At 47.8% G+C, this 57,054-nt stretch carries 56 protein-coding genes and 1 pseudogene; 14 read left to right on the top strand and 43 right to left on the bottom strand.

Annotation, left to right across the window (positions count from 1 at the left end):
• Nucleotides 1-214: 214 nt before the first annotated feature.
• Complete coding sequence (locus AC2CGA_RS18030; RefSeq protein ID WP_003155463.1) at nt 215-1,099, bottom strand: nucleotidyltransferase-like protein; 885 nt, start codon at nt 1,097-1,099, stop codon at nt 215-217.
• 202 nt (nt 1,100-1,301) lie between these two features.
• Between AC2CGA_RS18030 and AC2CGA_RS18025 the strand changes: the two genes are divergently transcribed.
• Nucleotides 1,302-1,655, top strand: coding sequence for a YgzB family protein (locus AC2CGA_RS18025; RefSeq protein WP_007408568.1), 354 nt, complete (start codon nt 1,302-1,304; stop codon nt 1,653-1,655).
• A 34-nt stretch (nt 1,656-1,689) separates the two neighbouring features.
• Here the strand turns inward: AC2CGA_RS18025 and perR are convergent, their stop codons facing one another.
• Both perR and bcp read right to left on the bottom strand, forming a co-directional pair.
• Nucleotides 1,690-2,127, bottom strand: a complete 438-nt coding sequence (perR, locus tag AC2CGA_RS18020) for a peroxide-responsive transcriptional repressor PerR (protein WP_003155465.1) — start codon at nt 2,125-2,127, stop codon at nt 1,690-1,692.
• Between the two features lie 124 nt (nt 2,128-2,251).
• The gene (bcp, locus tag AC2CGA_RS18015) at nt 2,252-2,725 is read right to left on the bottom strand and encodes a thioredoxin-dependent thiol peroxidase (RefSeq protein WP_139885651.1); all 474 of its coding nucleotides are present in this window, start codon (nt 2,723-2,725) and stop codon (nt 2,252-2,254) included.
• A 158-nt stretch (nt 2,726-2,883) separates the two neighbouring features.
• Here bcp and AC2CGA_RS18010 point away from each other — a divergent pair, with 158 nt between their 5' ends.
• On the top strand, nt 2,884-4,173 hold the full coding sequence (locus AC2CGA_RS18010; protein ID WP_015388520.1) for a glutamate-1-semialdehyde 2,1-aminomutase: 1,290 nt from the start codon (nt 2,884-2,886) through the stop codon (nt 4,171-4,173).
• 209 nt (nt 4,174-4,382) lie between these two features.
• Nucleotides 4,383-5,447 carry an aromatic acid exporter family protein gene (locus AC2CGA_RS18005; protein ID WP_003155468.1) on the top strand — a complete coding sequence of 355 codons (1,065 nt, stop codon included), beginning with the start codon at nt 4,383-4,385 and terminating at the stop codon, nt 5,445-5,447.
• Nucleotides 5,448-5,526: 79 nt separating this feature from the next.
• Here AC2CGA_RS18005 and AC2CGA_RS18000 read toward each other — a convergent pair whose 3' ends face one another.
• The 5 genes and pseudogenes from AC2CGA_RS18000 to fabL all read right to left on the bottom strand — a co-directional run bounded on the left by AC2CGA_RS18000 (nt 5,527) and on the right by fabL (nt 9,433).
• Nucleotides 5,527-7,269: an ABC transporter ATP-binding protein gene (locus AC2CGA_RS18000; protein WP_139885650.1), complete on the bottom strand. Its 1,743-nt coding sequence runs from the start codon at nt 7,267-7,269 to the stop codon at nt 5,527-5,529.
• Between the two features lie 82 nt (nt 7,270-7,351).
• Nucleotides 7,352-7,882: a nucleoside tri-diphosphate phosphatase gene (gene ntdP / locus AC2CGA_RS17995; protein WP_003155475.1), complete on the bottom strand. Its 531-nt coding sequence runs from the start codon at nt 7,880-7,882 to the stop codon at nt 7,352-7,354.
• Nucleotides 7,883-8,017: 135 nt separating this feature from the next.
• Entirely contained in the window at nt 8,018-8,284 is a 267-nt protein-coding gene (locus AC2CGA_RS17990) for a YgaB family protein (protein ID WP_003155476.1), read from the bottom strand.
• Nucleotides 8,285-8,443: 159 nt separating this feature from the next.
• A pseudogene (locus tag AC2CGA_RS17985) lies at nt 8,444-8,596 on the bottom strand (gamma-type small acid-soluble spore protein); the annotation flags it as partial.
• 84 nt (nt 8,597-8,680) lie between these two features.
• The gene (gene fabL, locus AC2CGA_RS17980) at nt 8,681-9,433 is read right to left on the bottom strand and encodes an enoyl-[acyl-carrier-protein] reductase FabL (RefSeq protein ID WP_003155478.1); all 753 of its coding nucleotides are present in this window, start codon (nt 9,431-9,433) and stop codon (nt 8,681-8,683) included.
• Between the two features lie 81 nt (nt 9,434-9,514).
• On the opposite strand from fabL, the gene AC2CGA_RS17975 reads away from it, so the two are divergent.
• Nucleotides 9,515-9,739 carry a hypothetical protein gene (locus AC2CGA_RS17975; RefSeq protein WP_003155479.1) on the top strand — a complete coding sequence of 75 codons (225 nt, stop codon included), beginning with the start codon at nt 9,515-9,517 and terminating at the stop codon, nt 9,737-9,739.
• A 6-nt stretch (nt 9,740-9,745) separates the two neighbouring features.
• On the opposite strand, the gene mutY is transcribed toward AC2CGA_RS17975, so the two are convergent.
• Nucleotides 9,746-10,840 (bottom strand): A/G-specific adenine glycosylase, encoded by a 1,095-nt coding sequence (mutY, locus tag AC2CGA_RS17970; protein WP_058906653.1) that lies wholly within the window; start codon nt 10,838-10,840, stop codon nt 9,746-9,748.
• Between the two features lie 225 nt (nt 10,841-11,065).
• On the opposite strand from mutY, the gene AC2CGA_RS17965 reads away from it, so the two are divergent.
• Complete coding sequence (locus tag AC2CGA_RS17965; protein WP_003155481.1) at nt 11,066-12,049, top strand: metal-dependent hydrolase; 984 nt, start codon at nt 11,066-11,068, stop codon at nt 12,047-12,049.
• Here the strand turns inward: AC2CGA_RS17965 and AC2CGA_RS17960 are convergent.
• The 6 genes from AC2CGA_RS17960 to AC2CGA_RS17935 form a co-directional block, all read right to left on the bottom strand.
• Complete coding sequence (locus tag AC2CGA_RS17960; protein ID WP_484480262.1) at nt 12,046-14,631, bottom strand: YfhO family protein; 2,586 nt, start codon at nt 14,629-14,631, stop codon at nt 12,046-12,048. The two genes, AC2CGA_RS17965 and AC2CGA_RS17960, sit on opposite strands and share 4 nt — an antisense overlap.
• A 36-nt stretch (nt 14,632-14,667) precedes the next feature.
• Nucleotides 14,668-15,648, bottom strand: a complete 981-nt coding sequence (locus AC2CGA_RS17955) for a glycosyltransferase family 2 protein (RefSeq protein ID WP_003155484.1) — start codon at nt 15,646-15,648, stop codon at nt 14,668-14,670.
• A 210-nt stretch (nt 15,649-15,858) separates the two neighbouring features.
• Nucleotides 15,859-16,719, bottom strand: a complete 861-nt coding sequence (locus tag AC2CGA_RS17950; protein WP_003155486.1) for an alpha/beta fold hydrolase — start codon at nt 16,717-16,719, stop codon at nt 15,859-15,861.
• On the bottom strand, nt 16,712-17,047 hold the full coding sequence (locus tag AC2CGA_RS17945; RefSeq protein ID WP_024085035.1) for an SdpI family protein: 336 nt from the start codon (nt 17,045-17,047) through the stop codon (nt 16,712-16,714). The genes AC2CGA_RS17950 and AC2CGA_RS17945 overlap by 8 nt, the downstream gene beginning before the upstream one ends.
• 85 nt (nt 17,048-17,132) lie before the next feature.
• Nucleotides 17,133-17,660 (bottom strand): SH3 domain-containing protein, encoded by a 528-nt coding sequence (locus tag AC2CGA_RS17940; RefSeq protein WP_024085034.1) that lies wholly within the window; start codon nt 17,658-17,660, stop codon nt 17,133-17,135.
• Between the two features lie 131 nt (nt 17,661-17,791).
• Nucleotides 17,792-18,061 carry a YfhJ family protein gene (locus AC2CGA_RS17935; protein ID WP_003155492.1) on the bottom strand — a complete coding sequence of 90 codons (270 nt, stop codon included), beginning with the start codon at nt 18,059-18,061 and terminating at the stop codon, nt 17,792-17,794.
• A 123-nt stretch (nt 18,062-18,184) separates the two neighbouring features.
• Here AC2CGA_RS17935 and AC2CGA_RS17930 point away from each other — a divergent pair, with 123 nt between their 5' ends.
• The 3 genes from AC2CGA_RS17930 to AC2CGA_RS17920 all read left to right on the top strand — a co-directional run bounded on the left by AC2CGA_RS17930 (nt 18,185) and on the right by AC2CGA_RS17920 (nt 19,745).
• Nucleotides 18,185-18,337 carry a small, acid-soluble spore protein K gene (locus AC2CGA_RS17930; protein WP_003155495.1) on the top strand — a complete coding sequence of 51 codons (153 nt, stop codon included), beginning with the start codon at nt 18,185-18,187 and terminating at the stop codon, nt 18,335-18,337.
• Between the two features lie 144 nt (nt 18,338-18,481).
• On the top strand, nt 18,482-19,393 hold the full coding sequence (locus AC2CGA_RS17925) for a trypsin-like serine peptidase (RefSeq protein WP_003155497.1): 912 nt from the start codon (nt 18,482-18,484) through the stop codon (nt 19,391-19,393).
• On the top strand, nt 19,356-19,745 hold the full coding sequence (locus AC2CGA_RS17920; RefSeq protein WP_024085032.1) for a DUF2606 family protein: 390 nt from the start codon (nt 19,356-19,358) through the stop codon (nt 19,743-19,745). Before AC2CGA_RS17925 ends, AC2CGA_RS17920 begins: the two co-directional genes overlap by 38 nt.
• Before the next feature lie 39 nt (nt 19,746-19,784).
• Here AC2CGA_RS17920 and AC2CGA_RS17915 read toward each other — a convergent pair whose 3' ends face one another.
• The 3 genes from AC2CGA_RS17915 to recX all read right to left on the bottom strand — a co-directional run bounded on the left by AC2CGA_RS17915 (nt 19,785) and on the right by recX (nt 22,234).
• Complete coding sequence (locus AC2CGA_RS17915; protein WP_025650229.1) at nt 19,785-20,978, bottom strand: MFS transporter; 1,194 nt, start codon at nt 20,976-20,978, stop codon at nt 19,785-19,787.
• A 146-nt stretch (nt 20,979-21,124) separates the two neighbouring features.
• A complete protein-coding gene (locus tag AC2CGA_RS17910) occupies nt 21,125-21,436 on the bottom strand; it encodes a YfhH family protein (protein WP_003155501.1) in 312 nt (103 codons plus the stop codon).
• A 6-nt stretch (nt 21,437-21,442) separates the two neighbouring features.
• Nucleotides 21,443-22,234: a recombination regulator RecX gene (recX, locus tag AC2CGA_RS17905; RefSeq protein ID WP_003155502.1), complete on the bottom strand. Its 792-nt coding sequence runs from the start codon at nt 22,232-22,234 to the stop codon at nt 21,443-21,445.
• Nucleotides 22,235-22,325: 91 nt separating this feature from the next.
• Here recX and AC2CGA_RS17900 point away from each other — a divergent pair, with 91 nt between their 5' ends.
• The 3 genes from AC2CGA_RS17900 to AC2CGA_RS17890 all read left to right on the top strand — a co-directional run bounded on the left by AC2CGA_RS17900 (nt 22,326) and on the right by AC2CGA_RS17890 (nt 23,655).
• Nucleotides 22,326-23,225: a TIGR01777 family oxidoreductase gene (locus AC2CGA_RS17900; RefSeq protein ID WP_032857468.1), complete on the top strand. Its 900-nt coding sequence runs from the start codon at nt 22,326-22,328 to the stop codon at nt 23,223-23,225.
• 57 nt (nt 23,226-23,282) lie between these two features.
• The gene (locus tag AC2CGA_RS17895; RefSeq protein WP_003155504.1) at nt 23,283-23,393 is read left to right on the top strand and encodes a YfhE family protein; all 111 of its coding nucleotides are present in this window, start codon (nt 23,283-23,285) and stop codon (nt 23,391-23,393) included.
• A 70-nt stretch (nt 23,394-23,463) separates the two neighbouring features.
• On the top strand, nt 23,464-23,655 hold the full coding sequence (locus tag AC2CGA_RS17890; RefSeq protein WP_003155508.1) for a YfhD family protein: 192 nt from the start codon (nt 23,464-23,466) through the stop codon (nt 23,653-23,655).
• A 38-nt stretch (nt 23,656-23,693) separates the two neighbouring features.
• Here AC2CGA_RS17890 and AC2CGA_RS17885 read toward each other — a convergent pair whose 3' ends face one another.
• The 3 genes from AC2CGA_RS17885 to mprF form a co-directional block, all read right to left on the bottom strand.
• Nucleotides 23,694-24,278 carry a nitroreductase family protein gene (locus AC2CGA_RS17885; RefSeq protein WP_109567808.1) on the bottom strand — a complete coding sequence of 195 codons (585 nt, stop codon included), beginning with the start codon at nt 24,276-24,278 and terminating at the stop codon, nt 23,694-23,696.
• Nucleotides 24,279-24,354: 76 nt separating this feature from the next.
• Nucleotides 24,355-25,239 (bottom strand): PhzF family phenazine biosynthesis isomerase, encoded by an 885-nt coding sequence (locus AC2CGA_RS17880; protein WP_109567807.1) that lies wholly within the window; start codon nt 25,237-25,239, stop codon nt 24,355-24,357.
• A gap of 102 nt (nt 25,240-25,341) precedes the next feature.
• Complete coding sequence (gene mprF / locus AC2CGA_RS17875) at nt 25,342-27,912, bottom strand: bifunctional lysylphosphatidylglycerol flippase/synthetase MprF (protein WP_015388528.1); 2,571 nt, start codon at nt 27,910-27,912, stop codon at nt 25,342-25,344.
• A gap of 168 nt (nt 27,913-28,080) precedes the next feature.
• Here mprF and AC2CGA_RS17870 point away from each other — a divergent pair, with 168 nt between their 5' ends.
• A complete protein-coding gene (locus tag AC2CGA_RS17870; protein ID WP_003155512.1) occupies nt 28,081-28,563 on the top strand; it encodes a MarR family transcriptional regulator in 483 nt (160 codons plus the stop codon).
• Nucleotides 28,564-28,671: 108 nt separating this feature from the next.
• A complete protein-coding gene (locus tag AC2CGA_RS17865; RefSeq protein WP_015388529.1) occupies nt 28,672-30,264 on the top strand; it encodes an MFS transporter in 1,593 nt (530 codons plus the stop codon).
• On the opposite strand, the gene bstA is transcribed toward AC2CGA_RS17865, so the two are convergent.
• The 5 genes from bstA to AC2CGA_RS17840 all read right to left on the bottom strand — a co-directional run bounded on the left by bstA (nt 30,224) and on the right by AC2CGA_RS17840 (nt 35,436).
• Nucleotides 30,224-30,766 (bottom strand): bacillithiol transferase BstA, encoded by a 543-nt coding sequence (gene bstA / locus AC2CGA_RS17860; RefSeq protein ID WP_003155514.1) that lies wholly within the window; start codon nt 30,764-30,766, stop codon nt 30,224-30,226. The genes AC2CGA_RS17865 and bstA overlap by 41 nt on opposite strands.
• Nucleotides 30,767-30,791: 25 nt before the next feature.
• Nucleotides 30,792-31,064, bottom strand: coding sequence for a ribonuclease inhibitor Barstar (locus AC2CGA_RS17855; RefSeq protein WP_003155515.1), 273 nt, complete (start codon nt 31,062-31,064; stop codon nt 30,792-30,794).
• Between the two features lie 22 nt (nt 31,065-31,086).
• The gene (locus tag AC2CGA_RS17850; protein ID WP_014304651.1) at nt 31,087-33,498 is read right to left on the bottom strand and encodes a PEP/pyruvate-binding domain-containing protein; all 2,412 of its coding nucleotides are present in this window, start codon (nt 33,496-33,498) and stop codon (nt 31,087-31,089) included.
• Between the two features lie 256 nt (nt 33,499-33,754).
• Nucleotides 33,755-34,843 carry an acyltransferase family protein gene (locus AC2CGA_RS17845; protein WP_014304650.1) on the bottom strand — a complete coding sequence of 363 codons (1,089 nt, stop codon included), beginning with the start codon at nt 34,841-34,843 and terminating at the stop codon, nt 33,755-33,757.
• Entirely contained in the window at nt 34,834-35,436 is a 603-nt protein-coding gene (locus AC2CGA_RS17840) for an NAD(P)H-dependent oxidoreductase (protein WP_003155520.1), read from the bottom strand. The genes AC2CGA_RS17845 and AC2CGA_RS17840 overlap by 10 nt, the downstream gene beginning before the upstream one ends.
• 233 nt (nt 35,437-35,669) lie before the next feature.
• On the opposite strand from AC2CGA_RS17840, the gene AC2CGA_RS17835 reads away from it, so the two are divergent.
• Entirely contained in the window at nt 35,670-36,221 is a 552-nt protein-coding gene (locus AC2CGA_RS17835; RefSeq protein ID WP_014304649.1) for a PadR family transcriptional regulator, read from the top strand.
• Nucleotides 36,222-36,258: 37 nt separating this feature from the next.
• On the opposite strand, the gene cyoE is transcribed toward AC2CGA_RS17835, so the two are convergent.
• The 17 genes from cyoE to AC2CGA_RS17750 all read right to left on the bottom strand — a co-directional run bounded on the left by cyoE (nt 36,259) and on the right by AC2CGA_RS17750 (nt 56,515).
• Nucleotides 36,259-37,206 (bottom strand): heme o synthase, encoded by a 948-nt coding sequence (gene cyoE / locus AC2CGA_RS17830; RefSeq protein WP_418134535.1) that lies wholly within the window; start codon nt 37,204-37,206, stop codon nt 36,259-36,261.
• Between the two features lie 368 nt (nt 37,207-37,574).
• Nucleotides 37,575-38,432: a catechol 2,3-dioxygenase gene (gene catE / locus AC2CGA_RS17825; protein ID WP_139885648.1), complete on the bottom strand. Its 858-nt coding sequence runs from the start codon at nt 38,430-38,432 to the stop codon at nt 37,575-37,577.
• A gap of 16 nt (nt 38,433-38,448) precedes the next feature.
• Nucleotides 38,449-38,853, bottom strand: coding sequence for a DoxX family oxidoreductase CatD (gene catD, locus AC2CGA_RS17820; RefSeq protein WP_003155526.1), 405 nt, complete (start codon nt 38,851-38,853; stop codon nt 38,449-38,451).
• 167 nt (nt 38,854-39,020) lie between these two features.
• Complete coding sequence (locus AC2CGA_RS17815; protein ID WP_139885647.1) at nt 39,021-40,838, bottom strand: ABC transporter ATP-binding protein; 1,818 nt, start codon at nt 40,836-40,838, stop codon at nt 39,021-39,023.
• Nucleotides 40,819-42,552: an ABC transporter ATP-binding protein gene (locus tag AC2CGA_RS17810; RefSeq protein ID WP_139885646.1), complete on the bottom strand. Its 1,734-nt coding sequence runs from the start codon at nt 42,550-42,552 to the stop codon at nt 40,819-40,821. Before AC2CGA_RS17810 ends, AC2CGA_RS17815 begins: the two co-directional genes overlap by 20 nt.
• Before the next feature lie 137 nt (nt 42,553-42,689).
• Nucleotides 42,690-44,276 carry an alpha-glucoside-specific PTS transporter subunit IIBC gene (locus AC2CGA_RS17805; RefSeq protein WP_015388532.1) on the bottom strand — a complete coding sequence of 529 codons (1,587 nt, stop codon included), beginning with the start codon at nt 44,274-44,276 and terminating at the stop codon, nt 42,690-42,692.
• Between the two features lie 16 nt (nt 44,277-44,292).
• Nucleotides 44,293-45,054 carry a MurR/RpiR family transcriptional regulator gene (locus AC2CGA_RS17800; protein ID WP_139885645.1) on the bottom strand — a complete coding sequence of 254 codons (762 nt, stop codon included), beginning with the start codon at nt 45,052-45,054 and terminating at the stop codon, nt 44,293-44,295.
• Nucleotides 45,055-45,122: 68 nt separating this feature from the next.
• Nucleotides 45,123-46,472, bottom strand: coding sequence for a maltose-6'-phosphate glucosidase (glvA, locus tag AC2CGA_RS17795; RefSeq protein ID WP_003155532.1), 1,350 nt, complete (start codon nt 46,470-46,472; stop codon nt 45,123-45,125).
• Nucleotides 46,473-46,642: 170 nt separating this feature from the next.
• Nucleotides 46,643-46,825 (bottom strand): H-type small acid-soluble spore protein, encoded by a 183-nt coding sequence (locus tag AC2CGA_RS17790; protein WP_003155535.1) that lies wholly within the window; start codon nt 46,823-46,825, stop codon nt 46,643-46,645.
• A 65-nt stretch (nt 46,826-46,890) separates the two neighbouring features.
• Nucleotides 46,891-48,699, bottom strand: coding sequence for a sigma-54-dependent Fis family transcriptional regulator (locus AC2CGA_RS17785; RefSeq protein WP_484480261.1), 1,809 nt, complete (start codon nt 48,697-48,699; stop codon nt 46,891-46,893).
• Nucleotides 48,700-48,805: 106 nt separating this feature from the next.
• Complete coding sequence (lpdA, locus tag AC2CGA_RS17780; protein ID WP_015388534.1) at nt 48,806-50,185, bottom strand: dihydrolipoyl dehydrogenase; 1,380 nt, start codon at nt 50,183-50,185, stop codon at nt 48,806-48,808.
• Between the two features lie 14 nt (nt 50,186-50,199).
• A complete protein-coding gene (locus tag AC2CGA_RS17775) occupies nt 50,200-51,393 on the bottom strand; it encodes a dihydrolipoamide acetyltransferase family protein (protein WP_003155538.1) in 1,194 nt (397 codons plus the stop codon).
• 14 nt (nt 51,394-51,407) lie between these two features.
• Nucleotides 51,408-52,436, bottom strand: a complete 1,029-nt coding sequence (acoB, locus tag AC2CGA_RS17770; RefSeq protein WP_003155539.1) for an acetoin:2,6-dichlorophenolindophenol oxidoreductase subunit beta — start codon at nt 52,434-52,436, stop codon at nt 51,408-51,410.
• 1 nt (nt 52,437) lies between these two features.
• On the bottom strand, nt 52,438-53,439 hold the full coding sequence (gene acoA / locus AC2CGA_RS17765; protein ID WP_003155540.1) for an acetoin:2,6-dichlorophenolindophenol oxidoreductase subunit alpha: 1,002 nt from the start codon (nt 53,437-53,439) through the stop codon (nt 52,438-52,440).
• Nucleotides 53,440-53,714: 275 nt separating this feature from the next.
• The gene (locus tag AC2CGA_RS17760; protein ID WP_003155541.1) at nt 53,715-54,194 is read right to left on the bottom strand and encodes a DUF6884 domain-containing protein; all 480 of its coding nucleotides are present in this window, start codon (nt 54,192-54,194) and stop codon (nt 53,715-53,717) included.
• Between the two features lie 157 nt (nt 54,195-54,351).
• Nucleotides 54,352-55,335: a tRNA dihydrouridine synthase gene (locus AC2CGA_RS17755; protein ID WP_003155542.1), complete on the bottom strand. Its 984-nt coding sequence runs from the start codon at nt 55,333-55,335 to the stop codon at nt 54,352-54,354.
• 880 nt (nt 55,336-56,215) lie between these two features.
• Nucleotides 56,216-56,515, bottom strand: coding sequence for a YfzA family protein (locus AC2CGA_RS17750; protein ID WP_139885643.1), 300 nt, complete (start codon nt 56,513-56,515; stop codon nt 56,216-56,218).
• Nucleotides 56,516-57,054 lie beyond the last annotated feature (539 nt).

Here is a 57,054-nt window from a genome sequence, read left to right as displayed (position 1 = left end):
ACGCACATCGCTGTGCGATTTATTTAAAACTTTGAATTAACAGGTACGTTTTGTCTTGTTTAGTTTTCAAAGATCATCTCAACCTCATCTCGAGGCGACTTTTTCAGTATAACATTTCAGCGATTTGCTGTCAAATGTTTTTTTTGTTTTTATTTCTCCGCCGCTGTGAGCTTTTTGGTGAAGCGCATCAGCGACGTTTAATAATATACCATGCCTATGATTCAGCGTCAACACTTTTTTTGAAAGAATATCCTCGATGATATACTTCCTGCCCTTTGGTCTCTATTTGAGATACTTCAACAAAGCCTTTTTCCGTCAGGTAATCAAGCATGACACCGAGATCTTGGGTGAAGTGCACCAGTTCAGGGTGCTGAAGCAATTCTCCAAACTGCCACATTTCTTTTTCTTTCATCACCTGAAAAAGGTGCGCAGAACCGATTTCAGCTTTTGAATGGATGAGAAAATCATTTGCTAAGAATAATAATTCGAGCCTTTTCTCCAAGCTTTCGTGACTCTCGACAAGTTCGGAATATAGCTTATATACCTGCGGCTCAATGTGACGGACCTGGTTCCAGACTGTCGTTTCGGGATAAAACCCCCGGTCAATCACTTCTATGCGGGCCAAGTGGTGAAGAGCGTGCACTACCGCATAATATGCATCCAGAAAATGATCAGCTTCAAAAAACGCTTTTCCTTCTACAAATCTTCTGATCAGCTTGCCGTATTCCATTCCGATCTTTAATTTCCGCTCGGCGAAAGGAAAAGTGCTGAGCCGGTCATTGAGTTCAGATATATATTCATTGCGGTCAAACAGCACTTTGCCGTTGATGATCCAATCTATGACTCTTCTATTTGTCCCAAGCAGAATCCATTCCTGAAGCAGAGCATCCGTTACAATATGTAAAGAAGCGGTTTTGTGTTCGAATTCATAATGCTTTATAAAAAGAGGTTCATCAGCCTGTTTGACAATGACAAGCATGACCGCATCAAAGTTATCCGTGATGGATGATGCTTTACTCCTTCTCTCAATCATAAGGACGGCCAGCGTATCGGGATGACTTGCTCTTTCTTGGTAAATTGGACGGAGAAGATTGTCCATTACGATTCCTCCAATGCGATTGTTTCACTAGCTATTGTTTCTACATTTCTATGATAAAACATGAAAGTCCTTTTTTCTAAACACATTGCACTATTATAACAAATTTCCTTTCAGGTGCCATATTTATTCCTCCCTTTTCTTACGAAAACATGAAGAATATGCCATCTGTTTTGTGCTATAGTTAAACGAGAGGGGGATGGACATGGCGAAATACTCAAGCAAAATTAATAAGATCAGAACGTTTGCGTTAAGTTTGGTTTTCGTTGGGTTTATCATTATGTACATCGGGCTGTTCTTTAAGCAGTCTGTTTTGCTTGCCAGCTTGTTTATGATTCTCGGCTTGCTGTCGATCGGACTCAGCACCGCCGTTTATTTTTGGATCGGCATGCTGTCCACAAAAGCGGTCCGGGTAATGTGCCCCGCTTGCGAGAAAGAAACGAAGATTCTGGGCAGAGTGGATATGTGCATGCATTGCAGAGAGCCTCTTACATTGGATAAAGGATTGGAAGGCAAAGCGTTCGATGAGTCTTATAACAGAAAAAACAGTGTAAAATAAACGAAGCTGACCGTATCAAAGCGGTCAGCTTCGTTTAGTGGTTTTCTTTTTTGGAACATTCTTGGCAGACGCCGTAAATCTCCAAACGGTGGTGGCTTACCTTAAACCCTGTGACGTGAGCAGCAAGCTGTTCCACTTCGTCAAGCCCGGGATAATGGAAGTCCACGATTTTTCCGCAGCTTTCACAAATGGCGTGATAATGGTCAGAGGTGACAAAGTCAAATCTGCTGGACGCATCTCCGTACGTCAGTTCCTTTACAAGCCCCGCTTCCCGGAATACACGCAAATTGTTATACACTGTCGCAACACTCATATTAGGGAATTTCCCTTCCAAGGCTTTATATATATCGTCCGCTGTCGGATGTGCCATAGAATCCACGAGATATTCCAGAATGGCATGACGTTGAGGAGTAATCCGGACTCCCGTATCCTTCAACGTGTCTAAGGCTTCTTTTAATTCATGTGCAGCCATCCGTCATGCACCTCTCTTCTAAAAAAGATTCTTACTTTATAATGTTTATAATTAGTGTACATCTTTTTCCGGTCTCCTGTCAAATGTAATCTGAAGAAAACCCCGTGAGTTCAGCATTTGTCCATTAATTAGACGCAATTTGTTCCAATTTGCGAAGCGCCTCGGCAACGTGATCTTTCACTTTTACCTTTCTCCACTCCTTCACAAGACGGCCTTCTTTGTCTAACAAAAAAGTGGATCGCTCGATACCCATATATTCTTTCCCAAAATTCTTCTTCAGCTTCCACACATCAAAAGCTTCCGCCAGTTTGTGCTCATCATCAACGAGGAGCTGGAAAGGAAGATCGTGTTTTTGCTTAAATTTTTCATGTTTATCACGGCTGTCAGGGCTTACTCCGATGATAACCGCATCAAGTCCCGCGAAACTTTCGTGCTGATCACGGAAATCACATGCTTCCGTCGTGCATCCGGGTGTCATGTCTTTCGGATAAAAATAGAGAACGACGTACTTCCCTTTAAAATCCGTCAATGCTACTTCTTCCCCGCTGTCATTCACTAATTTCATATCCGGTGCTGTTTGTCCGATTTCAATCGTCATTTCTTATACCTCCGGGTTTTTTATTAAGCGTATCCAATTCACGTTAAGATTACAACCGTTATCCCCCGGCTCTTTTCTGGAAGCATGAACCCGTTGTGCTCGCAATGAAGCATGCTACAATAGAACATGATGTAAGGAGATATTAGGAGGGTCATTTTTTGTATACAAAATCAGTTGAACTTCATAAGGAAGCGTTAGAGCATATCGTCGGAGGCGTGAACAGCCCGTCCAGATCCTATAAAGCGGTAGGCGGCGGTTCACCCGTTGCGATGGAAAAAGCGAACGGCGCTTATTTCTGGGATGTAGACGGGAATCAGTATATCGATTATTTAGCGGCTTACGGTCCGATTATTACCGGACATGCCCATCCGCATATTACTGAAGCGATTAAAACAGCGGCGGAAAACGGCGTGCTGTACGGGACGCCGACCAAACATGAGGTCACTTTCGCCAAAATGCTGAAGGAGGCCATTCCTTCACTTGATAAAGTACGATTCGTAAACTCAGGCACTGAAGCGGTGATGACAACGATCCGGGTTGCACGCGCTTATACAGGCCGCACAAAAATCATTAAATTCGCCGGCTGCTATCACGGCCATTCTGATCTCGTACTTGTCGCTGCGGGTTCCGGCCCGTCTACGCTCGGCACCCCTGATTCCGCCGGCGTGCCGAAAAGCATCGCCAATGAGGTCATTACCGTTCCTTTCAATGACATTGAAAGCTACAAAGCCGCGCTGGATAAATGGGGTTCAGAAATTGCAGCGGTTCTCGTCGAGCCGATCGTCGGCAACTTCGGCATCGTTGAACCTGAAGAAGGATTTTTAGAACAGGTAAATGAATTGACCCATAAAGCGGGCGCGCTCGTCATTTATGATGAAGTGATCACGGCGTTCCGTTTTATGTACGGAGGCGCGCAGGATCTTCTTCAAGTGAAGCCTGATTTAACGGCGCTCGGTAAAATTATCGGGGGCGGCTTGCCGATCGGCGCTTACGGAGGCAAAAAAGAGATCATGGAGCAGGTTGCTCCGCTCGGCCCGGCATATCAAGCCGGCACGATGGCCGGAAACCCGGCATCTATCCTATCAGGCATCGCCTGCCTGGAAGTGCTGAAGGAAGAAGGCGTTTACGAGCGGCTTGATGAGCTCGGCGCCAGACTTGAGCAAGGCATTCTCGCCCATGCGGAGACACATGGCATTACCATCACCGTCAACCGTTTAAAAGGCGCGCTCACGGTTTACTTCACTGATGAAAAAATCGTCAATTACGAGCAGGCGGAAAATACGGACGGAGAAGCATTCGCCCAGTTCTTCAAGCTGATGCTTGAACGCGGCATCAATCTCGCTCCGTCGAAGTATGAAGCTTGGTTTATCACAACCGCACATACTGAAGAGGATATCGACGCCACTTTACAAGCCGTTGAAGATGCGTTCAGACATATGAAAAAATAACTTCTGAAACAAGCGGGAGCCCGGGGCTTCCGCTTTTTCTTTTTGTCCGATTTGTGAGATAATGGTTTTTTCAAAAAAAGACCTTGAATAATTGGTATGATCCCTGTATATTACTTTATTGTTTAGCAAATCAGCCGACAGGGAAATGTAAGTGTCAGCCGTTCGTTCGGCACATAATTTATTAGAGAAAGGAATGCACGCACAAACCAATGAAACTTGGTGCCCGCATTTTTAAAACAGGGATTGCGATTACGCTCGCGCTCTACTTAGCATCATGGATCGGACTTCCGTCGCCGATCTTTGCCGGGATTGCAGCTATATTTGCCATACAGCCCTCTATTTACAGGTCTTTTCTTATCATTATTGATCAGGTTCAGGCAAATATCATCGGCGCTGTCATCGCTACGGTATTCGGACTGATTTTCGGACCGAGTCCGATTATGATCGGATTGACCGCAGTGATTGTCATCACGATCATGTTAAAACTGAAAATTGAACACACCATTTCGATTGCGCTCGTGACGGTTATCGCGATTTTAGAAACACCGGGAAACAGCTTCCTGACGTTCGCTCTGATACGAACAAGCACCGTTATTTTAGGCGTGCTGTCTTCTTTTATTGTGAACCTTGTGTTTCTTCCGCCGAAATACGAAACGAAGCTGACTCATCATACGGTTGAATATACCGATGAGATCATGAAATGGATCAGGCTGACGATGCGTCAGTCCACGGAACACTCGATATTGAAAGAGGATATTGAGAAGCTGAAGGAAAAAATGATGAAGCTTGATCATACGTACCTTCTTTATAAAGAGGAGAGAAGCTACTTTAAGAAAACGACGTATGTAAAGTCGCGCAAGCTTGTTTTATTCAGACAGGCGATTATTACGGCAAATCGGGCGCTTGATACGCTGAAAAAGCTGCACCGCTATGAAAACGAGATTTATCATATGCCGGAGGAATTTCAGGAGACGCTGACAGAAGAAATTGATTATCTGCTTCATTGGCACGAAAGGATTCTGATGCGGACGGTCGGCAAGATCAAACCGCATGATGACGATGCTGAAGAAAGCATAAGATATAAACAGCTTTTGACGAAGTCTTTCTTGAAAAATCAGCAGAACTGCGAGGATGAACTGCTTGATTACAATATGCTCAGCATTATGGCTGCGGTTGCGGAATACCGCGAGCAGCTGGAGCATCTCGATACACTAATTACGAGTTTTCAGACATACCACCCGAAAGACAGCGAATTAGAAACAGACGAAGAGTAACCCGGTGCTTCCGTAAAACCGGGTTTTTTTGCATTCAAAAAAACGTATGCCGCCCATTGGGACGGCATACGTTTTTGTATCAGTTCAAATTCTGAATCGTAAATAAGTGTCTGTACTGGCCGCCTTGGGCCATTAATTCCTCGTGCGTGCCGGTTTCGACGACGGCGCCGTTTTCCATGACGACAATTTTATCCGCGTGCGTAATCGTGGACAGCCTGTGGGCGACGATAAAAGTCGTCCGGTTTTTCGCAAGCTTTTCCATCGCTTCCTGAATGTAGTGTTCACTTTCAAGATCAAGAGCCGATGTCGCTTCATCCAAGATCAGCAGCGGCGGATTTTTTAAGAATACACGGGCGATCGAAATCCGCTGCTTCTGCCCGCCTGACAATTTGACGCCCCGTTCGCCGACTTTGGTTTCGTAGCCTTCGGGTAAGTTCATAATAAATTCATGGGCATTTGCCGCTTTCGCAGCCGCAACCACCTCATCCAGAGACGCTCCCGGTTTACCGATAGCGATATTTTCACGAATCGTCTCACTGAACAGAAACGTATCCTGAAGCACCATTCCGACTTGATTGCGGAGGCTTCTCGCTTCATAATCGCGAATATCTGCGCCGTCAATCAGCAGGCTGCCGCCGGATACATCATAAAAACGCGGTATGAGGCTGACAAGCGTCGATTTTCCGCCGCCGCTCATCCCGACGAGCGCGACGGTTTCCCCTTTTGTCACCTTTAAGGAAACGTCCTGCAAAATCGTTTCTTTTCCTTCCTCATAACGGAACGAGACATTTCGGAATTCAACTTCACCCTTAATGCCGTCAGCTTTTAGTGCATTCGGTTTATCAGTCAGTTCATACGGCTCGTCGATAAATTCAAATATGCGGTCCATTGAAGCGATCGACTGGGTCAGCGTCGTCGATGAGTTGATCAATCTTCTGACCGGATTGTACATTCTGTCAATATAGCCGACGAACGCAACCATCGTCCCTACCGTAAGCGGGCCGTTTATGACAAAATAACCCGCAAACGCGATAACAAGCAGCGGCGCCAAATCCGTAATGGTATTCACAACTGCGAACGTTTTCGCGTTCCAATTCGTATGACGGATCGCTTTGTCCAGAAAATGTCCGTTTTTTTCATCAAAATTGGCTTGTTCATAATCTTCAATGGCGAAACTTCTGATAACGGGCATCCCCTGAACTCTTTCGTGCAAATGTCCCTGAACTTGGGCGAGTGCCTGAGAACGCTCACGTGTCAGTTTTCGGAGACGGCCGTAAAAGTATTTCACTGAAATTCCGTATAACGGAAACAAAATGACAGATATCAATGTCAGCTTCACATCGAGTGTAAACATAATACAGATGACGATCAGCACCGTCATCATATCAAGCCAGATATTCATCAGTCCCGTTATGACAAAGTCTTTTGTCTGTTCGACATCATTTATCACCCGGGAAATGACTTCGCCCGTTCTCGTGTTGGCATAAAACCTCAGGCTCAATTTCTGAATATGATCAAACAATACCCCCCTGATATCGTAGAGCACCCGGCTGCCCGTCCATTGTGCGAAGTATTGCCGATAGTACTCTACCGGGGGACGCAGAATTAAAAACAGCACGAACATGATGCCCATTATCGTGAATAGCGATGATGTTTTAGCGCTTGCCGTTCCGCTCCCTTGAATAATGTCATCGACCACGTATTTTAACAGAAGCGGGAGAGCCAGCGGGATGGAGAATTTTATAATGCCGATTAACACTGTGATAAAAATTTGTTTTTTATAAGGTTTTACAAATTGCATATAGCGTCTGATTACGCCCACACTTTATCCCCCTCTCTCTTTAAGGCGTGTGAGCCCATGTGAAAAACCTGTTGACACCCCAACAGGTTTTTTATTGTATTCTTTATTTTGTATAGCGCAGATACCGTTCATACCACATATCAACAAATTCCGGAGCAAACGGTCCTTTCCGCTGATGAATCCAGTGCAGCAGCGTATTCAGGTACTCCTTCAGAATGCTGTCGATCTCTTTAGGGTAATTCATTGATTTGCGGTGGTCATCGTATTCATCCTCGTCAAGAATGTTATACGTCATATCCGGAAACACCTTGACATCCAAATCGTAATCAATATATTTGATGGCCTCTCCGTCATAAGCGAACGGCGAGCTGATGTTGCAATAATAGTGTACCCCGTCATCTCTCAGCATTCCGATGACGTTAAACCACTGACGGGCATGAAAGTAGCAGATCGCCGGCTCTCTCGTCACCCACGTCCGTCCGTCGGATTCCGTCACCATTGTCCGGTCGTTGGCTCCGATGATACACAATTCCGTACTTTTTAAAATCGTCGTTTCATTCCAAATTCGATGAAGCAGCCCGTTATGCTTATAGCTGTGAATTTGAATGGTTTCTCCTTCCTTGGGATATCCCATATTTCTCCCCTACTTTCTGTAAAGCCCTGCAGTCAATGCAGCCGCAATTGCTTTCCGACAAGTCTTTTCACTATTATAACGTTACGAATTAAAAAATGAAAATAAAAGAACCACTCCGCTTCCGGAATGGCACATTCATTTCTGCACATAGGAAGACGGCTTTTCCGTGCTGCGATAAGACTGGATGACTTGCTCTGTCTGCCTTTGGAATAACTCCTGTATGCCGGCCAGGTCTTTTCGCTTTGTCGCAATTTCGTCCTGTACATTGTCCAGCTTTGCATCTCTTTCCAGACTGATGAGTTCCGCTTCCACCTGCCGGCAGCGGTCAAGTTCTGACTGCAGCTCGAGAAGCTGATCCATGATTTTCATCTGTTCACTTACAAGCTTTTCAAACTCTGACATCGGGTTCCTCCTTAGGCTTTAGGTTGATACTCCTTACCATTTCGATTTTACGCCGGAAAACCCTTTGACTCATTCTGTAGAGGAATCACAAGTTTTGTCGTTTTGGCAACAGAAAAAAGCACTTCCATCCGAAGATGAAGTGCTTTTTCGTTTCAGTGATTAGCTGTTTTGCTGTTTGTTTTGTTCAGCAGATTGGTTTTGCTTTCTAACCTGCTGCGCATCAGTTTCACTGCCGAATTCAGTGCCGTATTGACCCTGACCGGAAGCTGATTGCTGGTTTTGTCTTTTCACCTGCTGAACGTCTGTTTTGCTGTATTTTGAGTTTGCCATTGTTATCACCTCCACGCACTTTAGAATGCGCAGGAGACGATAAGGCTATTCATCTTTTTTTAAAACTTATACGAGCAGAGAGCGTCCGCCGTCAATAATGATGGTCTGGCCGCGGATCATGTCCGCTTTTGAAGAAACTAAAAACTCCACCGTGTCGATCATATCTTTAATCTCGACCATTCTGCCGGCCGGCGTATTTTGGCGGGCATCTTCCAGCAGTTCATCTCTGTTAGGGAAATGCTTCAGCGCGTCCGTATCAATCGCTCCGCCTGACACCGCGTTTACGATGATGTTTTTCGGAGAAAGCTCAACCGCCAGATAACGGGTTAACGATTCTAAAGCGGCTTTTGAGACACCGACCGTCGTATAGTTTTCAAGATAGCGGATGCTGCCGAGCGAGCTGATGCTGACGATGTGGCCGCCTCCGTTTTTCTCCATCATCTTTGCCGCTTCCTGGGCGCAGAAAAGCAATGCTTTCGCGTTGATATTCATCGTCCAGTCCCAGTGTGTTTCTTCGAGTTCCATAACCGGTCTCAGCACGCCTGAAGCCGCATTATTGACGAACACGTCCAGTCTGCCGAATGTTTCGTCAATCTGGCGGAACATGTCTTTGATTTTTGCCGGCTGGCCGACATTAGCTTTAATAACGAGCGTTTTAACGCCGAGTTTTTCAATTTCTTCGGCGGTTTCTAATGCCGCTTTTTTACTGCGGGCGTAATTGATGACGATATTGTATCCTTTTTCCGCGAGTCTGATGGCGGCTGCTTTCCCGACGCCTCGGCTGCTTCCCGTGATCAGTGCGCATTTATTTTGTTCCATTTTTCCTCAGCTCCTTGCTGTGTATAGTTCTTTTCATTCAACAAACAATAAAAGCAATATCTGTTGAAAGGGGTCTTTTATATGTATGTCGGACGTGATATGGGCGAATTGGCCATGATGCCCAAACAAGATTGGAGAGATTCAGAGCTCGCCTATTTCCATCATGCCTTCCAGCAAATTATGCCGTATTTAAACGAAGAAGGCCAGTCCAAATACCGGGAACTGATTCAGGAAATCGAAGCCCGCGGCGGACTGAAACGGAATGAAGCGGATTACGGCCACGGCACTCGCGTCAGCTATGACTGACGCTTTTTAGCGGCCGCTTTCTTCCGCCATTTTCCATATCTTTTGATGGGAAACGGGAAATGCGTATTCCTTGAGCTCCTCTTTTGTGACCCGTATGAATTCCGTTGTATCCGACACTTGTTTTACTTTACCGAAAAAGACCGAAATATTCCAGACGAGATGGGTGAAAACATGTTCTACGATGCCTTCCAGCTCCCCGATTTCAGCGGTTATTCCCATCTCTTTTTCTAAATAGGCTTCAAGCTGCTCTCTTTCGGTTTTGATTCCTTTCTGGGTTTCGGTATTCGGAAACTCCCACAAGTTGGCGAGCAAGCCTTTTGGCGGCCGTTTATGAATATAGACATCGCCTTGTTCGTCTGTCAGCACAACGGCTGCCATTGTTTTTATTCCGGGCTTTTTCTTTTTGCTTTTAACGGGCAGCTCCCGCTCTGTCCCTTCCGCAAATGCCGAACAGTGCTTTTGTACGGGGCAAAGCAGGCATGACGGTGATTTCGGGGTGCAGATGATCGCGCCGAGCTCCATTAAACCCTGATTGAATTCAGATGGTTTTTCATGAGAAATGAAAGCGGATACCGCCCGTTCGAAAATGGTTCTGGTTTTAGGTTTTGCGATATCGTCCCATATGGAAAGAATTCTCGACATGACACGCATCACATTGCCGTCTACGGCGGGAATCGGTTTGTTGTATGCGATGCTGAGCACGGCGCCTTTTGTATAAGGGCCGACGCCTTTCAGTCCGCCAAATTCCTTTTCCCCGGCAGGGACGACTCCCCCGTACCGCTCATGTACTTCTTTTACGGCACTTTGCAGATTTCTTACACGGGAGTAATAACCTAGCCCTTCCCAGGCTTTGAGCACTTTTTCCTCATCGGCTTCAGCGAGCGCCGAAACGGTCGGAAATTGCTCAACAAACCGCCGGAAATAAGGAATGACGGTATCTACGCGCGTCTGCTGCAGCATCACCTCTGACACCCACACCCGATACGGGTCCTGATTTTCTCTCCACGGCAGAATTCTCTGTTCTCTTTCGAACCATGTAATTAAGTCCTCGCGAAATTTGTCTATATCTTTTTGTTTCATTTTTTCTTCAAGTGCGTTCATATCTTCTCCTCAGATGTTTCGGGTTCCGCTTTTCTTGACACTGTATTTTGGTGTAAACTAAGGGCACGTTACGATAATATGTTACATTAAATAGTGATAAAGAAAAAGCGGAAACATATGAGAACGGCGGATAAACGCCATGATTGGGCAAACAGAAAATGGGGAATATCTTATAATGCGAAATATGCGGGCGGCTGTTTTTTAACGCCTGCTAGGAGGTCAACAATGGATACTGGCACTCACGTTGTCATGGGTATCGCGCTTGGCGGAATCGCAACTCTTGATCCTGCCGTCGGCATGCACACCCCCATGTCTCAGGCAGTTATGATCGCCGCGCTTGCCGGCTCTCAGGCACCTGATATTGATACCATATTGAAGCTGAAAAATAATGCCGTTTATATTCGAAATCATAGAGGATTCACGCACTCCATTCCCGCCGTATTATTTTGGTCCGTTCTGATTCCGGGCATTTTGTTTATGTTTTATCCGGAAGCGAACTTTTTGCACCTGTGGCTGTGGACGCTTCTGGCTGTCGTTTTGCATGTGTTTGTTGACATTTTTAACGCGTACGGCACACAGGCCATCCGTCCGTTTTCGAGAAAATGGATCGCTCTCGGTTTAATCAATACCTTTGATCCGTTTATTTTCGTCAGCCATTTGGCCGCGATTGCCGTTTGGTATATCGGAGGTCATCCGGGCGTGACATTTCTGATGCTTTATATCATCCTTGCAGGATATTACGCCGTCCGGTTTTTGATGCAGCTGCGGATAAAGCGAAGGCTGCGCGAAATGATTGAAGAGGAGATTGAAACCATCATTATTTCGCCGACGATGAAATTCAGGCAGTGGCGTATCGCCGTGACGACGGCGCATGCCTTTTATGTCGGCAGAAGCCTTGACGGCCATGTCGTGATATTGGATACATTCAACCGCGTGCCCGTTCCGGAAACCGATGTGATGAAGGCCGCGAAACAGGACGAAAATATTGCAGCCTTTCTTTCATTTTCCCCCGTTTACAGGTGGGAGGTCGATACTTTTAAAGATCATTATGAGGTGCGCTTTATTGATTTGCGCTACCGGAGCAAAGGCCACTATCCTTTTGTCGCCATCGTCCACCTCAGTCATGATTTAGAGCTTCTCTCTTCCTACACGGGCTGGATTTTCAGCGAGGAAAAACTGCAGAAAAAATTAAAGCTCGGCTCTGTTTAAGAGCCGGGCTTTTTTTGTCTTCTCACATATAATGCGGCAAACACGAGGCTGATCACCGATAGAGCGGCCGCGGGTTTAAAAAACGGCGGGTAATACGTTAATTGAATATCGTTTTTTCCTTTTTGCGCTTTAAATCCGATGAAGGAATAATCCGCTTTTTCAATCTGCTCTTTTCTGCCGTTTATCTTCAGCTCCCAGCCTTTTTCATATGGAATCGGAAGCATGATATACGGCGCGCTGGTTTTGTTTTCATACGAGATATGAAGCGTATTTCCGCGCCATCTGAGATCGGCCCGCGGTTCTTTTTCCGCTTTTCGGTATGCGTTTTTCAGCGTATCGTACCGTTCTTCGTAAAGCGCCAGTCTGTCAAGCTGATACGATCCTTTCGGCAGACGGATTTGGATGTTTTTTGTTTTCGGCACTCTGACAGTAAGATCGTTGACACCTGTTTTGTAAATGGATTGATTCGATTTTCTCGTTGTTGTGTAATCGTTCACTTTTAATGTAAAGCCCTGGTCCTTCGCTTTATTCTTCAAATAAAAGCTGACGTAATAATCGCCGCCGTCCATCTTAGCGGCTTGCGGCGTAATGATCAGGCCGCCGCCGTCTTCATTTACCGTCAGGATGCCGTCTTGATAATCGGCATGGTCGGCCGTTACCTTTGCCTGACGGATCATATTTTTCGCCTCAGGCGCTTTTTTCGTGTTGGCTGCGCTTGATTCCGTGATGATCCCGTCAAGCATTGCCCGTTCTCTGGCAAGGGCGGGCGCTTTTTTCAGACCGTCCTCGTTATATACGCGATCAGCTGTCCGTACGAACGGAAGCATATATTGATTTTGATAAACCGCATAATGGGATGATTCCATGATTTTTTTGAACCCGTACGGCACGCCGGCCCCGTTTGTTTTTTCCGTCATATAATATTTTCCGTAAAGCAGGCTGTATAAATTAGCCCTGTTTCCTAATGTCGCATAACGGCTGACGCTTTCTCTGCCCATGTCAATCCGGAGGTCGTTCCAGTAAAAGGACAGCAGATTGCTGTTCAGTATGCTTGAGTATACGCTGAATCCGTTGAACCCGTATATGATCGGGGTGTTATTGAAAACACCGTTCATCCAATCCAAACGGGCAAACGGATCAGGGTCTTTTTCTTTCAGGCGCTGAATGAGCTCTGTTTGTTCTTTGCCCTTATAGTCAGGACCCGTCATAAAGGTATGCGATACCGTATAAATCTTCCCGCCTTCTGATAACGCATATTTTTCATATGTATTAGCCGTCAGCACCGCCGTCAAGAGAATGACGGCATAGACGGCGGACACCGCGCCTTTCAGTCTTGTCTTTGCTGCAAGGAAAGCGGCAATGGTCAGCCCCAGAAGGAGCAGGATAGGCAGGTTGGCCTGATCAGAAATATCCAGGCTGAACCGTCTCACTTGGCTCCAATAGAGCAGAACGGCGAGTACGGCGGATATCAGCATACTCTTCATGCTGATGTCTGAAAGCTTAGAAAGCCCTGCTGCAACCGTTCCGGCAATCGTGAAGCACAGGACGTATTCAAACCTGTTTTGCGGAGCTGAAAAACCGTTAAAGGCGCTTGCCGCAAACGGACTGAAGTGAAACAGAATGTACAGCAGACTGATTCCCGCAAACAGCCGGAACAGCCGGTTTTTATATAAAGAAAATATAAATAGAAAAAGTAAAAAAACCGCCGGCAGAATGATTATCCGGCTTGAAAATAAAATGTTGTCGGAAAAATCAAGCCATGCAATTTGCTCTGAATACGGCGGCCGCAGATTATGAAGATATCCGTATACGACAGGGATAAAGGAAACTGCGCTTATGCCGAACCCGAGAAGGCCCGACAGAATAAATATCCTGCATTGAGCGAGCCTTTTCGCCTCATTGCCTTCAAGGGGGATCATCCACCTGAATAAGATATAAATGCCGATGAAAATCAGATTAATATACGCAAAATAAAAGTTGTTGATCAATGTCAGCGCACAGGCGAAGATAAACCACGCCGGCTTTTTTTCCCTGATGATTTTTTCCGCGCCGAGCACGAGCAGCGGCAGCCACACCATACTGTCAGTGAAAAAGTCCCAATACACCTCATGCCGGAAGTAGATAATCGAGACCCCGTACAACACGGCGCCGGCAAAAGCAGGCACCGTCCGTTTGACGAAATAGCGGAACACACACGCCGCCGTGAATATGATGAAACTCTGCTTGGCGATGCTGATAAAAACGGAGGCCTGCGCCCAAAACAGCGCATCAGCCTCACCCGTCAGCTGAATAAGCTGCAAAAAGCGGACAGCGGCGGAGATAAACAGGAATAGAAAAGAAGTAGAGAAATAATAGCCGAGCTGACTGTACACTCCCCCGCCCAGTCCGAACGAATAGCTGTAAAACAGCCTGCCGTTCATATATTGATCAAACAGCAGCTTTTTGAAGACCGCCATTTGGGCGATCCCGTCTCCAGACCCCGTCATATAGCGGCCTGCCGACCACTCTTTCAAGAAAAAAATATGAGCGGCTGCCGCAGCCAGCAAACAGGCTGCCGGCAAGATCCATTTATTTTTTTTCATACAACGTCCCCAGACCCTGCGCACAGCGGCGGCTGTTTAATGGTTCCACTTGCGCTTTTTTGTATAATTCGTTTCATTTTGTTCTCCGTACGTTATATTCGCTTCTTTAATTAAATAGTGCGGGCGTTTTTTTGTTTCATAGTAAATCCGGCCGATGTATTCTCCGATGATGCCGAGACTCAAAAGCTGGATGCCCCCTAAAAACAGCACGGCGGAAATAATGGTGAAGTATCCGGGTACGGACACGCCGTGTGTCAGAATATGAACAAAGGTCGTTACAATATAAACCATCGACAGAAGCAATATCAGAATACCGGTGAAAAAGCATACCCTGAGAGGCTTGTTGTTGAAGGAGACGACACCGTCCATTCCGTAGTTGAACAGATTGCTGAATGACCATTTGGACGTGCCGTTCTTCCTTTCGACATTTTCATAAAATACGATTTTCTGGTCAAACCCGATCCAGCAGAACAGCCCTTTCGAGAAACGGTTCCCTTCACTCAGCTTCAAAAGGGCATCAACGGCCTGCCGGCTCAGCAGGCGGAAATCTCCGACCCCGTCACGCAAGTCCACTTCGACGGCTTTGTTGATAAATTTATAATACAGGGAAGAAAGCACGGAACGCACGGGGCTGTCCCCTTTTCGGTTGCGCTGCGCGATGACTTGGTCATACCCTTCTTCATAGCCTTGAATGAAGTCTTTCAGCAGATGGGTCGGATGCTGCAGATCGGCGTCCATCACGATTACCGCTTCGCCCTGCACGTGTTCAAATCCTGCCAAAATGGCCGCTTCTTTCCCGAAGTTGCGGGAAAAAGATATGTATTTGACGCGATGGTTTCTGGCGGCCAGTTCTTTAATCTGCTGAAGGGTGTCATCCGCGCTTCCGTCATTGATGTAGAAAATTTCATAGTCATAATGAATCGTCTGAAATTCTTTTTTTAAAGATTCATGGATGAGCTTGACGTTGTTCCCTTCATTGTAAGACGGAATAATAATTGAGATTAACCTTTGTTTCATGAAGGCACCTTCTTTGTATTATTCTTTTTTTAGGACGGCCTTAAAGGAATTGTCCGCAAAACTTCAGTAAGGCTTTTCCTTTTTTTAATGACGTTTAAACCCTTTTTTTGTTACAGGGAAAGAAATTTTTTTCTGCATATGATCTATATTTTGTCATGTTTTTCGGCAGATATGAGAAAAAAAAGAAAAAGTCTGTACGGAGGACAGACTTTATTGCTGAAGGTATTCATGAATCAAATGGCTGACGATGCGCGGTTTTTCGTGAATGACCCAATGTGAGGCATCATCTATGAAGATTAAGTCGCCGTTTGGAATCATCCGTTTTGTTTCCTTGGCGAGCTTTTTGCTCAGCGCGCGGTCGTTGACGCCCCATATTAACCGGTACGGAACGGGCATTTTAAGCGGAACGGCAGGGCCTAAACCGCCGGCTCTGATCGCCCGGTACCAGTTCAGCATCGCCGTGAGCGCTCCTTTTCTGCCCCATGCTTCTTTGTAGCTGTCGACATCTTCCCGTGAAAAAAGCGCCGGGCGTTCAGATAAGCCGATCGCGTGATCCAATACGCGGTAATCGTCTTCAGACAATCTCCGTTCCGGCTTTTCCGGAAGCTGAAAGAAAGCGATATAAGAGCTTTTCTTCCACTGCGGCGGGTAGAACGGTGTGACCTTCCGCATAACCGCCGGGTGCGGGATATTGACCGTGATCAATTTTTCAACGTATTGCGGCCGCGTGGATGCCAAATGCCAGGCCACGGCTCCTCCCCAATCATGTCCGATGACGACGGCTTTGTCATCTGTAAAATGAGTGATCAGCCCGATAATGTCGTCTCTGAGCGTATCAATGGTATAGTTTTCAATGCCCTCCGGTTTGCCACTGAGATTATAGCCGCGCTGATCAGGCACGACAACATGGTATCCGGCATCCGCCAGCGGTTTGATCTGACTCTTCCAACCGTACCAGAATTCCGGAAACCCGTGCAGCAGCACCGCCAAAGGACCGTCTTTCGGACCGGCTGAAGCCGTGTGCAGCGTCACTCCGTTTGTTTCGATCATGTGAAACGTAATGTCATTCATCGATTCTCCTCCCCGTTTGTTTCAATCTTCTTTCAGTTAAGACGATGATCAGTACGCTGATCGCGATCAACAATACGGCCTGAACGATCAGGGCGAACGGCTGAGTCTGCCGGATAAGCAGGCTGACCGCAAATCCAGCTGCCGCCGAAATAAGGCCGAACAGAATCATGAGGAGCGCACTGAATCGATTGCCTTCTTTCCACTGCGACTCATCCGCCATAGAGCGCTTCGTCCGATATCCGTACAGGCTGTTGATCGACTTCGGCGGAAAAAACGCGACTGAAATGCCTGCCGCAGCCATCAGAAGGCCGCCGATTACCATTATCATATCCGTCACTCTCCTTTTCATCTTTTACGAAAGGAAAAGCGAAAGGTTTCAGAAAAAAAGCAGGCTTATTCGCCCGCCTGAATCTTTACTTTTGAGTTAAGTCGGCCGTTTTCACATAACCTGCTTTCCCGCCGTATGTGACGTACGCCCATTTACGGTCAAACCCTCCGTCATGGCTGAACCCCCAGCCGAGCACATTGACGGTTTCACCCGCTTTAACGGACTCTTTTTTGCCGGTTTCCAAAGTCGGCGTATAAAAATCGGTTTGTTTCGCGGTCACCGCCTTCACCGGCTGCTTCATCAGAAAATGCGTGGAAATATAGGCTTTGTGACCTTTGTAGTCAATTTCAGCCCAATCTGCTCCTTGAAGCCGTTTAACCTTTACGGAATCCTCTGAACGAAGCGTGCCGATAATCCGCCCTTGTTTATTGGGTTCTTTGCGGACATTAAGTTCTCCTGCTTTCACGATATATGTATCTGCTGCGGTGTCTATTTTTGTCTGATGAACTGCTGCGGCATTCGCTGCCGGATCAAAAAAAACGGTGCCTGCGGCTAAAAATAAGCAAAGTCCTGCGGCCGGAATAAATGCGGTTAACCCCTTTTTCATGTTCATTGTGGTTCCTCCCCGCTATTTTATAAGTTATTACACATTTCCACATTCCGCCGGTCGTCAAACATGATTTTCCCATTTCTTTTATAAAAAGAAAAAACCGCCGGACGGTATCCGGCGGGCGCACTGCTATATTAATGCAGGAGACCCCTGCTTTGATCCAAATAATGAGAAACGTCTTCCCGAACGCTTTGGAACATATGGAGCTTGCTGCCGTATGATTCGATCCATTCCTTGACGACGCGTTCCGTCATTTGCTCTCCTTGATACGGGCGGCCGGCTTTTGCGTAAGTCGCTTCGAAATCTCCCCATAAAAGCTCAACCCAAGTCCGCGCTTGCAAATAGCTGAGCATGTCATTTTTCTCAAGCAGCAAATTCGTCAGTTTGTCGATATATGTATTCATGTCTCTGTCTCCTTTCCTTGGGAAAACCTGCTGCTTTTACGCAGCTTGTCACAGGCATATACTAACTTTACGTCTTCAGTCCAGAAGGCGCAACCTTTTGATATTGGCCGAGGGGGAAAACAAATGGTCCGGAACAAAGCAAAAGGATTTCCTAATCAGAACAATAATAAGTTTGAAGGCGAACCGCGGGCAAAGGATGACTACGCTTCTAAACGAGCGGACGGTTCAATTAATTCGCACCCGCAAGAGCGCATGAGAGCTTCAGGCAGACGATAACACACACCGTAAGAGACCGGGAATGACCCGGTCTTTTTTTTGCGGAAAAAAACATCCTCTTGCGGTCATAACGCTAAATTAATTCCATAATATGTTAAATGTTAAACCGCAAGCCGGTAGACAAAAAAGGAGGGGTTTTATAAAATGAAGACAGTTTCAAAACGATTGCTGAGCCTTACCGCATTCTTACTGTCAGTTTCATTATTTGCTGTTTCAGCAGAAGCAGCGGGCAGCCCGCAGACATCTGTATCAAACAGCGGTGAGGAGTTTGACGCAAATCAGAATCAGCCTGTACAAACAACACAGACATCCCCCGCTTATGAAGGAACGGGCCTCACCAAAAGACAGCTTGCACAAAACAGCAAAGCTGACATCAAGTCATTAAAGCCTTCCAGTATTATTGGGACAGACGAACGAATCAGAATTTCTCCCACAACATCATTTCCATATCGCGCGACAGCACAGCTGACCGTTACATACAGCGGCAGCACAAGCACCTACGGATGCACCGGTTTTTTTGTCAATGCTGACACGATCGTTACGGCGGGACATTGCGTGTATGATCAGAAAAACGGCTGGGCATCGAAAATTACGGCAGCTCCCGGCCGCAACGGGTCATCGTACCCGTACGGCTCTTATTCAGGCAAGACCTTCTACAGTGTCAAAGGGTGGACAGAAAACGGTGACACAAACTATGACTACGGCGCAATCAAAGTAAACGGGTCGCCCGGGAATACTGTCGGCTGGTACGGCTATCGGACGACCAACAGTTCCAGTCCGGCCGGGCTTTCCTCAACCGTGACAGGGTATCCGTGCGACAAAGTGTCCGGTTCCATGTGGTCGGACAGCAAGCCGATACGTTCTGCCGAGACATATAAACTCACTTACACGACAGATACGTTCGGCTGCCAGAGCGGATCGCCCGTTTACCGCAATTACAGCGACACCGGCCAGACCGCCATTGCCATTCATACAAACGGCGGGTCGTCTTACAATCTGGGAACAAGGGTGACAAACAGTGTATTCGACAACATTCAATATTGGTCAAATCAATAAAGCTTTTGTCTTCTTTCTCGCGGCAGCCGTTTTATGCGGATGCGGCAAAGCGGATGATTCCGCCGCCAAAAAAGCACTGCCCGTTACGCTCCATGTTGAGAATGCAGACGGTTCACCGGCGGCCGGTGTGACGGTTACCGTGATGAAAGCGGCGGAGTCAGATCATCAGCCGAATATAGACCGCGGAGAGATAATAGGCAAGACTGATCACCACGGCGAGATGACATGGAAAAGCGGCGCGAAAGGAACCTATGCCGTTGTTTTTGAAAAAGACGGGGTACCGGAAACCCGGAATATTTCCTTAGCTGAGAGCGATAAACATACGGTGATCAGCATTACGTTGAAACATTGAAAAAAGCTTGCAGGCGGAATATCCCCTGCAAGCTTTTTGTTATCCTTTATGCACTTGGTATTCATAAACATCTTTCTTCTCAGACAGATGAGCGAACGTGGAAAGCACAAGGCCGAGAGCCGTCATCAGCGCACCGCCGGCAAACAGCCATGAGTAAGATCCCGTTCCCCCGAGAATCAAACCGCCGATCCAGGCGCCGAGCGCGTTTGCCAGGTTAAAGGCGGAAACGCTCACCGCAGCGGCTATTGTCGTGCCGTTTTCAGAGGAAGAAATAACCTTGGTCTGCAAAAGCGGCGGCGTGCCGAACGCACATGCGCCGAACAAAAATGTCGCTGAAACGGCTGCGGCGGGAAAAACAGCGATATAAGGAAAAATCGCCAAGACGCCGATCAGGCCGATCATCACACCGATCATCGTGCGCGTCAGCAGTTTGAGCGGCACTTTCCCCGCGAAGAAATTCCCCGCCACTCCGCCGAGACCGTAGGCAAATAATGCGCCTGTAATGCCGACTGTGCCGAACCCCGCTGAATCTCTTAAAATCGGCTCAATAAACGTGTAAGCGATAAAGACGCCTGAGTAGCCGAGAATGGTGATCGCAAAGGAAAAAATCACTTGTTTATGCTTAAAGACACTCCATTCATTCATCAGCATCGGAATCACTTTCGGTTTTCGGTTCGGTACGACCAGCATCAGTCCGATCAGCCCGATCAGGCCTAAAACAGAAATAATGAAAAAGACGGCCCGCCAGTTAAGGGCATCCCCTAAATAAGAGCCGAACGGAACGCCGAGCATCAGCGCCACGGTTAATCCGCCGTTCATGGAAGCCGCGGCGGCGGAACGTTTTTCAGGCGGCACCATTTCACTCGCAAACACCATGGCGATCGCAAAAAAAGCTCCGTGAATGGATGCGGATAAAATTCTGGAAATCGCCAGCACGGCGAAGTTCGGCGCAAAGACGCTCATCAGGTTGGCAAGCACGAAGATGCCCATCAACCCTAGCAGCACCGGCTTTCTCGGCAGCTTAACCGCGATAATAGTTACGATCGGGCCCGTCAGGCAGACGCTTGCCGCGTACGCCGTAACAAGCATGCCCGCTGAAGATACATGTATATGAAAGTCATCGGCAATCGACGTCAGAATACCCATAACAGCATATTCCGTATACCCGATGGAAAATGTGCAAATCATTAAAACAAAAATCATTAATTTCACAGATGGCTGTTTCATTTTGATATTCAACGCAAATCGCCTCCTTTTTATTAAAAAACAACGAATTCCATCTTAAAAGATATCAAAAATGAATTCAATCATTTTTTACTGAAAGGTTGAAACGAATGTGCCCGAAAAGAAAAAGAGGCCGGAACCGGCCTCTTTTGTTATTATTTTTCTTTTAAAACGGAAATCGGCAGTGCTTCTTCCCCGTCAGACGGAGAAGATCTGTGTCCCCAGGCGAATACGCCGTTGATGTAATCAATGCGGAAAGTGTCATCAGAACCTTCTATCTGATACACCCCGCCGGGCCGAAAGTCTTCCGGGTTCAGCATGTAAGCTTTGGCCATCGTAATTTTCCGTTCAAGCACGGCCAGTTCATTTACAATGCCCATCTGTTCCGCTTTACGCGCTTTTTCCGTCAGTCCCGCAATTTCTGTCTGTAGTTCATGAGGCGTCATTTGACTGTATCGTTTGTCCATTTCAGTTTACTCCTCTTCCTGCAAGAATTGATCAATATCGTCAATCGAGAATCCTTTTCTGAATAAGTACTGTTTGACCTTCATTCCGCTTTCATAGCTGCCGTCATAGCGGTATTTCCTGATCGCTTTTTCCGCATGAGCCTTCAGAGCTTCCATCTCGGCTTCATCATCATTTTCATACTCCGTCTGCTCCAGAGCGGCATTGATGACGTCGAAAGGGAAACCTTTTCGCTGAAGCTGCATCTGCGCCCGCTGTCTGATCTCTTTTGTGGACAGCTTTTTGTCTTTTTTGAGGATTTTGCCGATATGTTTCAGCGCTTCTTGTATCTGCTCATCAAATGTAAACGCGCTGAGCGTCTCCTTGATGGTATCGTCGTCTATTCCTTTCGCTTTCAGCTCGCGGAACAGGACGTCAGGGCCTTTGCCGTTTGTTTTTTTGTGGGTGCTCGCATAGGCTTCGGCAAATTCTTTGTCATTTAAGTAGCGGTAATCGTACAGTTTATGGATGACTTCAGAAATGACCATGTCCGGTGTTTCTTTTTTCTTCAGGTGATCCCGGACTTCTTTTTCAGACCGCATCCGATATGATAAAAATTCTACGGCGCGGTTAAAGGCTTTTTTCACGTCATCACCGTGCTGGATTTCAAGAATGTCAAGCTCGTCCAGTTCTTTCCCTTTTTTCAGGTCAAAACGCACAAGCACGTCGGCATCGACGCTGAATGCATATTTCTCATCAAGAAAGATGTTGAAGCGCTCGGTATTTTTCTTTTGGGTCGATATTTTTGTAATAAACGGCATCCCGGTCTCCTTTCCCGCCCCGATGTTCAGGCGTTTTTCTTTTTGGCAAATGAGGTACAGTATATGTATAAACGTGTAAGGAGAGATGGATATGAATATCGCGATGACAGGCGGCACTGGTTTTCTGGGCCGGCATCTGACAGGTGTGTTTACCCGCCGGGGACATCATGTCTATATTTTATCAAGAAAACAGAGAGAAACCGAACAAAAAAATGTGACATATGTTCAATGGCTGGCCGAAAACGCGGCGCCTGAGCGCGAGCTTCCCCCTATTGATGTATGGGTGAACCTCGCCGGCAAATCCATCTTTGACCGCTGGACGGACACAACGAAGGAACAAATCATTTCAAGCAGAATAGAAGCGACGAGAGAAGTCAGACGGATTATGAAGCAGCAGCCGAAAAAACCCCGGGCTTTGATTCAGGCAAGCGCAGTCGGCATTTACGGCACAAGCACAGAGAAAACGTTCACTGAGCAGTCCGATACGTCAAATGAAGACTTTCTCAGTCATACGGCTCATATGTGGGAGCGTGAAGGCCAGAAAATTGAAGCGCTCGGCATCCGGACGGTATATGCCAGATTCGGCGTGATGCTCGGTGAAAAAGGCGCCCTGCCGCTCATGGTTCTCCCTTATAAGCTGTTAGCGGGCGGCACCGTCGGCTCTGGACGGCAGTGGCTGTCATGGGTTCATGTCGATGACGCCGCGGAACTTATTGCTTTTGCGGCGGAGCATGATGACTTGTCCGGTCCCATGAATGTAACATCGCCGAATCCCGTAGAAATGAAGCAATTCGGAAAGACGATCGCAAGCGTTCTGCACCGCCCCCATTGGATTCCCGTACCGGAATTTTTTCTGGAGAAGGCCTTGGGAGAAATGAGCCTGCTGATCGTAAAAGGCCAGCGCGCCCTGCCTAAGCAGGCGCTGACATCCGGTTTTCAATTTACGTATGAAGAACTTGAGTTGGCTTTAAAGGATATCTTATCTGCATAAAAACGGAAATAAAAGCCAATCCTATTGGTATTCTGTTTTGAAGGAGGGTCTTCTTTTATGGAAAAGAAGCGCGAAAAACATCAGCAGGGAGCCAATCTGAAAAAAATGCAGGAAGTCCTTTATTCCGGTGAATTCAAAAAAGCGGAAAGAGCAGCCAAACGGAAATAAACTGAATAAATATCGGGACCGGGCAGATACTATGTTTGTTTGATATCACTTTTTTCAGGGGGCGATTGATATGGGCAGAAATCATACTCACAAAAACCGTGATAAAAACAAACAAAAACTTCCTCAAGTTCCGGATGCTTTGAAACGCGAAACAGACGGCACGTACGAGGAATATTCAAGCGAGCTTGCTGATTCCGCTGACCGCGAAGCGCAGGCGCGGATGAAAGCCGCTGACAACAGAGCTAAAAGCAAAACCCGCTAATACGAAATCCCCGCCTCTGTATAGAGACGGGGATTTTTTTACAACTCGGTAAACAGGCTTTTTGCCGGCGTCCGTTCTTTCGCCTTAGGCTGTTCATCCGGATAGCCCGTTTGAATGATGGCGGCGAAGCGCTCATTGTCTGCCAGACCGAAGTCTTGGTGCACCTGTTTGTCATACATGATGCGGCCGCTTTTCCAGACCATGCCGATGCCGTTTTCATGTGCGAGCAGCTGAAGGTTTTGAATCATGCCGCTCAGCGCCGCGAAATCATCGTTTCTCGTAAATTCATTTTCATCTTCTTTTAAGACGACAAGCAAAAATCCCGGAACGGCGCTGAGGTTTTTTCTCATGTTCCGCTCTTTTTCCTCGTTGAAATCATCTTTTATTTTTTTGAAAAATGAGACGTAGCTGTCCGCAAGCTTCGCTTTTCCCGCTTCGCTTGCTGCGTAGATAAAACGCCATGGCTCCGTCAGTCTGTGGTTCGGCGCGTAAACGGCCGTTTCAAGCATATCTAATATAACTTCAGAAGGTACGGTTTCCGGTTTAAACGACCGGATGGATCTTCTGTTTCTGATTGTATGTGCAAGACTTTCGTTTTGATGTAGTTGTTCGGTTTTCGGCATGCCGATTCACCTTCCTATTCAATTGAAAATGATTATCATTTATAATATAACGGATACGACCGTCTTTTGTAAACCGTTACGGAAGCTGAAAATTGATTGATTCGGCATACACGGCCGTTCCCGTCATCTCGATTTTCATCTTTTCGTTATCTTCTGTAATCCTGATTTCCACTTTTCCGTCTTTCCCGATTTCCTGGCCTTGTTCAATCGTGAGGCATTCGGCTTCAGAGCCTCCGTATTCCCGCATATAGGCCGCCATAACGCCTGAAGCGGTTCCCGTGACGGGATCTTCGGTCGTTCCGGAGAAAGGGGAAGAAAAATGGCGTCCGTGCAGATCACTTTCCGGATGAACGGTTTCCAGAGAAAACGGATGAACGCTCGCTTTCGGAAGATCGCGCAAAACAGCGGGGAATTGTGCGTTGTCCGGCACCATATTCCGTGATGCTTGAAGTGATCTCAGCGGAACAATCAGTGTCCAGATCCCCGTTGATCCGTAAACAATCGGCAGCTCGCTGTGAAAATCCTCAGCCGTAATCCCGAGCGAGGCCGCAAGCTTTTCTTTGTCTCCCGTAAACGGCAGAAATTGCGGGGGTGCCTGTTCGAGCGTGATGTATACCCGGCCGTTTCGTTCAGCGGCTTTTGCGGGAAGAATACCGGCTTTTGTCTCAATTTGATATGTCTGATCAGCCTGAAGCCTTCCCTTTTCAATTAATGCGTAAAGAGAGGCGACGGTAGCATGTCCGCATAAATTCATTTCGTGGCCGGGTGTAAAATAGCGGATGCGCAGATCGGCTTCTCCGCTTTTGCAGAGAAATGAGGTTTCATTGTACCCTGCCATTTCGGCGATCATCTGCATCTCTTCATCTGAATAATCATCTCCGTTAAAGACGATTCCCGCGGGATTTCCCAAAACAGGAATATCGGTAAACGCTTCATATTTAAACACGGTTGCCTGTTTCATTCATCAGCCTTCCTTTCACCTTATGATCATGTTATTCAGTATAACAGAGTAAATTTAGAATTTTTGGTTAATTCTTCAAAAAAAAAAAAAAAAAGACGCCTTTTAACGGCGTCTTTTTTTGGTTTTTCCGATCAGGCGGGTGACGAGAATCATCGTGACGGACAGCGATCTGTTTTTACGGTACGCCAAGTATTTCCCGCGCCACTCCGGTTTGTATTTTTCTTTAAAGGCCCGCAGCCCGCTGAAGCTGTACATATACCGGACGTTGTTGAAAATGACGGCCGCGATTCTTTCCGACCAGAAAGATGTAAAAGCCGTTCCTACGTTTGACAAAGGCGCCATGCCCATATTAAAGGTGGTATAGCCTTTTTCCTGCGCCCAGAGAAACAGACGGATGAAAAGCGCGTCCATAATACCGTTCGGCGCACTTTTCCGATAACGCATCAAGTCGACTGATATCTCGCCTTCCTGATACATCGGCATCAGGTTGGCAAAAGCGATGATCTCCCCTTCCGCGTCTTTCACGTAAGCAATCGGCGCCTGTTCCAGATAATCCCGGTCGAAGAAACCGAGAGAAAAACCTTTCTCTTTTTTCGGTCCGAGCCATTCGTCCGATATGTCTTTCAGCTTGGCGATAAACTCGGAGGAAAACGGCGGTTCCCCGACATGAAATGTGTAGCCTTCGCGGTCAAATTTGTTGTTAATCGCCCGCAGCCCCGCTTTTTTCTTACCTGACAGCGTAAATGCTTCCATATCCACGAACGCCTCTTCTCCGAGCTTGAAGAAGTTATAGCCGAAGTCATGGTACAGCGCCAGATCTTCACGTTCGATCTGATAAAACATGACACTCAGCCCCTGCTTATGCGCTTCATTCAGAAATTCCTCAATCACAAGCGGAAAAGAGTCTCTCTGTCCTGACGGATCACCGAGCACGACAAGCCTTCTGGAAATCTGGCCGAACAATAAAAGCGCTTTGCCGTCGCTTGAGAAATAAAACCGCTTATCCCCGAGAAAGCCGAGATGGCTGAGGGCGTTTCCGCCTTCTTCCGCCAAAAAGGACTTCAGCCGTTCAGGGTCGGCCTTTTCTCCGATCGGCTTCGATCTTTTATGATAAAAGACCGTAAACAACAGGAAAAACAGCGGCACAACAATAATGGCCGTCATCGTGGCATATGTAATGTGCGAATTGTTATGAACGAAATAATCGTGGCGCAGCAGCCGATTCATTTTATCCCAGATAAAGCCGGCAATGAGATTGTAGTTAAACAAGGCGATAATAAACAGAGCGGCCGCAAAAATCATCTGGCCGAGCGTATACGATGCCTGCTCTCTGATAAACTGCCGCTTTAACAGCACCAGCAATACGATGACGACAGGCAGAATAAAGATCGCGCTGATGTTCAATCCTTTTAAAAAACTGAACACAAAACCGCCGACCAGCGCGGCAACCGCCATTGAATAAGAACGTTTCGTCCGTTTGTATAATTCAATCGGCAAGATTAAAAGAATCAAAGCCGCGCTTAACGATAACGCGTTAAACGCAAGGAGCGCCGGGCGCGGAATATGCGGGATGACCGTCTCCCTGTCAATCGGCAGGGCAACGGACGCCAGCACAACGACTCCCGCCATGAAAACCAAAAGCGACAGCGAACCGTAAAGCACTCTGATTAAGATGGCGCGCTGGAATACGAGAAGCACGTTCGTCGTTTCCACGGCGGGCGCCATCTTCGGATTTGATTCCAGCCGTTTAAGCGTATTTTCCGTTAAATCGCCGGCCGCAAAGAACAGCCCGAACACAAACGGAATAAATGAATACACAATCCGGTAGATGACGATGGATGTCACAACCGCCTCCTGCGGAAAGCCCATATTCTGCATGCCGAGCAGAAACAGAAGGTCAAACGAACCGAATCCTCCCGGCACAAGGCTGATGATTCCCCCGATAGCGGCAATGGCAAATACACCGAATACATGGCGGACATCCGCGTGAATCCCCATGACATACAGGGAATAATACATGACGACAGCCGCCGCAAACCATTCGGCAAACGATGCCCCGATGTAAGAAAAAACCGGATGCCTCGGTTTTGCTTCACCATCTTCTGCGCGAGCTTTTTTATTGTTGATCCAAGCGGCGATTAAGGCTGCCGGCACAATAAGCGCCACTCCGGCGATTACAGCCCATAGCCACGGTTTCTCACCTGTAATCTCACCGACCGGCAGAATGCGGGCAATGGTCAGGATACTGAAGACGGACAGCCCGAGCAGCGCTGAGGACGTAAGCCAGGCGATGCCTGCGACAAGGCGTTTTACGTCATTCGTATGCTCTTTGTAAAGCATCGTCCGCAGCCCGACGCCCGCCAGACCGCCGAATCCAAGGACATTGTTAAAGGAATTGGCGATAAAGGAGACCCTGAATACTTTCCAATTCGGAATGTTGAGGCGAAGCGTCCGTTTCAGCACAAAGTCATAAAAGGACATCGCGCTGACGGCAAGGAGACCGAGCAGAACGAGAATAAATAAATCGTAACGCTCAATCCCGTTAATAATATACAGCGTTCGTTTAAAAGAAAGGTCTGTCAATTCCTTTTTGGACTGATAAATGACTAAAAGCAAAACTGCAATAGGAAATAATACTTTTAATATCGATAAGGCATTCTTTTTAGTCAGCAATGTTCTCTCCAATCATCATAAAATAGCTTATTTATTATAATTCCCCCAATAATCTCCAACATATTATACACTACCACCTCACATTCAAACAAAACTCGTCTGCAACTTTCTTTCTCTGATTAAAATCAGTAATATGGTATGCAGGAGTATGAATGAGGAAGTGAGACGATGGATTATAATCTGCATGATACAACGGTATTAGGCGGCGATATTTTTTCTCCTGAGGAACGGGATATTTGGGTGCTGTACATGAAAGTGATGACCTCGGCGGGACTCGGCGATGTGTCGGAGTGGATGAAGCTTGATATGAGCATGCCGCAAATGAAGGTGCTGATGCTTCTGAACAACCACGGGACGCTTAAGGTGAGTGACATAGCGGAGAAAATGGGCGCTTCTCTTTCAAATACGACGGGGCTCCTTGACCGTTTAGAAAAATCATGTTTCATTACACGCGCTCCGTCAGAAGAAGACCGCCGTTCAGTCGTCGTTCAATTAACGGAAAACGCGAAAGATATTTTCCGCAGCCTTTATCAAAAAGGACATGTAAAATTGAAGCGTTCATTGGAAACGCTGACCGCTGAAGAAAAACAAACGGTCAATCAAGGACTTGCCATCTTGGCAAGAGCCCTTGATTCTTCCAAACAGGCATAGAGATGAAAAAGGCCTGCCGGTATCGGCGGCCTTTTTTTGTTTGACATTTAATTCACTCTAAGTGAATAATATATTCGAAGTGAATTAAAAACGGAAGGATTGATCAGTATGCCGGATCCATTGCAAACAGAAAAAAACCAGAGCCGGGCCATCACTCTTTTTACGATCGGTGTGTTCATGGCGGCGCTGGACAACGGAATTATTTCCGCTGCTCTGACGACGATTAACAGCTCTTTTGATGTTTCTCCTTCATGGGGATCATGGGGAGTGACCCTTTACACACTGGGACTCAGTGTCAGTGTGCCGATTGTCGGCAAGCTGTCGGACCGATACGGGCGGAAAAAACTGTTTATGATGGAAGTCGGCCTGTTCGGACTCGGCTCTTTGCTTGTCGCACTCAGTCAGAGCTTCCCGATGTTTTTGGCGGCACGGCTCATTCAGGCGCTTGGCGGCGGCGGAATTTTTATAATCGGGAGTTCGCATGTGCTGGCCGTGCTTCCGAAGGAGAAACAGGGGAAAGCTCTCGGGCTTTTAGGGGCGATGAACGGTATGGCGGCCGTCCTCGGACCGAATATCGGGAGCTTTTTGCTTGATGTAACCGGATCGTGGCATTGGCTGTTCTTGATTAACCTGCCGATTGCCGCCGCTTTGGTTGTGTGCGGCGGTTTGTTTATCGCTGAAACGAAAGAGCCTGAGGCGAAACGGCTTGATCTCGCCGGCACAATGCTGCTGTCTCTTGCGATCTTATCTTGTATGATCGGTATCACGAATCTCGATGGGGCGAAGCTGTCAGAAAGCATAATGGACGTAAAGGTGTACGGGTATCTTTTGGGAGCGGCACTTCTCTTTCTGGTGCTGCTTAAGGTCGAAAAGCGGGTTGAAAACCGGGGGGGCGATCCGATTCTCGCCTACTCGCTGCTGCAAAATAAAGTGTTTCAATGGACGCTTGTCATCGGATTTTTATCGGGAGGGCTGCTCGCTGCGGTCATTTTTATTCCTTCTTATGCGGAGCAATATTTGCACGTATCGGCGGAGAAAGCGGGTTATTGGATGACGCCGCTTGCGTTGGCGTCAGGCATCGGAGCGTGGCTCGGCGGGGCGGTCACGGATAAAAAAGGACCGGTCTTCTCCGCGGTTGTATCAGGCGCCATCGCCTTTGCGGGCTTCAGCCTGTTTCCGTTATGGGTGACGGATAAATGGGAATTTGTCACGGCGAGTGTCATTGCGGGGATCGGTTTCGGATTTCTGCTCGGGGCTCCGCTGAATGTGCTTGTATCAGAAACGGCGGGCCAAAACAAAGGAACAGCGCTCGGCACGCTGTCACTCGTAAGGCAGGTCGGGCTGACGCTCGCTCCGGCTTTATATGCCGGCTTCATTACAGCGGGCTTTGACCGGATCGGAGAGGACATTAAAAACCGCTTAACGAAAAGCGGCATTCCCGCTGATCAGGCGCAAACGCCCGATATCGGCGGCGGACTTTCTTCGTTGCAGGAGCAGGTAAGCCGAATCCCCGTTCCCGCCGTCAAAAAAGCGGTTTCTGATGCGATTGAAGCGGGCATTTCCAGCGGCTACCACCATCTTTATACGGCAGCCGCCGTCATTTCATTATGCACGATTGTATCTGCGGCTGTTTTGGCGTTTTTCCGGAAGCCGGCATCCTCTAAGACAGATGCCAGCCCATCCGCCGGGAAAGCTCAGTAATATGGGCGATGTGATGTTCAGAGTGCCAGACATATAGCCCGAGCGCCTGTTCCAGCGTAACCGTCTCTTTAGATACAGGATGGAAGTATGTCCGTTTGAATTGGGCTTCCGTCATGGAGCGCAAAAGAGCGGCCCATCTTCTGTGCAGGATCGTTAACAGCTCAAGCGCATCCCCGCAAGCGGCTGTTTTGGAATCATGAAGAGCGGCCCAGCCTTTTTCATCATAAGGACGGATTTCCGGTTCATTCTCCGTTAAGCTCAATTTAAACCGGGTATAGCCGTTCATGTGGCTGTCCGCCAGATGGTGAACCACTTGGCGGACAGTCCATCCCCCTTCGCGGTACGGCGTATCAAGCTGACTGGCCGACATCGCTCTGACAGCTTGGTTCAGTTTAGCCGGAGCGTGTTCCAGCGCATTAATCCATTCTTGTTTCTGTCCGGCCGAAATCGATTCAGCCGGCTGATACTCTCCGATCGGATGGCTGAGGGTTTGTTTTTCCATTTTTGTCTCTCTCCCGCTGCTCGTATTATGAAAGTATGATGGTGATGTCGCAGCCTTCCGCTTTCGCTTCACGAAAGACCTCAAGCACACTCTCGGCGCCATTTTCTGTAAGCTGCTTGCTTTGTTCAAACTGTCTCCATTCTAAAACAAGGGGGTACTCCACCCATCCGGTCAGACAGTCCCATAAAGCGTCAAGGTTTTCACCGTAGTACTCAGGAAGGGCAAGTTCCTTTTTCAATGTCTGGTGCAGGTCGCTCATACTTCTGATTTGCTCCCCGTTAATAACTGCTTTATTCATGCGCGGCTCCTTTCTCATGATTCTATTCTATCAGTTTACCATTTTCCTCTTCAGAAGTGACCGGAGTCTGCCGCGGTTCCAGCTGGACGATGCCTTGCCCGCCGTCAACGGCCACCCTATCCCCCGTTTTCAGTTTTGACGTTGCATTTCCGCACCCGACAACGGCAGGAATTCCCAGTTCCCGGGCGACGATCGCCGCGTGGGACAAAGGGGCGCCGACGTCCGTTATGATGGCAGCCGCTCTTGGAAAAAGCGGGGTCCAGCCTACATTGGTTGTCGACGTCACTAAAATTTCCCCCGCCGCAAAAGAATCACCGTCTTCCGGAGCATCAAGGACACGGACAATGCCCTCCACTCTCCCGGCCGCTCCCGCGAAACCTTTTAAAGTATGCGCATCATCCGTTTCCGCAGGCATAAAAGCATCGTAATAATCCGCTCTTCTGTCAGGATCCTCAGCCCATTTAAACGGATTGAATCTTCCGTTAATAACGGATGGAAACGGCGGCAGTTTTTTATAGGTTTCATAGTTTTGCTTTCTCGCTTGAATCGACGCAACCGCCGGCTCTTTCCCCGCGAGCAGATCGGTTATTTCATGCAGATACAGGAAGAAAATATCGTCCTTCATGCCGGTCATTTCCGCCGCTCTGAGCGCGAATGCTCTGGCTGTCCGGTACACTCTGACAAATTCGGATCTGGTTGTTTCTCTAATATTCGCGTATTCTGACGCTTTTTCCATTTTGGCTTTGAGCCATTTGACCTTATGAGGAAACTTTTTTTCAAATCTTCGGAAGGCCTGTTCATGCGCCCGCTGCTGTTTCAAAAGCAGTTGTTCGGCATCAATACCCGACTCCTTGTGTTCTTTGATCTGCTTCGTCAGCCAATCCCGGTTTTCTCCCGGATGCGGTATGGAAAGTTCGTATTCATGCGGGCCACGGTGGCCTTGGTTCCTGAGATATTCTTCCTCGCTCATACGGCCTTTCATGACTTGATCAATGCCGATAATCGGCTCCAGGCTGGCCAGTCCGCCTTTTCCCCTCAGATTGGAAAGCAGGAGATTCGCATCTTCTATGCCTGCGAGTTTTGTTAATTGAGAGGTTAACGACGAAGAGGATTGCGCAGAATCACGCCCGCCGGATATTAACGCAAACCACGCGTTGCATAAATACGGATAGATCTCATCGTTCCATATCGCTAATAATGCCTGCTCCGTTTCGGCGCGTTTCAGCTTTTCCTCAATATTCCGGCACCACTCCGGTGATTCGTCCAAGTAGGAGGACATGTTTTTTTTCGCTTGCTTCATTTTCGACAGATACGGTTTCAGTTTTTTCGGGATGATCTTCAAAAGTTCATACTTTGAGAACGGATATAAAGGTATCTTCATTTCCGCCGGGATTTCTCCCAATGTATCGCTCATCATTTTTCCAATTTTTCCGCCTTTCGGATTCAGACCGAAAGCGGCGAGAACGGAAAGAGGCTGGCTCATATTGTTATAGGCTCTGCCGCAAATATTGCCGGACCAGACATAATAGCCCGGAATGATGCCCGACTCTTCATCCAGATTCCGGAGGAGCGACCATGTCAGCGGCGTCATCACATCGGGAATCGCTTCTCCTATATTTGTGTTTGTCCATAAAAAATCACCGCTGAAAGAATCGTTCCATTCATAGGTTTCCAGATTTCCGGCTTGTAAGGTCGTAATCGGGCGGGATTGAAGAATATACAATGTCCCGCCCGCGGCGGCCCATTCAATATCCTGCGGCCCTCCAAGATCTTTTTCCAGCTTTTTCGCCAGTTTATAGAGCTTTGACGCATATTTGCGAAATTCCCCGGGGCCGTCATATTTTTTCTTGGGCCGTGCCAGTTTAAAAGAATAGGCATCGGCTTCCCCGGAAACGAGCTGCTCCCCGAGACCGTAGACGTAATTGCCTGTCATCTCCCGCCTGCTCCCCGTAATCGGATCTGCGGTAAACAGCACTCCGGATATCTCAGACGGTATCATCAGCTGGATGACGATTGCGATTTCATGCTCATCTTCCATTCCCTGAACGGCGCTGTACGCTTTTACTCTTTCTGACTGTACCGACCGGCGGACTTCATCAATCGCCCTGGACATGTCTTGATCTGTTCTGACATTCAACACCGTATCGAATTCTCCGGCAAAGGAAGCCTGAGCGGAATCCTCGCTCAGCGCGGATGAGCGTACGGCAAACAACGCAGATGCATGGCGGCTGCGGATGGAATTCACATATTGATCAACAGCCTCTCTCGCCTGATGGCGGAGCTGTCCGTCCTGAAAGGCTGACGGCAAAATCACAAACCCTTCAGGCACAGGATACCCGCTTTGATACATTTTAGAGAGAATGCTTCCTTTTCCTCCCGCAAAGGAATAAAGTTCGGCCGGAAGTTCTCCGAATGTTTTGACACAGTCATTCATAATGTCCCCGCTCCTTTTTAGTCGTTCATCCAAGCTCACAGTTTTTCTCTTTTTCACTTTTTTTGAAAGTATTTCCTATAAGTATACAATATATCGGTCTTCACAAGGGAGAAAATCGGTGGCGTTATTTTGTCATAAATGCATCCGTCAAAACAGCCGCAGGCGGGGGCTTTGTATGCAGGATGTACAACTATCCGTCCTCGTGCCGGATAAAGCGGACCCGTATCAAAAAGGCGGCCGAAGCGCCGCCTTTTTTTCAGACTGTGCGGCCTTGATGCGCCGCCGTATTTCTTTTGGTCTGCTTCGGCTGATACACTTTCCCGACAAACAGGTATCCGTATCTGAAATGGTTGCACCCCCACGATACGAAAATGGGACCGAGCGTGCAGATCAAAAATAAAAGAAGGATGGCAGCCGCTAAAGGCATTGACCGCAAATAGCCTTCCAGAAGATATCCGCTGATTAAAAAGTAGGAGTGCAGCAGATAGATTGAAAACGAATAGTTGCTGATCATCATCACAATCGCGGGCACTTTTTTGAGCTTTGAAAACAGATGAAAACACAGAAAGATCATACTGACCGCGTAAATCATAATATCCGGACGCTTAGAGGAAATGGAGCCGCCGCTGATATATGAAACGGCCACAATCAATATTGCCGATACGGCCGCACTGAAGTAAACCGCATAACGGTACTGATTGATGAGCGATAAAAAACGCGGATATTCCTTTCCGCAATAAAATGCCAGACAGAAATAAAATACCCAGCCCGGAAACGGAACCCAAAAGAACGGAAAAATAGAATCAAGCCCCGATGATGCCGGCGGATGAAAGATGGAAAAGTAAGCCAGATAGACGGCGTTGATGATAAACGAAACAGACAGCACCCCCACGGGGGATGTGTTGTTCAGCCAGCGGTGCAGCAGCATATGGAGAATGTAAAATTGAAAGATCACAAGAATGAAGTAGCCGATGAAGTTTCCTAAAAACACATTTTCTAAAAATTTACCGATCACTGAAACGAATCCGGCTCCTTCTTCCGCCACGCTTTTCATTAAAATGGCATCCACCGCGGCAATAAACAGAAACGGCACGAAAATGACTTTGCCCCTTTTCTTTAAAAAACCCGCTGGAACGCCTTTCGGGTATGACCTGGCAAGCAGAAATTCCGAAATAAAGATAAACGCCGGCGTGCTGAACATCAACAGGGTCCGAAATGCATCAACCGTATGGGCGGCACTGGCTAAGGACTCTTCCTGAATCATCAGCACCATTGAAACTGCGTGAAGCAGAACGACACTTAAACAGGACAGGCAGCGAATCACGAAAATTTCTTTTATCTGCATGCGGCCGCTCCTTTTTCACAAGCGCGCCGGACTTTGGCGTATGCTTGGCGCAGCCATTTTTCCCGCAGTTCGGGGGTGCTCGTTCTGACGACAGAAAAAAGGTTCCGCTCGGCTTTTTGAATGCCGCAAAATTGCAGAATGCTTTTTTTCAGCGTAATCCAGTCCGAGTTTTTCCGGAACCACTTTAAGTACCAGCCCGGGGAGTCCGCCGTATAAAAGACCTGTGCCGTCTCTGCCCGTAGCAGTCCTTTTACGCGGCCGTTTTCATATGTGTAGGCTTCTCCGGCGACAAGCACTCTGTCAAAAAAGCCTTTCATAATCGCCGGAACGCCTCCCCACCACAGCGGGTAGATGAAAATGAGATGATCCGCTTCTTTCATCAGTTTCCGGTATTTCTTCGTTTCAGCGTCCCGGTTCATGTCAGAGCGCTTTTTTTCGCCGCCGTACTTCAGCACGGGATCAAATTGATCGGCGTATAAGTCAATGACCGTATAGCTTTGGCCGCTGTCCTTTAAAGCCATGGCGACGTATTTTACGAGAGCCGCATTGAAACTGTTCTCATCCGGGTTTGCATACACAATCACCGTCTTCATATGTCCCTCCCAGTATTTATTAATTTTTACAATGATTATATCATGATGTCATACGAATGAGGCATAGACACGATAAAGGCTTTTTCCAGTTCTGCTGCCGTTTCGATAACCCCTTGCTGCATATTTTTGCTGATTTTGGCGCCGCGGATTCAATGACAAGCATCCGGCGCTTCTGCGTTTTTGAGCGGCCGTATGGTATACTAGCTGTCAAATGAATGGGCTTGGAGGACAACATGAGAATTTTAAAGTACGCGATTTTAGGGCTTTTGCGAAAAGGCGAATTGAGCGGATATGATATATCGAGCTATTTTAAGGAAGAGCTCGGCCAGTTTTGGAGCGCAAAGCACAGCCAGATTTATCCGGAATTAAAAAAACTGACGGCTGAGGGATTTATTACGTTTCGCACTGCGATTCAAGGAACGAAGCTTGAGAAAAAAATGTACACGCTGACTGACAAGGGAGAGCTGGAGCTTGCTGCCTGGCTGACGAAAAAAGACCCGATTCCGGAAACGGTGAAGGATGAATTTATGCTGAAGGCTTATTTCATCTCAGCTTTGACGCAGGAAGAAGCGGATGAGCTATTCACCGATCAGCTCGTAAAGCGGCAGGAGAAATTGTCCGATCTGGAAAACAGTTATCAAGAACTGATGACATCGTCCGCGGAGGCGGATTCATTTTCTTCTCCTGATTTCGGCCATTATCTCGTGCTGACAAAAGCGCTTGAGCGGGAACGGAATTATATTTCCTGGCTTGAAGATATTTTGGCTCTCATCAAAAAAGCATAAACAAAACGGGGCGGCTCTGTATCTGCAGGCCGCCTGTTTACGTTCTGAGAATCACATTGATAAACGAATCAGCCATTAAAATAAGAAAAAGCAGACTGAAATAAACAATCGAATAAAAAAACATCCCCTTCGACCATTGCGTGTCATCCGCCGCCTGAAAGCCTTTGACGCTCCGGTACAGCCAGATGGCCCCGAGCAGGAGAGCGGACGCGGTATAAAACGGGCTGACGTCTATATAAAGAGGAACGAGCAGCGAAACCGCAGTCAAAACGGCGATATAGCGCAGCATTTTTATTTTTGTGACGCGATTGCCTTTTATGATCGGCAAAAGCGGAATGCCGGCGGCACGATACTCTTCCTTTCGCCTGATTCCGATCGCCCAGAAATGCGGCGGCTGCCACAAAAACATAATCGCGTATAACAAAATCGCGGGCATATCAATGTACCCGGCCAGCGCGCAATAACCGATTAAAGGCGGAGCCGCCCCCGGAAAGCTGCCGACAAATGTGCTCCAGACGGATTGTCTTTTAAACCAAAGCGTATAAACGACGGCATACAGCAAAAATGCAAGCAGGCCAAGAACGGCGGTCAGTACATTAAGCGAAGCAAGCATGATGAATCCGCATGCGCCGAGACATGTGCCGTACAGGATCATGACCGTCGGCGGTATTTTTCCCGTGACGCTGGCGCGGGTGCGGGTTCGCGCCATCTTTGCGTCCATGCCGCGGTCAAAGAAGTTATTAAAAACAGTGCTTGACGCCATGACTAACGCCGTTCCGATCATGGCAGCCCCCATGGCGGCAAATATACCGGGCCCTCCGCCCGTCCTTTCCGACTGAAGCCACGCGATCCAAAATCCGCCCAATGCGGCGAGTGAATTTGAGATGATAATCCCCGGTTTGGCAAGAATGATAAAGTCCTTGACCGTCATCCGGTTTCCGTTATGCTTCATAGACTGTTCCGTCTGTGCTGCATTTGAATTCATTTGTGGAGGTTCTCCTTTTTCGGCTTATCATATCAGGAAGAATCAGGAAGCACAATTTATTTTGGGCATTTTTCACACAATTGTAAATTGTATATGAAAATGTGACCGGATGCGGCTCTTCCCTTTTTCTATTCAAAGTCTGCCCATACAGCTCCCTGATCCGCCGAACGGACACCTTTTTCAATCCAGCGGATGCCCTGAGTTCGGGCCGGCGATGGCGGGCTCCACGCGTCATGTTTGCGCCTCACTGAGATGTTCGCTCTCTTCAGTCACACAAAAGCCGGGTGTATATTGCAAATCGACGTTCTTCTTTCCCGAGCCTTTAGAAAAATAAAAACCCTTGCCGGTTAGACGGCAAGGGTTGTTTCTTACAGTGTAAATGCGATATCCGCCCCTGATACAGGGTCTTTGACGAATACGCCCTCTTCTCTTTCTTCGATCTCAAAGCCGGCATCGGTCAGCGCTTTTGTCACACGTGACAGCTCTTTTTGATGCGGCAGCGCGATGGTGTAATAATCCAGCCCGCTTGCATTTCCCGGTTTCGGCGGCGCATGTTTTCCGGCCCATATATTCAGACCGATGTGATGGTGATACCCTCCCGCCGAAACAAACAGAGCGGACATGCCCGCGTAATTGCCGACAATGTCAAAACCGAGGATATCGGTGTAAAACGCTTTGGCTTCCTGTAAATCCGTCACATGAAGATGGATGTGGCCGATAACGGTTCCTTCCGGGAGACGGCTTTTCTGTTCAGCTCCGGCTTCTTCCAAAAGCCCGTCCACATCGACGGGCGCCGTTTGCATGACATAATTGCCCTCTGCATCGCGCTGCCACGTGCTGCGGGGACGATCGGCGTATATTTCAATGCCGTTGCCGTCCGGATCAGACAAGTAAAGAGCCTCACTGACCGCGTGATCCCCCTGACCGAGCGCGATGCCGTTTTCAATCAGCCTGGCCAATGCGATGCCGAGTTCTTTCCGGTCAGGCAGAAGTATCGCGAAATGGTAAAGGCCGGTGACAGACCGCTCCGGGAGAACGATGGCGCTCGGATTTTCTTCAAGCACCAGCAGGACGCGTTTTCCGTCTGCTGACAGTTCTGCAGAACGATCTGTCTGCGAGATGACTTGAAGGCCGATGACATTTTGGTAAAAGCCGAGCGAGCGTTCCATATTTTTAATGGTCAATTTGACATAACCGATTGCTGTATCTTGATGAATGCCGGTCATTTGAACGCCTTCTTTCTTATGCTGAAAAAGTTTCTCCCTTTTTTGATTTGAAAAGGAGCTGATCCAATGAAAGCAGACGGCTTCCTGAAAGCGCTAAGTGAATTGACGCAACCAGTAAGATGAAATCAAATTCCGATCCGCCCATAAATGGTGAGGAAAGCTTCGCCGTGAAGATGGCGCCGACTAATGTGACGGCAAACAGAACGCCGATAATGCGCGTCGCCAAACCGAAAAAGATCAGAACCCCGCCGACAAGCTCAATCGTCGCGATGACGTAGACCATAAAGGCCGGAAGCCCGATGCTCTGGAAAAATTGCGTAGTTCCTTCCAACCCTTGAAACTTGGATAAACCGTGAACAAAAAAGATAATACCTGTTACAACCCTTAAAAGCAGTGTTCCTGTTTCGAATGATTTATTCATAAAATCCTCCTTGAAAATTATTATCACTTACTTTATGTAAGCTAGTATATATACATAACTTATTTACGTCAAGTAATTTTGTTACATTTAACGAAAATAACTTAAAAGTACTATTTGTCTTCGCAAAAAAAAGACCTCCGCACTCTGTCGGAGGTCTTTTTCCCTACCTATGATTCCCGGAACTGGCTCTCATATAATTCCCGGTAAAACCCGTTCTGGCTGAGAAGTTCGGCATGGGTTCCTTTTTCAGCCATTTCGCCGTCTTTCAGCACAAGAATCTGATCGGCTTTTTGAATCGTGTTCAGCCTGTGAGCGATGATGACGCTTGTTCTGCCCGCCATTAAACGGCCGAGCGCTTCTTGTATTTTCACTTCCGTCACCGTATCAATGTTGCTCGTCGCTTCATCCAAAATGAGCAGCACCGGGTCCGCCAGCACAGCTCTCGCGATGGAAATAAGCTGTTTTTGTCCTTGGCTGATGCCCGCGCCGTTTTGGGTAAGGACGGTATCGTAGCCTTTCGGGAGCCGTTCGATGAATCCGTGGGCATTGGCGGCTTTTGCGGCTGCCTCCACCTCTTGATCAGATGCATCCAGACGGCCGTAACGGATATTTTCCCTGATGGTGCCCTGAAAGAGAAAGGAATCCTGCAGGACAAACCCCATATTTTTTCTCAGACTGGACCTCGTCAGTTTTTTGATGTCCGTTCCGTCAATGAGGATTTTTCCGTTATTGGGCTCGTAAAAACGGGCGATCAGGCTCGTAACGGTTGTTTTACCCGCTCCGGTCGGTCCGACGAAGGCGATTGACTGTCCTTTCGGAACGCTGAAGGACAGATGTTTTAAGATCAGGCTGTCTTCCTGATAGCCGAAGGAGACATCTCGGAATTCAATCTCTCCCGTTTTGATCGGCTGGTGCGTCGCATGCTCTTCATCTTCCCGCTCCTCTTTTTCATCCAGCACGTCAAACACCCGCTCAGCCCCGGCGATGGCCGATAACATCGTATTGAACTGGTTCGCCAAATCATTTAAAGGGCGCGTGAACTGCCGCGAGTATTCTGCGAATACGACGATGGAACCGATCGAAATCCACCCCTTCAGCGCAAACAGCCCGCCGACCGCCGCTATAATCGTAAAGCTTAAATTGTTTAAAGAGTTCATGACTTTCGGAATGAATCCCGAAATTGTCTGCGCCCAAAACCCTGATGATTGTAACGCCGCGTTTTTTTCTAAAAATTGCTCCATGACGCGGTCTTCCCTCGAATAGGCTTTAATGACCTTCGCTCCTGATATCGACTCTTCAATAAAACCGTTCAGCTCGCCGAGGTTTTTCTGCTGCTGCTTAAACAGGAGTCCCGTCCGGTTGGTGATCCATTTAATGCTCAAAAGCATGATCGGAATAATCAAAAGCGTGATCAATGTTAAAAGCGGGCTCATGTACAGCATGACGGCGATTGTGCCGACGAATGTAATGACGCTCGACAGCACTTGAATGACGGATGTATTTAAAGTGGAGCTGACATTTTCGATATCATTGGTAATCCGGCTCATCAAATCGCCGAGGCGCTGTTTATCAAAAAACGGTATCGGCAGCTCATGCAGATGGGTGAACAGCTCGCTCCGCATTTTAAACACGGTGCTTTGCGAGATATTGATCATCCAATAGTTTTGAAACCATAAGGACAATGATTGCACGAGGTAAATCCCAAACAGTATGAACAGTACACCCGCCAATCCGTCCGTCGTCCGTCCGACGATAAAATGATCAATTGCTTTCCCGATGACGAACGGTCCGAGCAGGCCGAATATGGCGCTTATGACTACCATGATGATCACAAGGGTTAAAAGCCCTTTTTTCTCGGCTACATACGACCAGATTCTGCGCAGCGTGCCTTTTGTATCTTTTGCTTTCGCGCGTTTTCTGCCGCCTTCATTTGATTTGAGCGGTATTTTCGGATATCGGAAAGGTTTACGAATGTCTTTCTCCACTGTCAGCTCCCTCCTTTCCGAATTGTGATTCATAAATCTGCCGGTACAGATGAGACTGTGCCATCAGCTCTTTGTGCGTGCCTTTTGCCAGCAATTCGCCGTCTTCAAGCAATAAGATGGTGTCAGCCTTCATCGCGGTTGTTATTTTCTGCGTAATAATCAGTGTCGTGCATGCATAGGATCTGATCGCTTGTAAAAGCTTCGCTTCCGTTTGAAGATCGAGGGCGCTCGTACTGTCATCTAACAGCAGGAGGGACGGCTTTCTGATAAAAGCGCGCGCGATGGAAATCCGCTGCTTCTGCCCGCCTGATAAATTGACGCCCCGCTGTCCCAGCACCGTGTCGTACCCGTTTGACAGCTTCATAATCGTGTCATGGATTTGCGCGTCTTTGGCCGCTTCCATTACTTCATCTAGTGAAGCATCCTCCCGTCCCCAGGCGATATTTTCACGGATTGTGCCCGAAAACAGAAGCACTTCCTGCGGCACATAGCCGATTTCCCTGCGCAGCCCGCAAGCGGAGAATTCACCGATCGGTTTGCCGTCTATGAAAATACTGCCTGAATCAGCCGTGTACAGGCGCGGAATCAGCTGAAAAAGCGTTGATTTCCCTGAACCTGTCGCGCCCATAATGGCAACCGTTTCTTTCGGGCTGGCTGAAAAGGACACGTGATGCAGCGCGTCTTTTTCCATGTCCGGATAGCGGAAGGACACTTCGCGAAACTCAATCCGGCCTGCTAGCGCCCGCGCCGGGTCGTGCCCCGTTCCCTCGCCGCCTTCTGTTTCCAGCACCTCGACGATTCTTTCCCCGGAAGCCTTCGCCCGGGAAAATACCATAATGAGAAATGGCAGGACGGACAGCGCGCCTGTAATCCGCGTCGCATAGTTAATGACGGAAACGACATCGCCGACCTGCGCTCCGCCCTGAGCAATGCTTTTGGCGCCGAACCATAAGATAAACAAAATGCAGCTGTTCATCAGCAGCATTAAAATCGGCATCGCCGCTTCCACGAGACGAAAAGCGGAAACCGTTTTTTCCATCAGCTTCGTATTCGATTTCAAAAAACGTTTCACTTCGTGGTTTGCACGGAGGAGCGCTTTAATCAGTTTGATCGCCGTCAGGTTTTCCTGCATGATCGTGTTGACCTGATCAAGCCGCTTTTGCACGGACCGAAACAGCGCGCCGCCTCTTTTCAGCACCCACAGCAAAAACAAAAGCAAAACCGGCACCGTGATCAGCAGAAAAAACCCGAGTTTCGCATTGACGGTCAGCGAGAGAATAATGCCCCCCGCAATCATTAACGGCGCCCTGAGCATAAACCGGAGACTCATGAAAAGCATATTCTGGACCTGCGTCACATCGTTTGTCAGCCTGGTGATAAACGACGTAGATGAGAATTGCGCAAACGTCGAATAAGAGAAGGATTGAATTTTTTGAAAAAGCCCTTTTCGCGTATCATACGCATAGCTCTGGCTGATGTGGGCGGAGTAGAATGAATTTAAAATTCCCGATGCGAATGAAACAGCGGTCAGTCCGATCATCACCCCGCCCCACAGCCAAACCGTACCGAGATCCTGCTTTAAAATTCCTTCGTCAATGATTTTCCCGATCAGCAGGGGCTGTATCAGCTCTACCGCAAGCTCGATGAGCATGAAAAACAGAGCGATTCCCGCCAAAAGGGAATACGGTTTTACATATGATAAAGCCTTTGACATGTGTAAGCCTCCAAATCCTTTGTTCAATATTATTATTTTATGCCTTTCCGGCAAATGAATAAAGAAATTTGGTGTGCCGTTTTTTCAATAATCTGCGAAAAAGATAAAACCTTCCCGGGGAGGGGAAGGTTTTGACCTTATTGATCCAATTGCTGTTCAATGCGCTCCCGCATTTGCGGAACGCCTAATCCGACAATGACCTGAAGCGCCCTGCCTTTTCTGACGACGCCGTGGGCTCCCAGCTCTCTGAAATCGGCGTCACTTTTGACCTTTGATTCATCAGCGACAGTGACGCGGAGACGGGTGGCGCAATTGGTGACCTCCGTAATATTGTCCTTTCCGCCCAGCGCTTCAATATACAAAGCGGCTGTATCCCGCTGTGTTTCGTCTGCCGCAGCCGTTTCTTTTGAAGCCTGCTTCCGTTCTCTGTACTCCTTTTTCGAATAGAGCTTTGTTTCCTGCCCTTCCTCTTTTTCTCTGCCCGGTGTGGCGATGTTGAATTTGAGAATGAGGAAACGGAAGACGAAAAAGTAAACAGCGGTAAAACACAGCCCGATGATGATCTGGTATACATACGTCAAACCGTGGCTTGACGCCAGCGGGATCCAGTTCAAGGTCGCAGCTTCGATCAAACCGCCTCCCATATTTCCGACGACGCCTGCCATATACATGACGGTTGCCATGGAAGCGGCAAGCAAAGCATGAACCGCAAATAAAAACGGCGAGATAAAAAGGAATGTAAATTCAATCGGCTCTGTAATCCCCGCTACAATGGACGTCAAGGTGACCGGGATCAAAAGGCCGGCGACGATTTTTTTCTTTTCCTTTGAAGCCGTGGCGTAAAAAGCGAGCGCGATTCCCGGAATGCCGAAGATTTTCGAGTTGCCGTGAAGCGCGAAGCCCCCCTGCGGGAACAATTCTTTCAGCGGTTTGACGCTTTGAGAGTATTCCCCGAGATGCTGGGCCCAATAGGTGACGATACCGCCTTCAGCCACAGCCGGACCGTAAATAAACGGCGAGTAAATAAAATGATGCAGGCCGGTCGGAATTAAAATCCGCTCCAGGAATGTGTAAATCCACACGCCGATCGCCCCGGAAGAAACGAGAAAACTTTGCAGCGATCCGATTCCGGACTGAACCATCGGCCATACGTATGCCACCGCAAGTGAAATCGGTATCATAATGAAGAAAGAAATGATAACGATGTAGGAAGATCCTTGAAAAATCCCCAGAAAATCCGGCAGTTTTTTATCAAAATAACGATTGTGCAAATACACGACAATAGATGAAATAAAGATGGCGCCGATAATATTCGTATCAAGCGTTTTGATGCCGGCGATCATCGTCAGCCCGCTCGTTCCGCCGGCTTCCTGAGTCATATCGACATGAAAAGCCCCGCCCCAAACCGTCAGAATCGCATTGATAAAGTAATTGAATGTCAGATAAACTGTAAGCGCTTCCAAACAAGCCCGCGCCTGCGCTTTTTTCGCTAAGGCGACAGGGATGCCGATCGCAAACAGGAGCGGCATTTGATTAAAGACGGTCCAGCCGCCCTGTTCAATGACGTACCAGCATTGATACCAAAGCCCGTCAGGATCAGCCAGCGGCCCCATCAGCGTTTTATTTTTAAACAGCGTGCTCAGACCGACAATAATACCGGAAAATGCAAATAATAAAACAGGCACAAACATAGCGCTGCCGAAGCGCTGGACTTTTTGCATCATTTCACGTGACCTCCCGCTATTTATCAAAATTTTCGAGCTCTTTATAATCAACATATGCACGGAATAACGCTTCGCCCACCAGAAAAAACGGGGCAAATGCGACGATTTCCGTTTTATCGCTTAACGTCACCGGCTTGCTGGTCGCATAAAGATTATACGGCGTCGTTTGCGCCAGTACGTTGTTTTTCAGATTGGTGATTGAAATAAACGGAACTCCCTTTGCGGACAGGGTCCTTACCTGCGGAATTAATTCGGGTGTTTCGCCTGATAAAGAAATAATGATGAATACGTCATCAACCTTAAAATCATCACACATGATATTAAACTCTGTGATGTCCTGAATTAAAATCAGATACTTCCGCCGGGATACAAACATCCGCTGCAGCTCACGGGCGCACACCCTCTGAGCCGTCCCCGATCCGTAAACGAAAATCCGTTTTGCTTCATCTATCAGCCGGCACATCTCCGTCATATCTTTTGACTTCACGTATTTTACATTGGCTTCAATATCATCCAGCAGCTTTTCAAACGTCATATTCTCGCCCTCTTCAGGCTGATCCTCCCATTTCAGAAAAACACGCAATTCACTATAGCCGCTGAAGCCCAGTTTTTGGGCGAGCCGCAGGATGGAAGACCGAGAGACATTACAGGCTTTCGCCATGTCATTGATACCGAGATGGTAGCACGTATGTTTATGATTCAATATATATTTTAAAATATAAAAATCGTTGTCATTTAATTTCGCGTAATGCTGATTAACCAGTTCTTCAAGACTCATCCCAAAAATCCCCCCGTTTTCTTTCTATTATATAGAATAACAGATAAAGATAACGGGGAAGATTGTCATCAGGAAATAGGAGACGGGCTTACATCAAGCTCAGGCCAGTAGTCCTTATTAGCCTCCATCAGATCTTCAAGAATCAGTCTTGCCACACGGGCATTCGGCACTGTTTTTGACAGGATCAGCGCCTGCCACAGCTTTTGAAATGACCGCTCTTCCCACGCTTCAGCCGTCAGTTTTTCGACAGACACCTGCTGTTCCATCAGGCCTTTTTGAAATTGCGGTATGTTCCCGACTGAGAGCGGTTCCGGTCCGTTTGAACCTACGAGACAAGGAATCTCAACCATGGCTGACGGATCAAAGTTTGCGATCGCACCGTTATTTTCAACGATTAACAGCATTCTCTCCCCGGTGTTATAAGCGATGGCCCGGGCAAGATCGACGATATAGGAAGCATGATCATCAATTTTAATTTCACTGTTCTCCGATGATTGTTCGCGCGTAATCATATCGCATTGGCTGAAAATGAAAGCTTCGCGCCCTTCCATGACTTCGTTGGCTCTCGTATGGTTCGGATTTGATTTTTTCACCATATCATCCGGGAATAAGTAATATTGCAGATATGTGTTCGGAAGCGTATCCGGATCAGCCGCCTGTACGTCGCGCGCTTTTTTGAAGGTGTCATTCCAGCTTGCTTCAGTCTGTTCGGCCTCCGTCTTCGGAACGTAGCCGTATTCACGGACATGCTCTTTCAGCTTCGGCATTAAATCATTGCCCTCTCGATCCGTGATGGACGTCCACCAGCCAAAGTGGTTCAAGCCGTAGTAACGGACGTTCATTTCTTTTCGTGAAGATAATCCGAGGATGTTCGCCATGCGATCCTCAATTCCGACCGGCATGTCGCAGATGTTCAATATTTTTGAATTCGGTCTGAGGCGCCGTGTAGCTTCGGCCACAATCGCCGCCGGATTGGAGTAATTCAGCATCCATGCGTCAGGCGAGTACGTTTCCATATAATCAAGAATCTCAAGAACACCGCCGATAGAGCGCATGCCGTATGCGATTCCGCCCGGCCCGCATGTTTCCTGGCCGACCACGCCGTACTTCAGCGGGATTTGTTCATCGAGCGCGCGCATCGCGTATTTTCCGACGCGGATATGCGCCATGACGAAGTCAACATCCGTAAAAGCCGTCTCTGGGTCATCAGTCGCCAAAAATTCAATGTCCGGCGCTTTTTCTTTTATGAATACCTCACACGCACCCGCAATCCGCTCCTGCCTTTCTTTATCATTGTCATAAAGTTTCAGCTTTCTGATCGGAAACTCTTCCAGGTGATTCAAAAGCATTAATACAATTCCGGGGGTAAATGTGCTGCCGCCGCCTGCAATAACGATTGAGAATGATTTGTCTGTCATGTGAAGCCCTCCTCTGATAACGTTTACATTTTATTTATATCATGAGAGGGTCCGATCTGTACCGGGTTTGAAGGAGTTAGATCATTTGATCATTTTTAGTTATTTTTCTCAAAAAGCGGGAAAGTTCCCACAGGTACGAAAAAGGCCTGCTGTCATCAGCAGACCCCTTCTCAAAAATGCTCTTGTAAATCAGAAAGCAGCACTTCCTGCTCAAATTGTGGATTTCCGATCGGAAAAATCCTGGCTGTTTCCTTGTCTTCGTTGACATGCTGAATATAAATCGGGACTCCTTCATACGTCACATACGCCATGGCGGCGGATTCCGAAATGTCTTTCGCACGCTGTGTATTCACGTCTCAAACCTCCTTTAGGCCTCACACATAACGTGTCCGGCAGCCAAGAGAAGTATGCTTGTTTCTTACAATTGTCCGGCGGTGAGTTTGAATTTTTTAAGGCGTTTGTAAAACGTGCTCCGCGGGATTCCGGCCATTTTAGCAGCCAGCGTGACATTCCCCTTCGCTGATTCAAGCGCGTTTACGATGATGTTTTTCTGAATGTGCTCCCGGATGGAGACAGAGGACGCTTCTTCCTGTTCATAAGACTCGGCCGCTTCTTTAAGACCTGACGCTTCAAGCAGGGCTGCGATGGGGCGCCCTGACAGCCGTCCGTCCGGGAACATGACGGAAAGACGTTCAAATACATTAAACAATTCCCTGATGTTCCCCGGCCATTTCCGGCTCTTTAATACGTCTAAAAAGTCAACAGGAAGCTCCCCCCGCCAGCCGCGATTTCGCTGAAATTCAAGGAAGAGTCCGGGAATGTCTTCGGTGCGTTCTCTTAATGGAGGGAGGTGGATCGGACAGACGTGAAGCCGGTAAAATAAATCTTCTCTCAGCTTTTTGCATTCGACAAGCTGTCTCAGATCAGTGTGGGTGGCAGTGATGATTCTGATGTCAACGGGAATCTCTTTTGTCCCGCCGACCGGGGTGACTTTCCGCTCCTGCAGCACCCGTAACAGAGCCACCTGCATGGAGTGTGATATTTCTCCGATTTCATCGAGGAAAAGCGTGCCTTTATCGGCTTTTTGCAAAGCGCCGCTATGTCCTTTCCGTTTGGCCCCGGTGAAGGCGCCTTCCGAGTAGCCGAACAGTTCGCTTTCAATCAGCTTTTCGGGGACAGCCCCGCAGTTAACAGCGACAAACGGGCCGTTTTTCCTGGAGCTGTTGTTATGAATCGCCCGGGCGGCAATCTCCTTTCCCGTCCCGGTTTCTCCCGTAAGACAAACGGTTGCGTCCGTTCGGGCGACAAGCTCCAGCTGCTCAAGCATATGTCGGGATGACGGGCTTTTGCCTGCCGCACCATGAAATATAAACGACGGCTTTTCTTCCCGTTTGGATAAGTAAACGCATGTGAAGCCGTTCTCCTCCCGCTTCGTCCGCTTGATATGATAGCCCTGTTCCTCAAGCTCGCGCAGCATATGTCCGGTAAAATGCTGAACGGGACGGCTTGCGGCGATAACCCGGCTCATTTCATTGCAAAGCACGATCGGATCGTGAGACCGGGTAAGCCCGGCGAATTTGCTGATCATGTCAAGTTCTGTCATTTTGATCTTTAGGGCAAGCTCCCGTTCCGCCGTATAAGCGATGGAGGAGGCAATTCCGAGCATAAAAGGCTGAGCGCGGGCGGCGGGGCAGGAAATATCAATGACACCCGCCAGCCGCCCGTCTTCATAACGGATGGGCGCGGCGGAACAGCTCCATTGATGAGAAGCGAGCGAATAATGTTCAGAGCCGTGTATCATGACCGGTTCATTTGTATAAAGAGCCGTCCCGATCGCATTCGTGCCGACGGCCGTTTCCGTCCAGCGGGCGCCTTTTAAGAAATTGATGCGGTTCGCTTCATGAATGGTGCGCGGGTGGCCGTCAACTGAATGGACAACGCCGTCAGAATCAATCAGAAGAACCATCATTTCCATTTCCCGCATCGCCGTTTTCATTCTTTCTGCGTGCGGCGTTAAGGCCGCTAAAAATAACGCATGCTTTTCGGCCTGCCTTTCTAAATGATCTGCCGGCATTACATTCGGTCCCTTTTCTAGATAAGGGTTGACGTCGGCTTTTTTGCAGCGGTGCCATGAGGCGGCCACCCGCTTCTGAATACGGGATTCATCGAGCACGCCTTCTTTCACAAAGCGCTTCCAGGTTTTAAAATCATTCCGAATGACATTCATTGTATTCGCTCCCCCCTGTTCAGACCATCTTTTCATATATTGTAGGGGAAAAGTAAAGCGCTTTCAACGAAAAATACCCCTTCTCATCTGAGAAAGGGTATTCCGGTTATACGGAATGCACCGCAAGTCCGGTGACATTCAGCAGGGCTTCCTGAAGCGTTTCTGACAGAGTCGGATGCGCCGCGATAAAGTGCTCCGACATATCCGCCGTCATTTCACCGTTCATCATCATGACCGCCTGACCGATCAATTCCGTCACGTCCGGTCCGATCATTGACACCCCGACGATTTCTCCGAATTCCGGCTCGGCAATGATTTTCATTTTGCCGCCGTGCTGATGCTTAATTAACGCTTTTCCGTTAGCAGAAAATGAGCATTCTCCGATTTTCACATCTCCGTATGTCTCTCTCGCCTGTGTTTCCGTCAGCCCGACAGCTGCCATTTCCGGCGATGTATAAATACAGCGGGGCACCGCCCGCATATTGACTTTGCTATCCTTTCCCGAGGCATGCGCGGCGGCTGTGATTCCTTCATGAATGGCGGCATGCGCGAGCTGCATTCCTCCGGCCGCATCGCCGCACGCATATATATGAGGCACATTGGTCTGCATATGGTCATTGACTTCAATCCCGCGCGGAGAATACCGGATGCCGGCTTGATCCAAATTCAGCCCTTGCAAACGCGGTTTTCTGCCGATTGCAACCAAAATGTGATCAGCCTGAGCTTCAATTTCTTTTCCGTCTTTTGTCCACACGGCGGTTTTCCTTTCTTTGTCAATCCGCTGAAGGGCGGCTTTTGTCTGAATATCAGCCCCGCTGTCTCTTAAAGAGTCTTCGAAAACGGCGGCAATTTCCCTGTCTTCTGCCGGGAGCAGCCGGTCAGCCGATTCAATCACCGTCACTTTCGTTTTAAACCGGCTGAATAAAGAGGCAAATTCGCAGCCGATCACACCTCCCCCGACAATGAGCAGAGACGAAGGGATTTTCTGTAAAGAAAGCGCATCTTTGCTGTCGATTACCCAATCGCCGTCAAATGGGGCAAACGGCAGCTCCGCCGGTTCAGATCCGGATGCAATCAATATCCGGTCCGCTTCCAGAATGTCTTTTGCGCCTCCTTCTTCTTCAACAAGCAATGTCTGCTCTGTGAGAAATGAGGCTGTCCCGCTGATGACTTTAATCTGATTTGCTTTCATTAAGTATTGAATTCCCTGCACGAGCTGGCTGACGATTTGCCGTTTGCGCCCCTGCATGCGGTTCCAATTGAGTGTAATGTTTTGCGGCAGTTCGATGCCGAATGTATTTGCATGCCTGATTTTATCGAGCACATTCGCACTTTCCAAAAGCGACTTTGTCGGGATGCACCCCTCATTGAGACAAGTGCCTCCGAGCGGCCCTTTGTCGATCAGAACGACTTCTGCTCCTCTCCGCGCGGCAGTCACGGCAGCTGCATATCCGGCCGGCCCGCCGCCGATAATGGCTAGTTTCATTTTTTCACCTCTCTCTATAAAATCAAACCGGCAGGCTCTTCAAGCAGCGCTTTGACCGTTTTCAGGAAGTCCGCAGCCGGGGCGCCGTCACATACTCTGTGATCAAAGGTAAGGCTCAGCGGCAGCATGATGCTTTTGACAAGCTCATCTCCTTTAAACGCCGGCGTTTCATAGCTTGCGCCCACTCCGAGAATACCGGCTTCAGGCGGATTAAGAATCGGGGTGAAATGCTCAATTCCGTAACCCCCGAGATTTGTAATAGAAAATGTCGATCCGTGCAGATCATCTCCGGAAGCATTGCCTTCCCGCGCCCGGCGTGCCGATGTGCTGATGTGATCCGCAAGCTCAAGGAATGAAAGCTTTTCCGCATCCCGGATCACCGGCACGACGAGACCGTTTTCAAGAGAAACCGCCATCCCGAGGTGGACATATGGATAGGTGATGATCCGCTCCTCTTGATAAGAGCTGTTCAGCTCAGGATGCTGTTTCAGCGCAAGCACCGCGGCCCGGGATATGAAATGTGTGACCGTCAGTTTAACACCGCTCCGCTTTTTCGCGCTGTCGGCGAGCTGCTGCTGCCATTTTACAAGCTCCGTAATGTCCGCTTTCATCGTCAGCGTCAGCTGGGCGCTGTTTTGCAGGCTTTTGTGCATTCGGTCTGCAATCACTTTTCTCATCGCTGAAGCCGGTTTTCCCTCCGGCTGTGCTGTCTGAACCGAAGACTGCGGTTCAGCTTCTGTCTTCATCGCCTTGATGACGTCAGCTTTTACGATTCTGCCTCCGGGCCCCGTCCCGTTCAGCGTATCGACTTTCAACCCGGCTTTCTCCGCCATTTTTCTGGCAACGGGAGATATTTTCACGCGGTGTTTGCGCTTTTGCCCGGCTTTTGGAGCGGGAATATGTTCAGGTTCAGCTTGCGGTTTCCCTGCTTTTTCAGGAGCCGGCGCCTCCTTCTCCCGCACTTCTTCGCCGTTTTCCCCGATATAACAGATGGGCGTTCCCGGCGGGACTCCTTCTCCCTCTTTGACTTTAATGTGAAGAAGCGTGCCGCTTTCAGGCGCTTCTATTTCCATTTCTATTTTTTCCGAGTTGATGCTGGCGATGCTTTCTCCCTTTTCTACCGGGTCGCCGACTTTTTTATTCCAGACGGATACTTCACCTTTCTTCATCGCCATTCCCAGCTTCGGCATTACTACTTTTACAGCCATTCTGTATCCCTCCTTTAATTCATTGCCGGCTCGCCAAGCAATTCAAGCGTGACGCTGACAATTTGGTCTGGTGTCGGCAAATATTGATCTTCAAGCACCGGCGAAAACGGCACCGGTGTATGCGGCGCTGTAATCCGCTTAATCGGTGCATCAAGCAAATCAAAGCCCTTATCGGCGACAATCGCAGCAATATCCGTGGCGATGCTGCAGCGCGGATTGGCTTCGTCAATGATGATCAGCCGGTTTGTTTTTTCTAACGATGTGAAAATCGCTTCCTCATCTAGAGGAGACAGACTCCGGGGGTCAAGCACCTCGGCGTCGATGCCTTTCTCAGAAAGCTGTGCAGCCGCTTCAAGCGCGGTATTAACCTGCTTGCCGACCGCAAACAGCGTGATGTCGCTGCCTTCGCGTTTGATATCCGCTTTTCCGAGCGGAATTGTATAATAATCTTCCGGCACCTCGCCCTTCATGCTGTAGGACGTTTTGTCTTCAAAAAAGAATACCGGATCATTGTCTTCTATTGCCGCCAGCAGCAAACCTTTGGCGTCATACGGATTGGACGGCACAACCGTCTTCAGCCCCGGGATGCTGGTGAACAGGCCATACAGCGCCTGCGAATGCTGAGCGGCTGCCCGGAACCCGGCTCCGTATGTGGTGCGGACGGTGATCGGCACTTGCGCTTTACCGCCGAACATATAGCGGAATTTCGCCCCTTGGTTAATCACTTGGTCAAAGCACGTTCCGATAAAATCATTAAACATCAGCTCGGCAATCGGTCTCAGCCCCGTGGATGCCGCAGCCATGGCCGCACCCATATAGCCCGCCTCAGAAATCGGTGTATCCAGCACTCGGCTGCGCCCGAATTCCTGTACGAGACCCTTTGTGACCCCGAGTACACCGCCCCATGCCTCATCATCTTGCAAATGATCGACCGCCGCTCCCCCGGCGACATCCTCACCGATTACAAGCACATTGTCGTCTCTTCTCATCGCAAGCTTCATTGCTTCATTGATCGCGTCCGACATGCTTATGACTCTCGCCATCTCACATTCCCCCTTTTTCATATGACACGTAGACGTCTGTCAACAGCTCAGACTCTTTCGGATAAGGACTCTTTTCGCTGAACGAGACGGCTTTTTCAATCGATTCGCTGACTCGCTGTTCAATGTCTGACAATTTATTTGCATCTGTTTCTTTTAGAAGATAGTTTTTAAAGCCTTGGATAGCATCCTTTTCTTCAAGATGCTCAGTCTTTTCATCCTTTGTTTTATAAGTTTGGGCATCGCCTTCGAAATGGCCGTAGTTTCTGTAAGTCATACATTCAATCAAAGACGGGCCTCCGCCGTTTCTTGCTCTTTCTATCGCTTCCCCGGCTGCCTGATAAACCGCTAAAATATCTTTTCCGTCCACCGTGACCCCCGGCATGTTGTAGGCAGCCGCCCGATCGGCGATTGAATCACAGGCTGACGCGTACTCAAATGTCGTGGCTTCGCCGTAGCCGTTGTTTTCGGCGATGAACACGACAGGAAGGTTCCATACTGCCGCTAAGTTCAGCCCTTCATGGAAGGTGCCTTGGTTATTGGCTCCGTCCCCGAAAAAGCAAACGCTTACATTTTTAGTTTGTTTATATTTAGCCGTGAGCGCTGATCCGCATGCGAGCGTAAATCCGCCCCCGACGATTCCATTTGCGCCTAACATGCCTTTATCAAGATCCGCAATGTGCATAGAACCGCCTTTGCCTTTACACAGTCCGGTCGCTTTTCCGAATATTTCCGCCATCATGCCGTCCAGATCACAGCCTTTGGCGATACAATGGCCATGTCCCCTGTGTGTGCTTGTAATGCTGTCGCCATCATCTAAATGAGCGCACACCCCCGCAGCTACCGCTTCTTCACCGGCATACAAATGGACGAATCCGGGAAGCACTCCTTGCGCGAAAAGTTCATGCACTTTGTCTTCAAAGCCCCTGATTTCCAGCATCTTTTGGTACATCCACAGCGCTTTTTCCTCAGTTAATGACAAGCCTTCTCGTTTTAACAATTCCATTTTGTGCGCCTCCTTCTATTTAGGGTTCACACTTATAAATGCAAGAAGCATGCCAGCCTTTGAATCCCGTAAAATGAATGTTTTTATTTTTTCAATGGAGACAGTTTGAGACAGGTGTCTCATTTTGTCTCGATCCGTTCCCTTTGTCTCGTTTTATGGCATACAAAAAAGACCGGGCATCACCCTGTCTTTGACAATGATCGACGTATTTATTTCCTCGGAAATCTTTTATTGCTTCATTCTTCCGCATACAGTCCATCGCGGCGTTTGAATGGTTACACTCTTTTTTTCATATCCACGCGCTGCAGTTCATCCTTTTCTTCAACAGCCCGATTCAGTGCTTGAAGCATGTAACCAATGCCTTTATACGATGACAGAGGCCAGGTGATATGCTGATGCTCTCCGATGACGGCGTTTAGAACGCTTCGGTATTTTTTCCCGCCAAGCATGACAAGCTCTTCGACGTCGGAAAAGCCTTTTTCATGAAATTGACGGCGCAGCTCGTCCGCTTCCATGATCTCCGGGTGACCGGTTCCAAAAGTGACATCGTAATTTCCGGGAACAGTATCATCCGGACGAAGAAATCCGTGCTTCGCCGACAAAATCACCCACTCATCGAAAAATGCTTTCGCATATCGCTCGCATGCCTGATGAAACGGGCTGAGATAAGCGTCTTCCGCCCTTACCGGCCCTGTATCTGAATGGACATCCCAAATTTTTTTCTTGCCGCAGGGGATGATGCACAGTCGTTTCATTTTTCTCTCCCCCTTTATGATGTATCTTCTATCAATGTACCATTATTCGTTTATTTCTGCATGACGAAACCGGCCATGGATCTGTCTGGGTAAAAGCTGCACACAAAAAGGCCCGGAATTCAAACCGAACTCCGGGCCGGATGATGAGTTGTTTATGTCACTCTTGCTCCATCCCATCAAGATACTTTCTCTCAAAGTCATCGAGCAATGCACGCACTTCATCTGTTGACTTTGTATTCATGCATTGATTTCTTAATTCACTTGCTCCCCGGAACCCGCGGAGATATATCTTGAAAAAGCGGGGGAGCGGTTTATATGCTCTGGCTTCTGCTTTTGAATATTCATCATGAAGATCCAGATGCAATCTCAAAAGATCAAGCAATTCCTTACTGCTATGCTCTCTCGGCTCCTTTTCAAAGGCGAACGGATTAGTAAAAATGCCTCGTCCAATCATAATCCCGTCAACACCGTATTGTTCAGCGAGTTTCAAGCCGGTTTCACGGTCAGGAATATCCCCATTGATCGTCAAAAGGGTATCCGGCGCAATCTCGTCACGAAGTTTCTTGATTTCCGGGATCAACTCCCAATGCGCATCTACTTTACTCATTTCCGCTCTTGTACGCAGATGAATGGAAAGATTCGCAATGTCTTGTTTCAGTATGTGTGTCAGCCAGCCGCGCCATTCGTCAACATCCGTGTAGCCAAGTCTCGTCTTCACACTTACCGGCAGACCTCCTGCTTTCGCCGCCTGTATTAATTCGGCTGCAACTTCAGGACGGCAAATCAGGCCGCTTCCCTTTCCATTCCCCGCCACATTAGGGACAGGACAGCCCATATTGATATCCAGGCCCTTAAACCCTAATTCCGCCATCCCAATACTCATTTGGCGAAAGTTTTCAGGCTTATCTCCCCATATGTGGGCAACCATCGGCTGTTCATCCTCCGTGAAAGTCAAACGGCCGCGCACACTATCCTTCCCATCCGGGTGACAATAGCTTTCTGAGTTTGTAAACTCTGTGAAAAACACATCAGGTCTGCCTGCTTCACTCACAACATGGCGAAAAACGACATCCGTCACATCTTCCATTGGTGCCAGTACAAAAAATGGCCGCGGTAATTCACGCCAGAAATTATCTGTCATAACAAATCCAAATCCTTTCATGATGGGATACAGTGAAACCTTTATCCCAAAATTAAAAACTGACCATGCTTCTTTTACACTTATAGCATGTGTCAGCACTTCTTATCAAACGATAGTAAATTTTGAACATTTCACTTTTTACACGTTAAAAGTAAAAAAGCAAACTGGAGTAGAACACATTAATTGAGTTAACGTAATAGACTACCGCTATAGTTAACCCCATATCGTTTATTTCTGATCAACTCAGTCAACTCCTTCACCTTTAAAAGGGTTTGAGAGAGAAAAAGTGTGATGATTATCTACACCTAATTTTTATTTATATTGTGGTTTATTAAGATTAGCGCTGACCTTCATCTTTCTTAGCGGCCTTACTTTTGCTCTTTTTGGATAAAAAGGATTCCAACCTAAATAGAATATCATATGAGTTCTCCCTATTACCATAAAACAAATTTCAAGAAATAAGTTGATTAAGCAAATGGGGCTGGGGGGTATATCTGAGTACTGAAAAGAATGTAAAAAGAAAAAGCCTTAACTTGCCGCTTGTGAATCACATGGAGTAAAGAGGATGGCATGGGAAAATAAACTCGAACTTAACAGAATTCAAGAACTTCAATCTGGATCTTTTCGGATTTACTCATGGTTTAGAAATAATCAACGCCGCAAGTGGCTTGGCTCTATACAGTATATGTACTAAGGGTTGATCGGCTTTTAAACCCCGTATGTTAATATCTTTATACAATCACCTATATATATTTGTATAAGGTTACGCTTCGGTAATCCTGATCCAAAACCAATAAAATAGACTGCTGACTAAGTGCCGCAGTCTTCATTCATAAGATTAATTAGAAAGTGTTCATGTTCTTTCATATTAAATAAGGCATCAGAAGTTATTGCTTTCATTTCGGATATTCTTTGTTATACCTTTAATGATTTGTATAACAGTGAAAACCCCCAAGAAAACAGTGACAATATTAAACCATGGATTATCATAGAATGAAAGATATGTTTGAAAGAAATCCAGTTCAGCTATATTTGCTGGGAATCCATTCATTTCTCTATAATTAGGACCCCATCCCGTTAATTCTACAAAGTTAAAATAAAGCTGTGATACTAAAAATGCCAACAACGTGTGAAACCAACTTCTTTTAAATAATGGTCGTTTTTTGTTTACTTTATCCATTTAATCAGTTTCCTTCTCTGCACTTTTTTAGTAATTGTCTATCTAAAATCATTATATGACGAAGCAGCAGATGTGCCAACTTCTTTTCTCACCACTTTCATAAGTCTGTATATGAACTGTTTTAATTCCAACCTTCAATGATTATCATCGAACGATAGGTGTTAGAGTATTAACTGTTTAATAACAATTCTTTTTTAAGAAACGATCAATTTTTATTATTGGCTGCCAATATAACGGATTTGAGAACTGGATAGAGTTATGCCGGCACTTTCGGAGTAGTAAAATCTCTTCCCGCTTACTATGTACTTTTCCTAAATTAGACCCTTCAACCCGCATTCCACTGTTCGAGTTGAAATAGACTTTTCCTGCCGCACCCTCTTCCCATACTTTTCTGCTCGAAATTAGCTGTTTTCATTCGCTTATCTCACGTTTTTTCAACTCTTTTCGTCAGTTAAAATAATAATCTGCACATGAAAAAGATCCGGAAATCGGCAATGTTCATTCTGCCGAAATCCAGATCTGGTGAGAAATTGTTTATT

The sequence above is a fragment of the Bacillus sp. SYZHCR11 genome (assembly GCF_057196865.1).
This window is presented reverse-complemented; position numbering and strand designations above follow the sequence as displayed.

Coding starts and splice junctions, on each gene's coding strand:
- acoB (WP_003155539.1), bottom strand. CDS start 52,436: ATGGCGAGAGTCATAAGCATGTCGGACGCGATCAATGAAGCAATGAAG.
- AC2CGA_RS17885 (WP_109567808.1), bottom strand. CDS start 24,278: ATGCCGAAAACCGAACAACTACATCAAAACGAAAGTCTTGCACATACA.
- AC2CGA_RS17855 (WP_003155515.1), bottom strand. CDS start 31,064: ATGAATAAAGCAGTTATTAACGGGGAGCAAATCAGAAGTATGAGCGAC.
- lpdA (WP_015388534.1), bottom strand. CDS start 50,185: ATGAAACTAGCCATTATCGGCGGCGGGCCGGCCGGATATGCAGCTGCC.
- cyoE (WP_418134535.1), bottom strand. CDS start 37,206: ATGAATTCAAATGCAGCACAGACGGAACAGTCTATGAAGCATAACGGA.
- AC2CGA_RS17750 (WP_139885643.1), bottom strand. CDS start 56,515: ATGGATAAAGTAAACAAAAAACGACCATTATTTAAAAGAAGTTGGTTT.
- AC2CGA_RS17890 (WP_003155508.1), top strand. CDS start 23,464: ATGGGCAGAAATCATACTCACAAAAACCGTGATAAAAACAAACAAAAA.
- AC2CGA_RS17760 (WP_003155541.1), bottom strand. CDS start 54,194: ATGAAACGACTGTGCATCATCCCCTGCGGCAAGAAAAAAATTTGGGAT.
- AC2CGA_RS17835 (WP_014304649.1), top strand. CDS start 35,670: ATGAGAATTTTAAAGTACGCGATTTTAGGGCTTTTGCGAAAAGGCGAA.
- perR (WP_003155465.1), bottom strand. CDS start 2,127: ATGGCTGCACATGAATTAAAAGAAGCCTTAGACACGTTGAAGGATACG.
- recX (WP_003155502.1), bottom strand. CDS start 22,234: ATGCCGTTTATTACAAAAATATCGACCCAAAAGAAAAATACCGAGCGC.
- acoA (WP_003155540.1), bottom strand. CDS start 53,439: ATGGAATTGTTAAAACGAGAAGGCTTGTCATTAACTGAGGAAAAAGCG.
- AC2CGA_RS17960 (WP_484480262.1), bottom strand. CDS start 14,631: ATGAAAAAAAATAAATGGATCTTGCCGGCAGCCTGTTTGCTGGCTGCG.
- AC2CGA_RS17990 (WP_003155476.1), bottom strand. CDS start 8,284: ATGTCAGAGTTTGAAAAGCTTGTAAGTGAACAGATGAAAATCATGGAT.
- AC2CGA_RS17935 (WP_003155492.1), bottom strand. CDS start 18,061: ATGAATACATATATCGACAAACTGACGAATTTGCTGCTTGAGAAAAAT.
- AC2CGA_RS17785 (WP_484480261.1), bottom strand. CDS start 48,699: ATGAATGTCATTCGGAATGATTTTAAAACCTGGAAGCGCTTTGTGAAA.
- AC2CGA_RS17880 (WP_109567807.1), bottom strand. CDS start 25,239: ATGAAACAGGCAACCGTGTTTAAATATGAAGCGTTTACCGATATTCCT.
- AC2CGA_RS17925 (WP_003155497.1), top strand. CDS start 18,482: ATGAAGACAGTTTCAAAACGATTGCTGAGCCTTACCGCATTCTTACTG.
- AC2CGA_RS18030 (WP_003155463.1), bottom strand. CDS start 1,099: ATGGACAATCTTCTCCGTCCAATTTACCAAGAAAGAGCAAGTCATCCC.
- AC2CGA_RS17755 (WP_003155542.1), bottom strand. CDS start 55,335: ATGACAGATAATTTCTGGCGTGAATTACCGCGGCCATTTTTTGTACTG.
- ntdP (WP_003155475.1), bottom strand. CDS start 7,882: ATGGGATATCCCAAGGAAGGAGAAACCATTCAAATTCACAGCTATAAG.
- AC2CGA_RS17845 (WP_014304650.1), bottom strand. CDS start 34,843: ATGCAGATAAAAGAAATTTTCGTGATTCGCTGCCTGTCCTGTTTAAGT.
- AC2CGA_RS17810 (WP_139885646.1), bottom strand. CDS start 42,552: ATGTCAAAGGCTTTATCATATGTAAAACCGTATTCCCTTTTGGCGGGA.
- AC2CGA_RS17950 (WP_003155486.1), bottom strand. CDS start 16,719: ATGAATGACATTACGTTTCACATGATCGAAACAAACGGAGTGACGCTG.
- bstA (WP_003155514.1), bottom strand. CDS start 30,766: ATGGAAAAACAAACCCTCAGCCATCCGATCGGAGAGTATCAGCCGGCT.
- AC2CGA_RS17955 (WP_003155484.1), bottom strand. CDS start 15,648: ATGAAACAAAGGTTAATCTCAATTATTATTCCGTCTTACAATGAAGGG.
- AC2CGA_RS17895 (WP_003155504.1), top strand. CDS start 23,283: ATGGAAAAGAAGCGCGAAAAACATCAGCAGGGAGCCAATCTGAAAAAA.
- AC2CGA_RS17975 (WP_003155479.1), top strand. CDS start 9,515: ATGTATGTCGGACGTGATATGGGCGAATTGGCCATGATGCCCAAACAA.
- AC2CGA_RS17930 (WP_003155495.1), top strand. CDS start 18,185: ATGGTCCGGAACAAAGCAAAAGGATTTCCTAATCAGAACAATAATAAG.
- AC2CGA_RS17800 (WP_139885645.1), bottom strand. CDS start 45,054: ATGAGTCTTGAAGAACTGGTTAATCAGCATTACGCGAAATTAAATGAC.
- fabL (WP_003155478.1), bottom strand. CDS start 9,433: ATGGAACAAAATAAATGCGCACTGATCACGGGAAGCAGCCGAGGCGTC.
- glvA (WP_003155532.1), bottom strand. CDS start 46,472: ATGACAGACAAATCATTCTCAATCGTTATTGCAGGCGGCGGCAGCACA.
- bcp (WP_139885651.1), bottom strand. CDS start 2,725: ATGACGATTGAAATCGGACAAACAGCACCGGATATGAAATTAGTGAAT.
- AC2CGA_RS17840 (WP_003155520.1), bottom strand. CDS start 35,436: ATGAAGACGGTGATTGTGTATGCAAACCCGGATGAGAACAGTTTCAAT.
- AC2CGA_RS17900 (WP_032857468.1), top strand. CDS start 22,326: ATGAATATCGCGATGACAGGCGGCACTGGTTTTCTGGGCCGGCATCTG.
- AC2CGA_RS17775 (WP_003155538.1), bottom strand. CDS start 51,393: ATGGCTGTAAAAGTAGTAATGCCGAAGCTGGGAATGGCGATGAAGAAA.
- AC2CGA_RS17910 (WP_003155501.1), bottom strand. CDS start 21,436: ATGGACAAACGATACAGTCAAATGACGCCTCATGAACTACAGACAGAA.
- AC2CGA_RS17870 (WP_003155512.1), top strand. CDS start 28,081: ATGGATTATAATCTGCATGATACAACGGTATTAGGCGGCGATATTTTT.
- AC2CGA_RS17940 (WP_024085034.1), bottom strand. CDS start 17,660: ATGAACATGAAAAAGGGGTTAACCGCATTTATTCCGGCCGCAGGACTT.
- AC2CGA_RS17865 (WP_015388529.1), top strand. CDS start 28,672: ATGCCGGATCCATTGCAAACAGAAAAAAACCAGAGCCGGGCCATCACT.
- AC2CGA_RS17945 (WP_024085035.1), bottom strand. CDS start 17,047: ATGATAATGGTAATCGGCGGCCTTCTGATGGCTGCGGCAGGCATTTCA.
- AC2CGA_RS18025 (WP_007408568.1), top strand. CDS start 1,302: ATGGCGAAATACTCAAGCAAAATTAATAAGATCAGAACGTTTGCGTTA.
- AC2CGA_RS17850 (WP_014304651.1), bottom strand. CDS start 33,498: ATGAATGACTGTGTCAAAACATTCGGAGAACTTCCGGCCGAACTTTAT.
- AC2CGA_RS17805 (WP_015388532.1), bottom strand. CDS start 44,276: ATGATGCAAAAAGTCCAGCGCTTCGGCAGCGCTATGTTTGTGCCTGTT.
- catE (WP_139885648.1), bottom strand. CDS start 38,432: ATGACCGGCATTCATCAAGATACAGCAATCGGTTATGTCAAATTGACC.
- AC2CGA_RS17965 (WP_003155481.1), top strand. CDS start 11,066: ATGGATACTGGCACTCACGTTGTCATGGGTATCGCGCTTGGCGGAATC.
- catD (WP_003155526.1), bottom strand. CDS start 38,853: ATGAATAAATCATTCGAAACAGGAACACTGCTTTTAAGGGTTGTAACA.
- AC2CGA_RS18005 (WP_003155468.1), top strand. CDS start 4,383: ATGAAACTTGGTGCCCGCATTTTTAAAACAGGGATTGCGATTACGCTC.
- mutY (WP_058906653.1), bottom strand. CDS start 10,840: ATGAACGCACTTGAAGAAAAAATGAAACAAAAAGATATAGACAAATTT.